53 protein-coding genes (2 of these 53 running past the window's edge) are annotated in these 57060 nt (G+C 60.8%); 29 read left to right on the plus strand and 24 right to left on the minus strand.

Annotated features, from left to right (window positions below; all coding sequences use genetic code 11):
- Window positions 1-413, minus strand: partial view of an NADP-dependent isocitrate dehydrogenase gene (gene icd / locus ACJ8J1_RS09220; RefSeq protein ID WP_015377612.1) — the beginning only. It extends 841 nt beyond the left edge of the window; only the first 413 of its 1254 coding nucleotides appear in the window; it begins with the start codon at window positions 411-413; its stop codon lies beyond the left edge, outside the window.
- A gap of 131 nt (window positions 414-544) precedes the next feature.
- On the opposite strand from icd, the gene rluE reads away from it, so the two are divergent.
- The 4 genes from rluE (at window position 545) to mnmA (ending at window position 3195) form a co-directional block, all read left to right on the plus strand.
- Window positions 545-1171, plus strand: coding sequence for a 23S rRNA pseudouridine(2457) synthase RluE (rluE, locus tag ACJ8J1_RS09225; protein WP_033642783.1), 627 nt, complete (start codon window positions 545-547; stop codon window positions 1169-1171).
- 22 nt (window positions 1172-1193) lie between these two features.
- Window positions 1194-1532, plus strand: coding sequence for a lysozyme inhibitor LprI family protein (locus tag ACJ8J1_RS09230; RefSeq protein WP_033642782.1), 339 nt, complete (start codon window positions 1194-1196; stop codon window positions 1530-1532).
- A gap of 9 nt (window positions 1533-1541) precedes the next feature.
- On the plus strand, window positions 1542-1988 hold the full coding sequence (locus ACJ8J1_RS09235) for an NUDIX hydrolase (RefSeq protein ID WP_004941205.1): 447 nt from the start codon (window positions 1542-1544) through the stop codon (window positions 1986-1988).
- 106 nt (window positions 1989-2094) lie between these two features.
- Complete coding sequence (gene mnmA, locus ACJ8J1_RS09240) at window positions 2095-3195, plus strand: tRNA 2-thiouridine(34) synthase MnmA (protein ID WP_016928066.1); 1101 nt, start codon at window positions 2095-2097, stop codon at window positions 3193-3195.
- 51 nt (window positions 3196-3246) lie between these two features.
- Here the strand turns inward: mnmA and kup are convergent, their stop codons facing one another.
- Window positions 3247-5115, minus strand: a complete 1869-nt coding sequence (gene kup, locus ACJ8J1_RS09245) for a low affinity potassium transporter Kup (protein ID WP_033642781.1) — start codon at window positions 5113-5115, stop codon at window positions 3247-3249.
- A gap of 331 nt (window positions 5116-5446) precedes the next feature.
- Between kup and hflD the strand changes: the two genes are divergently transcribed.
- Window positions 5447-6073, plus strand: a complete 627-nt coding sequence (hflD, locus tag ACJ8J1_RS09250) for a high frequency lysogenization protein HflD (RefSeq protein ID WP_033642780.1) — start codon at window positions 5447-5449, stop codon at window positions 6071-6073.
- Window positions 6074-6095: 22 nt separating this feature from the next.
- Entirely contained in the window at window positions 6096-7466 is a 1371-nt protein-coding gene (purB, locus tag ACJ8J1_RS09255) for an adenylosuccinate lyase (protein WP_033642779.1), read from the plus strand.
- Between the two features lie 51 nt (window positions 7467-7517).
- On the opposite strand, the gene ACJ8J1_RS09260 is transcribed toward purB, so the two are convergent.
- The 3 genes from ACJ8J1_RS09260 to pdxR all read right to left on the minus strand — a co-directional run bounded on the left by ACJ8J1_RS09260 (window position 7518) and on the right by pdxR (window position 10321).
- Entirely contained in the window at window positions 7518-8222 is a 705-nt protein-coding gene (locus ACJ8J1_RS09260; RefSeq protein ID WP_033642778.1) for a GNAT family N-acetyltransferase, read from the minus strand.
- A 15-nt stretch (window positions 8223-8237) separates the two neighbouring features.
- Window positions 8238-8690 (minus strand): GNAT family N-acetyltransferase, encoded by a 453-nt coding sequence (locus tag ACJ8J1_RS09265; protein WP_033642777.1) that lies wholly within the window; start codon window positions 8688-8690, stop codon window positions 8238-8240.
- Between the two features lie 116 nt (window positions 8691-8806).
- Entirely contained in the window at window positions 8807-10321 is a 1515-nt protein-coding gene (gene pdxR, locus ACJ8J1_RS09270; RefSeq protein WP_033642776.1) for a MocR-like pyridoxine biosynthesis transcription factor PdxR, read from the minus strand.
- Between the two features lie 139 nt (window positions 10322-10460).
- Here pdxR and ACJ8J1_RS09275 point away from each other — a divergent pair, with 139 nt between their 5' ends.
- A complete protein-coding gene (locus ACJ8J1_RS09275) occupies window positions 10461-11225 on the plus strand; it encodes a GntR family transcriptional regulator (RefSeq protein ID WP_033642775.1) in 765 nt (254 codons plus the stop codon).
- A gap of 4 nt (window positions 11226-11229) precedes the next feature.
- Here the strand turns inward: ACJ8J1_RS09275 and ACJ8J1_RS09280 are convergent, their stop codons facing one another.
- On the minus strand, window positions 11230-12249 hold the full coding sequence (locus ACJ8J1_RS09280) for an ADP-ribosylglycohydrolase family protein (protein ID WP_060659640.1): 1020 nt from the start codon (window positions 12247-12249) through the stop codon (window positions 11230-11232).
- A 378-nt stretch (window positions 12250-12627) separates the two neighbouring features.
- Here ACJ8J1_RS09280 and phoP point away from each other — a divergent pair, with 378 nt between their 5' ends.
- The 3 genes from phoP to ACJ8J1_RS09295 all read left to right on the plus strand — a co-directional run bounded on the left by phoP (window position 12628) and on the right by ACJ8J1_RS09295 (window position 15968).
- Complete coding sequence (gene phoP, locus ACJ8J1_RS09285; protein ID WP_004941169.1) at window positions 12628-13299, plus strand: two-component system response regulator PhoP; 672 nt, start codon at window positions 12628-12630, stop codon at window positions 13297-13299.
- 5 nt (window positions 13300-13304) lie between these two features.
- Window positions 13305-14762 carry a two-component system sensor histidine kinase PhoQ gene (gene phoQ, locus ACJ8J1_RS09290; protein WP_033644257.1) on the plus strand — a complete coding sequence of 486 codons (1458 nt, stop codon included), beginning with the start codon at window positions 13305-13307 and terminating at the stop codon, window positions 14760-14762.
- An 84-nt stretch (window positions 14763-14846) separates the two neighbouring features.
- Window positions 14847-15968, plus strand: a complete 1122-nt coding sequence (locus ACJ8J1_RS09295) for a ribosomal protein uL16 3-hydroxylase (protein ID WP_004941161.1) — start codon at window positions 14847-14849, stop codon at window positions 15966-15968.
- Between the two features lie 41 nt (window positions 15969-16009).
- On the opposite strand, the gene ACJ8J1_RS09300 is transcribed toward ACJ8J1_RS09295, so the two are convergent.
- Together ACJ8J1_RS09300 and pepT are read right to left on the minus strand one after the other, a co-directional pair.
- Window positions 16010-17098, minus strand: coding sequence for a malate/lactate/ureidoglycolate dehydrogenase (locus ACJ8J1_RS09300; protein ID WP_033644256.1), 1089 nt, complete (start codon window positions 17096-17098; stop codon window positions 16010-16012).
- Window positions 17099-17189: 91 nt separating this feature from the next.
- Window positions 17190-18419, minus strand: coding sequence for a peptidase T (pepT, locus tag ACJ8J1_RS09305; protein WP_033642773.1), 1230 nt, complete (start codon window positions 18417-18419; stop codon window positions 17190-17192).
- A 57-nt stretch (window positions 18420-18476) separates the two neighbouring features.
- Between pepT and ACJ8J1_RS09310 the strand changes: the two genes are divergently transcribed.
- The 5 genes from ACJ8J1_RS09310 (at window position 18477) to potD (ending at window position 22784) form a co-directional block, all read left to right on the plus strand.
- A complete protein-coding gene (locus ACJ8J1_RS09310) occupies window positions 18477-18767 on the plus strand; it encodes a hypothetical protein (RefSeq protein ID WP_146049831.1) in 291 nt (96 codons plus the stop codon).
- 8 nt (window positions 18768-18775) lie between these two features.
- The gene (potA, locus tag ACJ8J1_RS09315) at window positions 18776-19891 is read left to right on the plus strand and encodes a spermidine/putrescine ABC transporter ATP-binding protein PotA (protein WP_033642772.1); all 1116 of its coding nucleotides are present in this window, start codon (window positions 18776-18778) and stop codon (window positions 19889-19891) included.
- Entirely contained in the window at window positions 19875-20735 is an 861-nt protein-coding gene (gene potB / locus ACJ8J1_RS09320; protein ID WP_033642771.1) for a spermidine/putrescine ABC transporter permease PotB, read from the plus strand. Before potA ends, potB begins: the two co-directional genes overlap by 17 nt.
- A complete protein-coding gene (gene potC / locus ACJ8J1_RS09325) occupies window positions 20732-21514 on the plus strand; it encodes a spermidine/putrescine ABC transporter permease PotC (protein ID WP_033642769.1) in 783 nt (260 codons plus the stop codon). The genes potB and potC overlap by 4 nt, the downstream gene beginning before the upstream one ends.
- Before the next feature lie 226 nt (window positions 21515-21740).
- A complete protein-coding gene (gene potD, locus ACJ8J1_RS09330; RefSeq protein ID WP_033642768.1) occupies window positions 21741-22784 on the plus strand; it encodes a spermidine/putrescine ABC transporter substrate-binding protein PotD in 1044 nt (347 codons plus the stop codon).
- Between the two features lie 45 nt (window positions 22785-22829).
- Here potD and cobB read toward each other — a convergent pair whose 3' ends face one another.
- The 5 genes from cobB to lolC all read right to left on the minus strand — a co-directional run bounded on the left by cobB (window position 22830) and on the right by lolC (window position 27875).
- Window positions 22830-23666, minus strand: coding sequence for a Sir2 family NAD+-dependent deacetylase (gene cobB, locus ACJ8J1_RS09335; protein ID WP_033642767.1), 837 nt, complete (start codon window positions 23664-23666; stop codon window positions 22830-22832).
- A gap of 91 nt (window positions 23667-23757) precedes the next feature.
- Complete coding sequence (gene nagK / locus ACJ8J1_RS09340) at window positions 23758-24675, minus strand: N-acetylglucosamine kinase (RefSeq protein ID WP_033642766.1); 918 nt, start codon at window positions 24673-24675, stop codon at window positions 23758-23760.
- A gap of 53 nt (window positions 24676-24728) precedes the next feature.
- Window positions 24729-25976, minus strand: a complete 1248-nt coding sequence (gene lolE, locus ACJ8J1_RS09345) for a lipoprotein-releasing ABC transporter permease subunit LolE (protein ID WP_033642765.1) — start codon at window positions 25974-25976, stop codon at window positions 24729-24731.
- On the minus strand, window positions 25976-26680 hold the full coding sequence (gene lolD, locus ACJ8J1_RS09350) for a lipoprotein-releasing ABC transporter ATP-binding protein LolD (protein ID WP_004941120.1): 705 nt from the start codon (window positions 26678-26680) through the stop codon (window positions 25976-25978). The genes lolE and lolD overlap by 1 nt, the downstream gene beginning before the upstream one ends.
- Window positions 26673-27875 carry a lipoprotein-releasing ABC transporter permease subunit LolC gene (gene lolC, locus ACJ8J1_RS09355; protein ID WP_033642764.1) on the minus strand — a complete coding sequence of 401 codons (1203 nt, stop codon included), beginning with the start codon at window positions 27873-27875 and terminating at the stop codon, window positions 26673-26675. The genes lolD and lolC overlap by 8 nt, the downstream gene beginning before the upstream one ends.
- 38 nt (window positions 27876-27913) lie before the next feature.
- On the opposite strand from lolC, the gene ACJ8J1_RS09360 reads away from it, so the two are divergent.
- The gene (locus ACJ8J1_RS09360; RefSeq protein WP_033642763.1) at window positions 27914-28174 is read left to right on the plus strand and encodes a hypothetical protein; all 261 of its coding nucleotides are present in this window, start codon (window positions 27914-27916) and stop codon (window positions 28172-28174) included.
- Window positions 28175-28184: 10 nt separating this feature from the next.
- Complete coding sequence (gene mfd / locus ACJ8J1_RS09365) at window positions 28185-31658, plus strand: transcription-repair coupling factor (protein WP_033642762.1); 3474 nt, start codon at window positions 28185-28187, stop codon at window positions 31656-31658.
- 32 nt (window positions 31659-31690) lie between these two features.
- On the opposite strand, the gene ACJ8J1_RS09370 is transcribed toward mfd, so the two are convergent.
- Window positions 31691-32791, minus strand: coding sequence for a GGDEF domain-containing protein (locus ACJ8J1_RS09370; protein WP_033642761.1), 1101 nt, complete (start codon window positions 32789-32791; stop codon window positions 31691-31693).
- 198 nt (window positions 32792-32989) lie between these two features.
- Between ACJ8J1_RS09370 and ACJ8J1_RS09375 the strand changes: the two genes are divergently transcribed.
- Both ACJ8J1_RS09375 and dauA read left to right on the plus strand, forming a co-directional pair.
- Window positions 32990-33475: a heme-degrading domain-containing protein gene (locus tag ACJ8J1_RS09375; RefSeq protein ID WP_025302499.1), complete on the plus strand. Its 486-nt coding sequence runs from the start codon at window positions 32990-32992 to the stop codon at window positions 33473-33475.
- Window positions 33476-33707: 232 nt separating this feature from the next.
- A complete protein-coding gene (gene dauA / locus ACJ8J1_RS09380) occupies window positions 33708-35396 on the plus strand; it encodes a C4-dicarboxylic acid transporter DauA (RefSeq protein WP_033642760.1) in 1689 nt (562 codons plus the stop codon).
- A gap of 46 nt (window positions 35397-35442) precedes the next feature.
- On the opposite strand, the gene kdsA is transcribed toward dauA, so the two are convergent.
- From kdsA to hemA, 6 genes are read right to left on the minus strand one after another with little or no spacing between them, the layout of a single operon-like run.
- Window positions 35443-36297 carry a 3-deoxy-8-phosphooctulonate synthase gene (gene kdsA, locus ACJ8J1_RS09385; RefSeq protein ID WP_004941087.1) on the minus strand — a complete coding sequence of 285 codons (855 nt, stop codon included), beginning with the start codon at window positions 36295-36297 and terminating at the stop codon, window positions 35443-35445.
- A 58-nt stretch (window positions 36298-36355) separates the two neighbouring features.
- Complete coding sequence (gene sirB1, locus ACJ8J1_RS09390; protein WP_033642759.1) at window positions 36356-37165, minus strand: invasion regulator SirB1; 810 nt, start codon at window positions 37163-37165, stop codon at window positions 36356-36358.
- Window positions 37162-37560, minus strand: coding sequence for a SirB2 family protein (locus ACJ8J1_RS09395; protein WP_033642758.1), 399 nt, complete (start codon window positions 37558-37560; stop codon window positions 37162-37164). Before ACJ8J1_RS09395 ends, sirB1 begins: the two co-directional genes overlap by 4 nt.
- A 44-nt stretch (window positions 37561-37604) precedes the next feature.
- Window positions 37605-38438, minus strand: a complete 834-nt coding sequence (gene prmC / locus ACJ8J1_RS09400) for a peptide chain release factor N(5)-glutamine methyltransferase (RefSeq protein WP_033642757.1) — start codon at window positions 38436-38438, stop codon at window positions 37605-37607.
- Window positions 38438-39523: a peptide chain release factor 1 gene (prfA, locus tag ACJ8J1_RS09405; RefSeq protein ID WP_033642756.1), complete on the minus strand. Its 1086-nt coding sequence runs from the start codon at window positions 39521-39523 to the stop codon at window positions 38438-38440. The genes prmC and prfA overlap by 1 nt, the downstream gene beginning before the upstream one ends.
- 31 nt (window positions 39524-39554) lie before the next feature.
- Complete coding sequence (gene hemA, locus ACJ8J1_RS09410; protein WP_019454778.1) at window positions 39555-40817, minus strand: glutamyl-tRNA reductase; 1263 nt, start codon at window positions 40815-40817, stop codon at window positions 39555-39557.
- A 468-nt stretch (window positions 40818-41285) separates the two neighbouring features.
- Here hemA and lolB point away from each other — a divergent pair, with 468 nt between their 5' ends.
- The 3 genes from lolB to prs all read left to right on the plus strand — a co-directional run bounded on the left by lolB (window position 41286) and on the right by prs (window position 43894).
- Window positions 41286-41909 carry a lipoprotein insertase outer membrane protein LolB gene (lolB, locus tag ACJ8J1_RS09415; RefSeq protein ID WP_025302493.1) on the plus strand — a complete coding sequence of 208 codons (624 nt, stop codon included), beginning with the start codon at window positions 41286-41288 and terminating at the stop codon, window positions 41907-41909.
- Entirely contained in the window at window positions 41906-42772 is an 867-nt protein-coding gene (gene ispE / locus ACJ8J1_RS09420; protein WP_033642755.1) for a 4-(cytidine 5'-diphospho)-2-C-methyl-D-erythritol kinase, read from the plus strand. Before lolB ends, ispE begins: the two co-directional genes overlap by 4 nt.
- Before the next feature lie 174 nt (window positions 42773-42946).
- Complete coding sequence (prs, locus tag ACJ8J1_RS09425) at window positions 42947-43894, plus strand: ribose-phosphate diphosphokinase (RefSeq protein WP_004941061.1); 948 nt, start codon at window positions 42947-42949, stop codon at window positions 43892-43894.
- 185 nt (window positions 43895-44079) lie between these two features.
- Here prs and ychH read toward each other — a convergent pair whose 3' ends face one another.
- Window positions 44080-44358: a stress-induced protein YchH gene (gene ychH, locus ACJ8J1_RS09430; protein ID WP_033642754.1), complete on the minus strand. Its 279-nt coding sequence runs from the start codon at window positions 44356-44358 to the stop codon at window positions 44080-44082.
- A 301-nt stretch (window positions 44359-44659) separates the two neighbouring features.
- On the opposite strand from ychH, the gene pth reads away from it, so the two are divergent.
- The gene (gene pth / locus ACJ8J1_RS09435) at window positions 44660-45250 is read left to right on the plus strand and encodes an aminoacyl-tRNA hydrolase (protein ID WP_021504829.1); all 591 of its coding nucleotides are present in this window, start codon (window positions 44660-44662) and stop codon (window positions 45248-45250) included.
- 37 nt (window positions 45251-45287) lie between these two features.
- On the opposite strand, the gene ACJ8J1_RS09440 is transcribed toward pth, so the two are convergent.
- Entirely contained in the window at window positions 45288-46817 is a 1530-nt protein-coding gene (locus tag ACJ8J1_RS09440) for a SulP family inorganic anion transporter (protein WP_033642753.1), read from the minus strand.
- A 334-nt stretch (window positions 46818-47151) separates the two neighbouring features.
- Here ACJ8J1_RS09440 and ychF point away from each other — a divergent pair, with 334 nt between their 5' ends.
- The 4 genes from ychF to ACJ8J1_RS09460 all read left to right on the plus strand — a co-directional run bounded on the left by ychF (window position 47152) and on the right by ACJ8J1_RS09460 (window position 54548).
- The gene (gene ychF, locus ACJ8J1_RS09445) at window positions 47152-48243 is read left to right on the plus strand and encodes a redox-regulated ATPase YchF (RefSeq protein ID WP_025302489.1); all 1092 of its coding nucleotides are present in this window, start codon (window positions 47152-47154) and stop codon (window positions 48241-48243) included.
- Between the two features lie 299 nt (window positions 48244-48542).
- Window positions 48543-49127, plus strand: a complete 585-nt coding sequence (locus ACJ8J1_RS09450; protein ID WP_033642752.1) for a TetR/AcrR family transcriptional regulator — start codon at window positions 48543-48545, stop codon at window positions 49125-49127.
- Between the two features lie 917 nt (window positions 49128-50044).
- Window positions 50045-51211, plus strand: a complete 1167-nt coding sequence (locus ACJ8J1_RS09455) for an efflux RND transporter periplasmic adaptor subunit (protein WP_229597891.1) — start codon at window positions 50045-50047, stop codon at window positions 51209-51211.
- Between the two features lie 10 nt (window positions 51212-51221).
- Window positions 51222-54548: an efflux RND transporter permease subunit gene (locus tag ACJ8J1_RS09460; RefSeq protein WP_033642751.1), complete on the plus strand. Its 3327-nt coding sequence runs from the start codon at window positions 51222-51224 to the stop codon at window positions 54546-54548.
- Window positions 54549-54602: 54 nt separating this feature from the next.
- Here ACJ8J1_RS09460 and ACJ8J1_RS09465 read toward each other — a convergent pair whose 3' ends face one another.
- Complete coding sequence (locus ACJ8J1_RS09465) at window positions 54603-55031, minus strand: tautomerase family protein (RefSeq protein ID WP_033642750.1); 429 nt, start codon at window positions 55029-55031, stop codon at window positions 54603-54605.
- Window positions 55032-55197: 166 nt separating this feature from the next.
- Here ACJ8J1_RS09465 and ACJ8J1_RS09470 point away from each other — a divergent pair, with 166 nt between their 5' ends.
- Window positions 55198-55698 (plus strand): winged helix-turn-helix transcriptional regulator, encoded by a 501-nt coding sequence (locus ACJ8J1_RS09470; RefSeq protein WP_033642749.1) that lies wholly within the window; start codon window positions 55198-55200, stop codon window positions 55696-55698.
- Window position 55699: 1 nt separating this feature from the next.
- Here ACJ8J1_RS09470 and ACJ8J1_RS09475 read toward each other — a convergent pair whose 3' ends face one another.
- Complete coding sequence (locus tag ACJ8J1_RS09475; RefSeq protein ID WP_228287487.1) at window positions 55700-56383, minus strand: helix-turn-helix transcriptional regulator; 684 nt, start codon at window positions 56381-56383, stop codon at window positions 55700-55702.
- Between the two features lie 375 nt (window positions 56384-56758).
- On the opposite strand from ACJ8J1_RS09475, the gene ACJ8J1_RS09480 reads away from it, so the two are divergent.
- Window positions 56759-57060 carry the 5' portion of a fimbrial protein gene (locus tag ACJ8J1_RS09480; RefSeq protein WP_033642747.1) on the plus strand. The gene runs 232 nt beyond the window's last position, so 302 of the gene's 534 nt are visible here — the first part of the coding sequence; its start codon is at window positions 56759-56761; its stop codon lies off the right edge, out of view.

Raw genomic sequence — 57060 nt, forward strand, 5'->3', positions numbered from 1 at the left:
GTGCCCTGGTAGTAACGCACCGGGCGCAGGCACACGTACAGGTCCAGCTGCTGGCGCAGGGCCACGTTCAGAGAACGGATGCCGCCGCCGACCGGGGTGGTCAGGGGGCCTTTGATGGCGACGCGGTAGTCGCGGATCAGGTCCAGAGTTTCGTCCGGCAGCCACACGTCTTTACCGTAAACGTGGGTAGATTTTTCGCCGGTGTAGATTTCCATCCAGGAGATTTTACGTTCGCCGTGGTAAGCCTTTTTAACGGCCGCATCAACCACGTGGATCATGGCAGGAGTCACGTCAACGCCGATGCCGTCGCCTTCGATGAACGGGATGATCGGGTTATGAGGAACAACCAGTTTACCCTGGGCGTCAACCGTGATTTTTTTACCTTCTGCCGGAACAACTACTTTGCTTTCCATCAACCTCTCCTTCAAGCGCAATTTTGTTAATGCTTTGTAAGATGCGTGTAGATACTACTTGAATATTCGGTCCGCGCCAATCCGAAACGGATTCGGTTATAATGCGCTTATCATCCGTAATCTCAACTGTTATGAAAAAATTCTCTGTTAGAAATCACAACGTTAAACGATTCAGCAAGCCGAATGCCGCCAAACCCGCCGCGCCGAAGGGGCCGCGTCGAATTGTGTTATTCAACAAGCCCTTCGACGTGCTGCCGCAGTTCACCGATGAAGCCGGCCGCACCACGCTGAAAGAGTACATCCCCTTCCCCGACGTTTACGCCGCCGGGCGCCTGGATCGCGACAGCGAAGGGCTGCTGGTGCTGACCAACGACGGCCAGCTTCAGGCGCAGCTCACCCAGCCGGGCAAGCGCACCGGCAAAATCTACTATGTGCAGGTCGAGGGCGCGCCGCAGGAGAGCGATTTGGCGCCATTGCGCTGCGGCGTTACGCTGAAAGACGGCCCGACGCTACCCGCCGGTGTTGAGTTGGTGGCCGAGCCTCAGTGGCTATGGCCGCGCAACCCGCCGATCCGCGAGCGTAAATCCATCCCCACCAGTTGGCTGAAAATCACCCTGTTCGAAGGGCGAAACCGCCAGGTGCGTCGCATGACGGCGCATATCGGGTTCCCTACCCTGCGCCTGATTCGCTACAGTATGGGTAATCTTTCGCTGGGCTCACTGCAGCCTGGTGAATGGAAAAGCATCGATTCTCTGTAGACCGATAACTGATGGAGGCGCCATGAAATCCACGCCGATCGCGCTGCTGCTCGCCGCTCTGGCGGCCCCGTTTGCCGCCCAGGCCGCCAGCTTCGACTGCGCCAAGGCGGCAAGCCGCGATGAGCAAGCCATCTGCGCCAACCGCACGCTGAACGATTTGGATGTGCAAATGGCCACCCAATACCAATTGCTGCGCGGCCTGTTCGCCATGGGCGCGCGCGGCGCGATGCAGGACAGCCAGCAGGCCTGGCTGGCAAAACGCCAGCGGTGCGGCGGCGATACCGCCTGCCTGCTGCAAAGTTACCGCACCCGCATCGCCGAGCTGGACGATATCTATCGGCGCATCGACAAACCGCTGTAAGGAGACCGCATGTTCAAACCGCACGTCACCGTGGCCTGCGTGGTGCACGCCGCCGGCAAATTTTTAATTGTCGAAGAGACCATCAACGGCAAAGCGCTGTGGAATCAGCCGGCCGGCCACCTGGAGGCCGACGAGACGCTGGTGCAGGCCGCCGAGCGCGAGCTGTGGGAAGAGACCGGCATCCGCGCCACCCCGCAGGCGTTTTTACGTCTGCACCAATGGATTGCGCCGGATCGCACGCCGTTCCTGCGTTTTTGCTTCGTCATCGAGCTGGAACAGCCGCTGCCGACCGAGCCGCACGACAGCGACATCGATCGCTGCCTGTGGTTGAGCGCCGACGAGATTTTGCAGGCGCCCAACCTGCGTTCCGCGCTGGTGGCCGAGAGCATTCGCAGCTACCAGCAGCCGGAGCGCTACCCGCTGTCGCTGGTCGGCAGCTTCGCCTGGCCGCATTGAGGGCGCCGGGCAGCACAAGATGAACAGTGCGCCGGCGCGGGCAACGTGGTAAAATCCTGCGCTTGTTTTTATCAGCACGGTTCGTGTTCAAGTTCGTGAGATCCCCATGTCAGACAACAGCCAGAAAAAAGTAATCGTCGGTATGTCCGGCGGCGTCGACTCTTCCGTTACCGCCTATCTGTTACAGCAACAGGGCTATCAGGTCGCTGGGCTGTTCATGAAAAACTGGGAAGAAGACGACGACGAAGAGTACTGCTCCGCCGCGACCGATCTGGCCGACGCGCAAGCGGTCTGCGACAAGCTGGGCATCGAACTGCACACGGTGAACTTTGCGGCGGAATACTGGGACAACGTGTTTGAGCTGTTCCTGGAAGAATACAAGGCCGGCCGCACGCCGAACCCGGACATCCTGTGCAATAAAGAAATCAAATTCAAAGCCTTCCTGGAGTTCGCCGCCGAAGACCTGGGGGCCGATTTCATCGCCACCGGCCATTACGTGCGCCGCCAGGACGTGGACGGCAAAAGCCGCCTGCTGCGCGGCGTCGACGGCAACAAAGATCAGAGCTACTTCCTCTATACCCTGAGCCACGAGCAGGTGGCGCAAAGCCTGTTCCCGGTTGGGGAACTGGAGAAGCCGGAGGTGCGCCGCATCGCCGAGCAACTGGAGCTGGTCACCGCCAAGAAGAAAGACTCCACCGGCATCTGCTTTATCGGCGAGCGCAAATTCCGCGACTTCCTCGGCCGCTACCTGCCGGCGCAGCCGGGCCCGATCGTCAGCGTCGACGGCCAGACCGTCGGTGAACACCAGGGCCTGATGTATCACACCCTGGGCCAGCGCAAAGGGTTAGGCATCGGCGGCCTGAAAGACAGCAGCGAAGATCCGTGGTACGTGGTGGATAAAGACGTGGCCAATAACGTGCTGGTGGTCGCGCAAGGGCACGATCACCCGCGCCTGATGTCAGTCGGCCTTATCGCGCAGCAGCTGCACTGGGTGGATCGCCTGCCGCTGACCGGCCCGTTCCGCTGTACGGTGAAGACCCGCTATCGCCAGCAGGACATCCCTTGCACCGTGACCCCGCTCGACGACGAACGCATCGAAGTGCGTTTCGACGAGCCGGTCTCCGCCGTCACCCCCGGCCAGTCGGCGGTGTTCTACCAGGGCGAAATCTGCCTCGGCGGCGGCATCATCGAACAGCGCCTGGCGTAGTTCGCCTGCCGCCCAAGAAAAACGCTGCGTTTACCGCAGCGTTTTTTTTATTCAGAATTCCACCTGCGCCCCCAGTTCGATCACCCGGTTTGGCGGGATTTCGAACAGATCCGGCGCCCGCAGCGCGTTGCGCTGCAACAGCTGGAACACCTTGCCGCGCACGCGCAGATACCAGGGGCGCTTGCCCAATACCAGCGTATCGCGCGACATGAAGAACGAGGTCTCGTTCATGGTGAAACTCATCCCCTCCAGGCCGCAGCGATAAAGGATATCCGTCACGTTGGGCGTTTCGCGCCAGCCGTAGCTCGCCACCACCCGCCAAAAGCTCGTCGACAGCTGTTCGATCGCCACCCGCTGCACGTTGTGCACATACGGCATGTCGGTAGTCACGATAGTCAGCAGCACCACGCGCTCATGCAACACCTTGTTGTGCTTCAGGTTATGCAGCAGCACCAGCGGCACCGCATGCGGCGTGCGCTCCATAAACACCGCGGTGCCCGGCACCCGCTTCGGCGGCGCCTTCTCCAGCGACTCGATCAGCGCGGTCAGCCCTTCCTGGTTGTCGCGCAGCCGGCGGATCAGGCGCGAGCGCTCGGTCTTCCAGGTCAGCATGATCAGCAGAATGATCAACCCCAGCGCCACCGGCAGCCAGCCGCCGGTCGCCAGTTTGATCAGGTTGGCGCCGAACAGCGGCACGTCGATGCACAGCATGGCAAGCAGCATCAGCCCACCCAGATAGCGCGGCCAGCCCCAGTTTTTCACCGCCACGATGCTCAGCAAAATCGACGACAGCAGCATGGTGCCGGTCACCACGATGCCGTAAGCCGAGGCCAGGTTGCTGGAGTGTTTAAAACTGATAATCACGATCAACACCGCCGCGAACAACAGCCAGTTCACCACCGGAATGTAGATCTGCCCGGACTCCTGATCGGAGGTATAGATGATGCGCATCGGCGGCAGGTAGCCCAGCCGCACCGCCTGGCGCGTCAGGGAGAAGACGCCGGAGATCACCGCCTGCGAGGCGATCACCGTCGCCAACGTGGCGATCACCAGCAGCGGGATCAGCGCCCAGGTGGGCGCCAGCAGGAAGAACGGGTTATTGATCGCCGCCGGGTTGGCCAACAGCAGCGCCCCCTGGCCGAAGTAGTTCAGCACCAGCGCCGGCGCCACCAGCGTAAACCACGCCAGGCGGATCGGTTTTTTGCCGAAGTGGCCCATGTCGGCGTACAGCGCTTCGGCGCCGGTGACCGACAGCACCACCATGCCCAGCGCGAAGAACGACACTGCCTTGTACTCGAGGAAGAAATTCACCGCCCAGTAAGGGTTCAGCGCCCGCAGCACGCCGGGGTGATGCAAAATGCCGCCGATGCCGAGCAGCGCCAGCGTCAGGAACCAGATGACCATCGCCGGGGCGAACAGTTTGCCGACGCTGCCGGTGCCGTGTTTCTGGATCGCGAACAGCGCGGTCAACACCAGCAGCGACAGCGGCACGATAAAGCTGTCCAGCTCGGGGGCAATAATCTGCAGGCCTTCGATAGCCGAGAGCACCGAAATGGCCGGGGTAATCACCCCATCGCCATAAAAGAAGCTGCCGCCCACCAGCCCGACCAGCACCGCCGCCGGCACCCAGCGCGCATCCAGCTTGCGGATCGCCAGCGACATCAGCGTCAGAATTCCCCCTTCACCGTCGTTGTCGGCGCGCATCACGAAGCAGACGTATTTGATCGACACCACCAGCGTCAACAGCCAGAAAATCAATGACAGAAAGCCGTAGATCGACGTCGGCGTTAGGGTGATCCCTTCTTCCGCCGTCAGGCATTCGCGCAGGGTATACAGCGGGCTGGTGCCGATATCACCGTACACCACGCCGATGGCCGCCAGCGTCACCGCCGGCAGCGGCTGCTTGTTTTTTACGTGCATATAAAGGTCTTTATTTGAGGGGTCACGTTGGCAGTATAGATGCAGCCGCCGCACTTTATTTGCCGCCGCAACAATAAGTTCGTGCCGCGCCACCGGCGATTTTCGCCGTCTATTTGCGCAGTTCTGCGCCGCACGGCGCATCCGCCTCGCCACAGGCGTATTAGACGCTGGGTTTACCCTCAATTTTATGGCATGATCCGCGGCATTCGTTGTCATCGTTGTTACAGCCACGCCCGATCGTTACCGTTCGCGGCCGCCGCCGTTACCCTGGCGATACGCACAACCTTATACAGTAAGCCATGTACCGTTCACCGCGTTTACAGGAGTCATCGTGGCGAAAAATTATTATGACATCACGCTGGCCATGGCGGGTATCAGCCAGTCGGCGCGTTTGGTTCAGCAATTGGCCCATGAAGGGCAATGCGACCGCGAAGCGTTTCACACCTCGCTGAAAAGCCTGCTGCAGATGGACCCACCCTCTACGCTGGCGGTGTTCGGCGGCGAGGAGCGCAATTTGATGGTCGGCCTCGAAACCCTGATGGGCGTGCTTAACGCCAACAACAAAGGGCCGGGCGCGGAACTGACCCGCTACACCATCAGCCTGATGGTGCTGGAGCGCAAGCTCAACGCCAACAAACAGGCAATGAACACGCTCGGCGAACGCCTCGGCCAGCTCGAGCGCCAGCTGGCGCACTTCGATCTTGAGTCGGACACCATCATCAGCGCGCTGGCCGGCATTTATGTCGACGTGGTCAGCCCGCTCGGGCCGCGCATCCAGGTGACCGGCTCACCGGCGATCTTGCAGAACCCGCAGGTGCAGGCCAAAGTTCGCGCCACGCTGCTGGCCGGCATTCGCGCCGCCGTGCTGTGGCAACAGGTCGGCGGCAGCCGCCTGCAGTTAATGTTTTCCCGTAATCGTCTGTTCAAGCAGGCGCAAAATATCGTTGCTCATTGTTAATCGATCCCAGGAGTTGCTACCGATGGAATTATCCTCACTGACCGCCGTTTCCCCCGTTGATGGACGCTACGGTGATAAAGTCAGCGCACTGCGCCCCATTTTCAGCGAATACGGTCTGCTGAAATTCCGCGTACAGGTTGAAGTACGTTGGCTGCAAAAACTGGCCGCCTGCGCAGAAATCAAGGAAGTTCCCGCTTTTGACGCCGACGCAAACGCTTTCCTCGACAAAATCGTCGCTGAATTCAACGAAGAAGACGCTCAGCGCATCAAAACCATCGAGCGCACCACCAACCACGACGTGAAAGCGGTCGAGTATTTCCTGAAGGAAAAAGTGGCGGCGGTGCCTGCGCTGCACGCGGTGTCCGAGTTCATTCACTTCGCCTGCACCTCCGAAGACATCAACAACCTGTCGCACGCGCTGATGCTGCAAAGCGCTCGTCAGGACGTGGTGCTGCCTTACTGGCGTAAAATCATCGATGCGCTGAAAGGGCTGGCGCTGGAATACCGCGATATCCCGCTGCTGTCGCGCACCCACGGCCAGCCGGCTACGCCGTCGACCGTCGGCAAAGAGTTCGCCAACGTGGCTTACCGCATGGAGCGCCAGTACCGCCAGCTGGAGCGTGTGGAGATCATGGGTAAAATCAACGGCGCGGTCGGCAACTACAACGCCCACATCGTCGCCTACCCGGAAGTGGACTGGCATCAGTTCAGCGAAGCGTTCGTGACCTCGCTCGGCGTCACCTGGAACCCGTACACCACCCAGATCGAACCGCATGACTACATCGCTGAGCTGTTCGACTGCGTAGCGCGTTTCAACACCATTCTGATCGACTTCGACCGCGACATCTGGGGCTACATCGCCCTGAACCACTTCAAGCAGAAGACCATCGCCGGGGAAATCGGCTCCTCCACCATGCCGCACAAGGTCAACCCGATCGACTTCGAAAACTCCGAAGGCAACCTGGGCCTGGCCAACGCCGTGCTGGGCCACCTGGCGGGCAAACTGCCGGTCTCCCGCTGGCAGCGCGACCTGACCGACTCCACCGTGCTGCGTAACCTGGGCGTGGGCCTGGGCTATGCGCTGATCGCCTATCAGGCCACCCTGAAGGGCATCAGCAAGCTGGAAGTGAACCAGGCGCACCTGCTGGACGAACTGGATCACAACTGGGAAGTGCTGGCCGAACCGATCCAGACCGTGATGCGCCGTTACGGCATCGAGAAGCCTTACGAGAAGCTGAAAGAGCTGACCCGCGGCAAGCGCGTGGACGCCGCCGGCATGCAGGCGTTCATCGACGGTCTGGCGCTGCCGGAAGAAGAGAAAACCCGTCTGAAGGCGATGACCCCGGCCAACTACATCGGCCGCGCCACCACCCTGGTCGACGAGCTGAAGTAAGCGCGTTAGACCCACAACGACAAGGCGGCCCGCGGGCCGCCTTGTTGCTTATTATTCGCCGCGCAACACCTGCAGCCGGGCTATCTGCCGCCCCTGCGCATCGAAGTTCTCGGCACTCAGCCAACGCGCCAGCGCCTGCCGCACCGTCGGCCAACGGTCAGCGGTGATGGCGAACCAGTCGGTATCCCGGCTGCGCCCCTTGACGATCACCGCAAAGCGGAAGTTGCCCTCGTAACGGAAACCAAAGCGCAGCGCGGCCTGGCGCGACGGCGCGTTGTGGCTGTCGCACTTCCATTCGCAGCGGCGGTAGCCCAGCGTATCAAAGGCGTAGCGCAGCAGCAGCGCGATGGCTTCGGTGGCGCTGGAGCGCTGTTTCATCAACGGCGACCAGCTGACGTGGCCGATCTCCAGCACGCCGTTGGCCTCGTCGATGCGCATCAGCGCCACCGTCCCCACCGGCGCGTCGCTGGCGGCGTCGAACACCGTCAGGTTGACCAGCGTCGGGTTGGCCTGCAGCGTCTCCAGATGCTGCAGCATCGCCGCCGGTGTATCGGGCCGTTCGATAGACAGATAGGTCCAGTCGCGGCCGTCCGGCGCCAGCTGGAAAGCATCGTACAGCGCGGCGTAATCCCGCTGCGGCTCGAGCGGCGCCAGTGAACAGAAACGCCCGCCGAGCGTTGCGCCGCCCGGGCGGCGAGCCGGCTGCCAATCCGGCATCGGTTCGCCAATCGGCTGACCATAACGATTCATTGCCATACGCGCCTCCTGCGGTTAACGGGTATAAACGATAAACGAACTTCTTCTGCCGATTTTGTCGTACAGCGAACGCGCCGGCGCGTTGTACTCCTGAGTCATCCAATAGACCCGATCGCTGCCGCGCGCCTCCGCCAGCCGATACGCCTGTTCGAACAGTTTTTCCGACACTTTATGGCCGCGCGCCTGCGGCGACACAAAGAGATCTTCGATATAACAATAGCCCACCGCGCTCCAGGTGGACGGATGGAATACCAGGTTCATCAGCCCCAGCAGCCGGCCGTCGGCATCCTCCGCCACCAGCCCGTACACCTGTTCATCCTGCCCCAACCGTTCGAAGGTGCGATCGGTCACCTGCGGCGCCACGTCGGCGCGGTAGAAGTCGAGATAGCCCTGCCACAACGCCAGCCATTGCGCTCTGTCGTCGCCATTGATTCTGCGGATAGTCACTTCACGATTTGATGGGTTCATAGCGCCTCACGGGGTTAAGATATTATTTCCATTAGGGAAATAACCGAATAGCGGCAGGATACACCGCGCAGCGACGGTGTAATACGGACCAATTCAAAACGCCGAGCAGACCAATTTTAACCGCCGTTTTCCCGCGGCAGCGCGCTGAACACCTGTGCCAGCGTGGCGATAAAGCGCACGATCTCGTCCGGCGCATAGGCCGAGAAACCGAGCACCAGCGCCCCGCGCTGCGGCGCGCCGGTGTAGAAATCCGCCAGGCCGTACAATCGTATTCCCCGCTCGGCCGCCGCCGTCACCAGCCGCCGCTCCGTCGCCGCATCCGCCAGCGGGCAAACCAGCTGCAGGCCACCCTGCGGCAAGGCCGGGCGCGTCCAGGGCGCGAGATGGCGATGCACCGCGTCGTACAGGACGTCCAGCCTCGCCTTGTACAGCGTGCGCATATTGCGCAGATGCTCGGCGTAGCCGCCCTCGTGCAGGCAGTGGAACAGCGTCATCTGCGCCAGTGCCGACGTGTAGCCGTCCTGAAACTGCCTGGCGGCGACCAATGGCCGCACCAGCTGCGGCGGCGCGATCATGAAACCGATGCGCAACCCCGGAAACAGCGTCTTGCTGAAGGTGCCGATGTACAGCGTGCGCCCGCCGCTGTCCAGCCCCTGCAGCGCCGCCTTGGTTTGTCGATCGTAGTTGAACTCGGCGTCGTAATCGTCTTCGATGATCCAGGCCCGCCGGCGCTGGGCCCACTGCAACAGCGCCAGGCGCCGCTCGAGGCTCAGCGAGTATCCCAGCGGGTAATGATGGGACGGCGTGATGTAAACGCCCCGCCCGCCCCCCGAAGCCTGCATCAGTTGCCCGACGTCCAGCCCTTGCTCATCAATGCCGATCGGCCGCGCCTGCAGCCCCGCCGACTGCACCAGTTTTTTCGCCCCCTGGTAACCCGGCTCTTCGACGAATACCGCATCGCCGGGATCGAACAGCACCTGCGTGCACAGCGCCAGCGCCTGCTGAGAGCTGGTGACCACGATCACCTGCTCCGCCGTCGCCTTGACGCCCCGCTCCCGCTGCAAATAGTGCGCGATCTCCGCACGCAGCTCCGGCAAGCCCTGCGGATCGGCATACCCCAACAGCCGCTCGCCGTGCCGCCGCAGCGCCTGCTTTTCCCACTGCAGCCACGAATCGATGGGAAACGCCCGCAGATCCGCCAGCGAGGGCGTCAGCGACGCCTGACGGCTGGTGTGCGGCGTATGGCTGACCGCCAGCAACGCCCGGCCGCGATCGCTTAGCTCGCGTTCCGCCAGCCGCGCCTCCTGGCCCGCCTGCGTCGCCAGCAGTTCACGGCCGAGCAACGTATCGCAGCGATAGCGAACATAGCTGCCGCGCCCCACCGCCCGGCTGATGTATCCCTCCGCCTCCAGCCGCGCGTAGGTCTGCTCCACCGTATCGCGCGCCACCCCCAGCCGGGGCGCCAATGCGCGGCTTGGCGGCAGCTTCGCCCGCCACGGCAGTTCCCCGGCGGTGATGAGCCGCAACAGGGCCTGATGCAGCGCCGAACGTCGGGTCAGCCCCTGCTGACGCTGCTGGGTGAAGGCCGCCAGGATTGCCGCGTCGTCCGCGCAGGATGGGTGGTCACTCATGGGCTGTCTGTTTCTCCAAACTCGGGGCGATTGCACACTACTCTACCTTATTTCATCCCCTCGGCGGCGGCAGTTGCGCTGCCCGGCGAAATCCCCTTAAATAAGCCATTGCATTGAGGCTACAGGATTTCCGTCGGCTATGAGCAAGGAGACCAACCAGCGTCTGCTGGAAAAACTGCTGCAGGATCTGGCCAGCGCGGGCGCGATGCCGCTGTATCTGCGCTTTAACGCCTCGGTGCGCCAGGCCATAGAGCAAGGATTGCTGAACGCGGGGGATTTCCTGCCCAGCGAGCGTCTGTTTACCGAACGGCTCGGCATCTCGCGCATCACGGTGCGCAAAGCGCTGGCCTGTCTCGAGCAAGACGGCATCATCGGTCGTTCACGCGGTTACGGCACTTTCATCCAGGCGCAACGGCCCGCGCCGAAGCTGCGCTATTCATTAGCGGACGTCAAAGGGTTCTCGCGCGAGGTGATGCAACAAGGGCGCCGGCCGGACACGCAATGGCTCAGCCGTGAACGGGTACCGGCCAGCGCCGAACTGGCGGAAAAGCTCCAGCTGGCGATCGGAACGCCGATCTATCAACTCAAACGTATCCACTTTCTCGATCGGCAGCCGATGTCGGTGGCGGTGTCCTACGTGGTGGCGGCGGCGATTGCCAACGTCGACGAGATTGGCATCTCGCTCTATGACTACTTCCGCCGAAATAACGTGGAGATGGGATCGCTGCGCAGCCAGGTCAGCGCGGCCATGGCCGATGACGACATCCGCCGGGCGCTGCAATTATCAGAACCGATGCCGCTGCTGATCGTGCGCCAGACGCTGTTCGACCACCGCAAGAAACCTATCGAATACAGCGAAAGCTTCTGCCGCAGCGACATGTACGAATTTACCAGCGAAAGCTGATCCGTTACGCCTCGCCCTGCCGACGGCGGCGAAAACGCACGAACGCCTGGGCATACGCCTCGACGTCCAGTGGATTCACCCGCTGCAACTGCGCCAGCAGCGCAGGATCCATCGCTTCGGCGCCGTGCAGCGCGCCGCAGACAGCGGTGGCCATCGCGCCGATGGTGTCGGTATCGCCCCCCAGGTTGGCGCACAGCACGGCGCAACGGGTAGGATCGGTTTGCGCCAGCTGCACCATCGCCAGCGCCGCCGGCACCGACTCGATGGTGCTCACCCCGGCGCCAATCAGTTGATATATCCGCTCGGATGCCTGTTCGGGATCGGCCGCCTCATCCACCACCTGAAACGCCAACTCGATGCGCGCCGCCAGCGAAGGGCTGAACGTCGTCACCTGACGGCGCTGGGCATACTCCGCCACGCCCGGCAACGCCAGACGAATCGAGGCCCAGTCCGCCCCCTCCACCGCACGCGAAACCGCCCAGGCGATCGCCACGGCACCGGCGACGGCGATGTCGGATTTGTGCGTCGGGCTGGAGGCCAGCCACACCTGCTGACAGAACCCCTCCAGCGGCGCAGACGGCAGCACGCAACCCAAAGGCGAAATGCGCATCGCCGCGCCGTTGGTGATGCCGTTGTTTTCCAACGCGGCGATCGGCGTGCCCGCTTTCTGCTCGCTCAACGCCAGTTTGGAACTGGGGCCGAGAATGTTCTTGTTGAAGGCGTCAAAACTGTCCACCCAGCGGATCACGTTGCGGGCGATCAGTTCTGGCACCACCTCGCCTTCCGCTTCCAGCAGCGCATCGGCCAGCGCCAACGCCATCGAGGTATCGTCGGTATATTGCCCGGCCTTGAAGTAACAGGCGGCTGAGTTCTCCGCCGGCCCATCGAGGAAGCCGTCTATCCAGCCGAAGTGGCGCTTAACCCGCTCGCGCGGCCACAGCTCGGAAGGCATGCCGAGCGCGTCGCCCAGCATCTGTCCGTAAAATACGCCCGCTATGCGTTCTGCCTGGGTTAATTGCTTCATCCATCGCTCCTGAGAAAATATGCCGATACCTCAATAATACCTTATTAGTACCTTTAAAGCTTATCAAGCGCTCCGGTTCACACTTTCCTTTCGCGGCAATGCCCGACGCGTTTAAGTTGCGTTTAACGTTGCCCCGCCGCTGTTTATCCGACGTTTATCAGAGCTTGTCGATAATGTCGGCGAACAAATTGATAACGCTTATTTTAATACATTGCTTCGGCTCTCTTGCGGGCCGGGCGGGTTATACCTACCATAACCTCAGCATTTTTTGCCAAAATGGTTCAGGTGGCCGCGTTATCCCCTGACACGCCGCGGAGCGTGTTCCCTTTTATCGCGTGGGTGACAGGACATTCACCCGCACAGTCACAGGAGTTCGCCATGCGAGTACTGGTTGTTGAAGATAATGGTTTGCTGCGCCACCACCTTTCCGTTCAGATGCGCGAGATGGGCCATCAGGTCGATGCGGCTGAAGACGCCAAGGAAGCCGATTATTTCCTGCAGGAGCATGCGCCGGATATCGCCATCGTCGATCTCGGCCTGCCGGGCGAAGACGGCCTGAGCCTGATCCGCCGTTGGCGCGCGCACCAGACCAAGCTGCCGATCCTGGTGCTGACCGCCCGCGAAAGCTGGCAGGACAAAGTGGCGGTGCTGGAAGCCGGCGCCGACGACTATGTCACCAAGCCGTTCCACCTGGAAGAAGTGATCGCCCGCATGCAGGCGCTGATGCGCCGCAACAGCGGCCTGGCATCGCAGGTGATCGTGCTGCCGCCGTTCCAGATCGATCTGTCGCGCCGCGAACTGAGCGTCAACGATCAACAGATCAAGTTGACCGCCTTTGAATACACCATCATCGAGACCCTGATCCGCAACGCCGGCAAGGTGGTGAGCAAGGATTCGTTGATGCTGCAGCTTTACCCGGACGCCGAACTGCGCGAAAGCCACACCATCGACGTGCTGATGGGCCGCTTGCGCAAGAAGGTGCAGGCGGAATACCCGCATGAAGTGATCACCACGGTACGTGGCCAGGGCTATCGTTTTGACGCGAAGTGAACATGATGTTCAACAAGAATAAAAAACCGTTTTCGCTGCGCGCCCGCTTCCTGATGGCGACCGCCGGGGTGATCCTGGCGCTGTCGCTTTCTTACGGTTTGGTGGCGGTCGTCGGCTACATCGTCAGCTTCGACAAGACCGCCTTCCGCCTGCTGCGCGGCGAAAGCAACCTGTTCTTCAGCCTGGCGCAGTGGAAAGACAACAAGCTCACCATCGCCATTCCTCCCGATATCGATCTCAATTTTCCCACGCTGGTGTTTATCTACGACGATAAAGGCAACCTGCTGTGGAGCCAGCGCAAGGTGCCGGAGCTGGAGAAGCTGATCAACAAGGAATGGCTGGAGGAGTCCGGCTTCTACGAAATTGACACCGATACCCGCATCAGTAGCGAAGTGCTGGGGGACAACCCCAAAGCGCAGGATCAGCTGAAGAATTATGACGATACCGATCAGAACGCGCTGACGCACTCGGTGGCGGTCAATACCTATGCCGCCACGGCGCGGCTGCCGGCGTTGACCATCGTGGTGGTCGACAGCATTCCGCAGGAGCTGCAGCGCTCAGACGTAGTGTGGGAGTGGTTCAGCTACGTGCTGCTGGCCAACCTGCTGCTGGTGGTGCCGCTGCTGTGGCTGGCGGCCTACTGGAGCCTGCGGCCGATCAAGGCGCTGGTCAATCAGGTGGGCGAGCTGGAGAACGGCGAACGCGATCAGTTGGATGAGAACCCGCCCAGCGAACTGCGCGGCCTGGTGCGCAATTTGAACATTCTGGTGCGCAACGAACGCCAGCGCTACACCAAATACCGCACCACCCTGTCGGATCTGACCCACAGCCTGAAAACGCCGCTGGCGGTGCTGCAAAGCACCCTGCGCTCGCTGCGCAGCGGCAAGCAGACCACTATCGAAGAAGCCGAGCCGATCATGCTGGATCAGATCGGGCGCATCTCTCAGCAGATCGGTTACTACCTGCATCGGGCCAGCATCAACTCCGGCCAGACGGTGCTGACGCGCGAGATCCACTCGGTGCCGGCGCTGCTCGACAGCCTGGTGGTGGCGCTGAACAAGGTTTATCAGCGCAAAGGGGTGGTGATCACGCTGGACATCTCGCCGGAAGTGACCTTTATGGGCGAGAAGAACGACTTTATGGAAGTGATGGGCAACGTGTTGGAAAACGCCTGCAAATACTGCCTCGAGTTCGTGGAAATCACCTCGCTGCACTCCGATAAAAACCTCATCCTCGTCATCGACGACGACGGCCCGGGCATCCCGGAAAGCAAGCGCCAGCTGATCTTCCAGCGCGGCCAGCGGGTGGATACCCTGCGTCCCGGTCAGGGCCTTGGCCTGTCGGTGGCGGCGGAGATCATCGAGCAATACGACGGCGAAATCGTCATCAGCGACAGCCCGCTCGGCGGCGCGCGCATGCAGGTCACCTTCGCCCGCCAGCACGATACCCACCACAACGAGTAAATTATGCCTCTGCGGCCCCGATCCACGGGGCCAAACTTCCGTTATAATCGCACTCAGGCTCACTCCTCTATCCTGGAATAGAACATGGATTATCAATTAGACCTGGACTGGAACGATTTTTTGCAACGTTATTGGCAAAAACGTCCGGTGATTCTGAAGCGCGGCTTCAAAAACTTTATCGATCCGATCTCCCCGGATGAGCTGGCCGGGCTGGCGATGGAAAACGAAGTGGACAGCCGCCTGGTCAGCCACCAGGACGGCCGTTGGCAGGTCGCGCACGGCCCCTTCGAGAGCTTCGATCACCTGAGCGAAAACAACTGGTCGCTGCTGGTGCAGGCGGTGGACCACTGGCATGAGCCTTCCGCAGCGCTGATGCGCCCGTTCCGCCAACTGCCGGACTGGCGGATGGATGACCTGATGATCTCCTTCTCGGTGCCGGGCGGCGGCGTCGGCCCGCACCTCGATCAGTACGACGTGTTCATCATTCAGGGCACTGGCCGCCGCCGCTGGCGAGTCGGGGAAAAAACGCCGCTGAAACAGCACTGCCCGCATCCGGATCTGCTGCAGGTAGAGCCGTTCGACGCCATCATCGACGAAGAGATGGAGCCGGGCGACATTCTCTACATTCCGCCGGGCTTCCCGCATGAAGGCTACGCGCTGGAAAACGCGCTCAATTATTCGGTGGGCTTCCGCGCGCCGAACGGCCGCGAGCTGGTGAGCGGCTTCGCCGATTACGTGCTGGCGCGCGAGCTGGGCAGCAAACGCTACGGCGATCCGGACGTTAAACTGCGCGAACACCCGGCGGAGATCCTGCCGCAGGAAGTGGACGCCTTACGGCAGATGATGCTGGATCTGGTGCAACAGCCGGAACACTTCCAGCACTGGTTCGGCGAGTTTATCTCCCAATCGCGCCACGAGCTGGATCTGGCGCCGCCGGAGCCGCCGTATCAGGCCGGGGAAATCTACGAACTGCTGCAACAGGGTGAAGCGCTGCAGCGCCTGGGCGGGTTGCGCGTGCTGCGCGTCGGCGATCGCTGCTTCGTCAACGGCGAACTGATCGACACCGACCAGCTGCAGGCCGCAGACGCCCTGTGCCAGCACTTCAGCGTCGACGCTGCCCTGCTCGGCGACGCGGTGGACGATCCGTCATTCCTGGCGCTGCTGACCGCGCTGGTCAACAGCGGCTATTGGTACTTTAACGACTGATTGCGAGTACGCGAACAAGCCACCCTATCGGGTGGCTTTTTTTATGCCTGCCGCGCCTGCGCGCGAAAACCGGCCAGCGCTTCATTCGCCATGCCCGCCTGCTCCGCCGCCGTGCAAATCTGCCGCCAGGTATTGGCGTCTATCGGTATGCCCTGCTCCAGCCGCGCCGCGCGGTTGGCCTCTTCCCATTCTCCCGGCACCGCGATCGGTTGTTCGCCGCTCGGCGGCGACGCCTTCACCCAGCCGATAAACGCTTCGGCCTCGGCCTGCATTTGCGGGGCGTCGAAGGCCTGAGGATCGAGGATCAGGGTCGTCATGCAGTTGAAGATGGCGTCGCTGTCGGCTTTCAGCGTGGCGTCGTGGGTGGTGCGGCCACCGGAGAGCGCGCCGCCGAGGATCTCACACATCGCCGCCAACGCATAGCCTTTGTGCAAGCCGAACGGCAACAGTGACCCGAACGGCGCTTCGTGCATCACCTTCGGTTCGGTGGTGGGTTGCCCGTGTTCGTCGATCAGATAGCCCGGCGCCACCGACAAGCCTTTGTTATAGGCCACCCGGGTCTTGCCGAAGGCGATGCCGCTGGTGGCGAAATCCAACAGCAGCGGCGTGCGGCCCGGCCGCGGGAAAATGGCGCAGAACGGGTTGGTGCCGAAGCGGCGATCGCTGCCGCCGAACGGCGCCACCATCGGATCGCCCACCACGTTGACGAAGTGAATCGAGATAAAACCGGCGCGGGCGCACTGTTCCGCCCAATGGCCGATGCGGCCGATATGGTGCGCGTTGTGCAGCGCCACCGCCGCCAGGCCCAGTTTACCGGCGCGCTCAATGCCCAGCGCCATCGCTTCGCTGGCCACCACCTGGCCGAAGCCGCGCGCACCGTCGAGCGTCAGCACCGCGCCGGCGTCGCGCACCACCTCGGCATGTTGATTAAGCTGCAACTGCCCCTGCGCCAACGATGCCATGTAACTGGGGATCATGCCGACGCCGTGCGAATCGTGCCCGGCCAGATTAGCCTGCACCAGGTGATCGGCCACCAGCTCGGCTTCGCGCGCCGTGCTGCCGGCCTGGCGCCAAATCGCCTGAACGAACTGCGTCAAATGCGAGCCGGCGATGCGGAATTCGGTGCTCATCATGCGGTCCTTATGCGTGGGGAATGGACTTCCACACTATGAGCAACGCCTTGTTGCGGCAAGCGATTATGATAATCGCAAGCGTCCCGTTTTACCGCGCCCGCTCGGCGGCCAGCGCCGCGATGCGCATAATTACCGCCACCGCTTGCTCCATGCCTTCCAGCGTCACGAATTCGTGCTTGCCGTGGTAGTTGTAGCCGCCGGTGAACAGGTTCGGGCACGGCAGGCCGCGGAACGACAGCTGCGCGCCGTCGGTGCCGCCGCGGATCGGTTTCATCACCGGTTCAATGTCGCAGTCGCGCATTGCCTGCTGCGCCAGCGCGATCGCGTGCGGATGCTCCGCCACCTGTTCGCGCATGTTGTAATAACTGTCTTCGATGCTGACTTCAATATAACAATCGCGCGGCAGGCCTTTGCCGACCTCGCGGGCGATCTCCACCATCTTGCGTTTGCGCGCCTCGAATCCCTCGCGCTCGAAGTCGCGCAGGATGTAGTGCATTTCGGCGCGTTCCACGCTGCCCTTGATGCTGCTGAGGTGGTAAAAGCCCTGGTAACCCTCGGTGGTCTCCGGCGTTTCGTCCGCCGGCAGCGCCTGATGAATGCGGGTAGCCAGCGACAGCGCGTTGACCATCACGCCCTTGGCGCTGCCGGGGTGCACGCTGTTGCCGAGGATTTTGATCGTCACCGAGGCGGCATTGAAGTTTTCGCACTCCAGCTCACCGACGCCGCCGCCGTCCACCGTGTAAGCCCATTCGGCATTGAAGGCCGCCACGTCGAACAGCTGCGCCCCCTTGCCCACCTCTTCATCCGGGGTGAAGGCCACGCGGATGTCGCCGTGCGGGATTTTGCGCGCGCGCAGGCGCGCCATGGCGGTGAGGATCTCGGCGATGCCGGCCTTGTCGTCGGCGCCCAGCAGCGTTTTGCCGTCGGTGGTGATCAGGGTCTGCCCCAACATCTGGTGCAGGATCGGGAACATCACCGGCGACAGCACTTCATCGCCAATACCGAGCGCAATATCGCCGCCGCGATAGTTCTCGACGATCTGCGGATTGACGTGTTTGCCGCTGAAATCCGGCGAAGTATCCAGATGGGCGATAAAACCGACCGCCGGCACCGGCCAGGCGACGTTGCCCGGCCAGGTGCCCATCACGCAGCCGTGCTCGCTGAGCGACACCCGCTCGAAGCCGAGCGCGATCATTTCCTGCTGCAACGCACGCGCCAGCTTCAACTGCCCGTCGGTGCTCGGCACATGCTTTACGTTCGCTTTGGACTGGGTGTCGAAAGAGACGTAGTTGAAAAAGCGGTCAAGTAATTTATCCATGGTAGCGGCCCCTCAGAATATCGCGTTTCATTATGCTGAACCGATCAGGATCAAATATTGCGTCAGGTCATTTTTAACCAGAATTCGCCAATATCATTAATCTTTGTGATGATTTCAGAGGGAAATAACGCTGTCATCACAGGGTCATTTGTCGCTATCATGATGAAAAACGCGGCATCTGGGCCGGATTGGCTTTCAATTCCGGCATTCAGCGTCTATCATGCGCGCTCGAAAAATTTCCATTGGCGCAACTGGTTTGAGCTTCTTTTGAATCGCGGGCATGCCCGCAAGCTCCGGCAGTCTTTTCCAGTTGCGGTTCTATCTGCATTAGCCCACGGGATAGAGTAAGACGATAAATGACTGAGACATCCTCTCGAGCCCCCCTTGTTGAACTGCATGCCCTGAGCAAAGCGTTCGATGGCAAAACCATCATTGCCGATCTGGATCTGACGATTAATCACGGCGAATTCCTCACCATTCTTGGTCCCTCCGGCTGTGGCAAAACCACGGTGCTGCGCCTGATTGCCGGTCTGGAAGACGCCGATCGGGGCCGCATCGCGCTCGACGGCCAGGACATCACCGCCATTGCGGCCGAGCATCGCCACGTCAACACCGTGTTTCAGAGCTATGCCCTGTTTCCGCACATGTCGGTGTTCGACAACGTCGCTTTCGGCCTGCGCATGCAAAAGGTGCCGGCGGCCGAACTGACGCCGCGCGTCGAAGAGGCGCTGCGCATGGTGCAGTTGGATGCCTTCGCCAAGCGGCGGCCGGGCCAGCTCTCCGGTGGCCAACAGCAGCGTGTGGCCATCGCCCGCGCGGTGGTCAACAAGCCGAAAGTGCTGCTGCTGGACGAATCGCTGTCGGCGCTGGACTACAAGCTGCGCAAGCAGATGCAGAACGAACTGAAAGCGCTGCAGCGCAAGCTGGGCATCACCTTCGTGTTCGTCACCCACGATCAGGAAGAAGCGTTGACCATGTCGGATCGCATCGTGGTGATGCGCGAAGGCCGCATCGAGCAAGACGGCACGCCGCGTGAGATCTACGAAGAGCCGAAAAACCTGTTCGTCGCCAGCTTCATCGGCGAGATCAACATCTTCGACGCGGTGGTCCTGCAACGCCTCGATCCGCAGCGGGTGCGCGCCAATGTGGAAGGCCGCGAGTGCGACATCTATGCCGACCTGCCGGTAGAACCGGGCCAAAAGCTCAAGGTGCTGCTGCGCCCGGAAGATCTGCGGGTGGAAGAAGTGAACGACAGCGCGCAGCACGACGGGCTGATCGGTTACGTGCGTGAGCGCAACTACAAAGGCATGACGCTGGAATCGGTGGTCGAGCTGGAGAACGGCAAAACGGTGATGGTCAGCGAGTTCTTCAACGAAGACGATCCGGACGTCGATCACTCGCTCAATCAGAAGATGGCGGTGACCTGGGTCGAAAGCTGGGAGGTGGTGCTGGCCGATGAAGAAATCGCGTAAAGTCTTCCAGAATGTGGTGATCGTCGGCGTCGTCGCCTGGCTGTTGCTGTTCGTGTTCATGCCGAACCTGATGATCATCGGCGCCAGCTTCCTGACCCGTGATGACGCCAACCTGGTGCAGATGGTGTTCACGCTGGATAACTACCGGCGTTTGTTCGATCCGCTGTATGCCCAGGTGCTGCTGCACTCGCTGAACATGGCGCTGATCGCCACCCTGTGCTGCCTGGTGATCGGCTATCCGTTCGCCTTTATTCTGGCGCGCTTGCCGCAGAAGGTGCGGCCGCTGCTGCTGTTTCTGCTGATCGTGCCCTTCTGGACCAACTCGCTGATCCGCATCTACGGCCTGAAGCTGTTTCTCAGCACCCGCGGCTATCTCAACGACGCGCTGCTGTGGATCGGCGTCATCGACAAGCCGCTGCGCATCATGTACACCTCGGAAGCGGTGATCCTCGGCCTGGTGTATATCCTGCTGCCGTTTATGGTGATGCCGCTCTACTCCAGCATCGAAAAGCTCGATAAATCCTGCCTGGAGGCGGCGCGCGATCTCGGCGCCAGCAAGCTCCAAACCTTTATCCGCATCATTGTGCCGCTGACCATGCCGGGCATTATCGCCGGCTGCCTGCTGGTGGTGCTGCCGGCGATGGGGCTGTTCTTCGTCGCCGATCTGATGGGCGGCGCCAAAAACCTGCTGATCGGCAACGTGATTAAAAGCCAGTTCCTCAATATCCGCGACTGGCCGTTCGGCGCGGCCACCAGCATCTGCCTGACGCTGGTGATGGGGCTGTTGCTGCTGGTCTATTATCGGGCCGCCCGCCTGCTGAACAAGAAGGAGGATCTGGCATGATCGGACGTCTGCTGCGCGGCGGCTTTATGACGCTGGTATACGCCTATCTGTATATCCCGATCGTCATCCTGATCGTCAACTCCTTCAACGCCTCGCGCTTCGGCATCAACTGGCAAGGGTTCACCACCAAGTGGTACAGCACGCTGCTCAACAACGACAGCCTGTTGCAGGCGGCGGGCCACTCGCTGACCATGGCGGTGCTCTCCGCCACCTTCGCCACGCTGATCGGCTCGCTGACCGCAGTGGCGCTGTACCGCTACCGCTTCCGCGGCAAACCGTTCGTCGGCGGCATGCTGTTTGTGGTGATGATGTCGCCGGACATCGTGATGGCCATCTCGCTGCTGGTGCTGTTCATGTTGCTGGGCATTTCGCTCGGCTTCTGGTCGCTGCTGTTCTCGCACATCACCTTCTGCCTGCCGTTCGTGGTAGTGACCGTCTACGCGCGCCTAAAAGGCTTCGACGTGAAGATGCTGGAAGCCGCGCGCGATCTCGGCGCAAGCGAGTTCACCATCCTGCGCAAAATCATTCTGCCGCTGGCGATGCCGGCGGTGGCGGCCGGTTGGCTGCTGAGCTTCACCCTGTCGATGGACGACGTGGTCGTCTCCTCCTTCGTCACCGGGCCGAGCTACGAGATTTTGCCGCTGAAGATCTATTCGATGGTGAAAGTCGGCGTCTCGCCTGAGGTTAACGCGCTGGCCACCATTTTGCTGCTGCTGTCGCTGACGCTGGTGATCGCCAGCCAGTGGGTGATGCGCGATCGCTCGCCCAAGGCCGAGTAATCCTTCCCGCCGGGCGCTGCGGCGCCCGTCTCTTTCATTGACCACAATGATATGAAAGCGGCCTTTGGTGATGGCCCTGACTCGGTTAACCCGCTGATTTGCCGCTGGGATAACCGCCTTTACCCACCCCGCCCCGGCCCCTATAATGGCCCCTTTCTGGGGTATGGCGCGGCCGAAAACGGCGGCTCATACGGGTTCGGCTCACTACTGCTGAAGGATACGCTGCATGAAAAAGTGGTCACATCTGCTCGCAGCCGGGATGATGGCGCTGAGTTTCTGCTCTGCAAACGCCTCTGACGGCAAAACGCTGTATTTCTATAACTGGACTGAATACGTCCCGCCGGGGCTGCTGGAGCAGTTCACCAAAGAAACCGGCATCAAGGTGATTTATTCCACCTATGAATCCAACGAAAGCATGTACGCCAAGCTGAAGACCTACAAGGACGGCGCGTACGATCTGGTGGTGCCTTCCACTTACTTCATCGCCAAGATGAGCAAGGAAGGCATGCTGCAAAAAATCGACAAGAGCAAGCTCAGCCACTTCAAGGATCTCGATCCTACCCTGCTGAACAAGCCGTTCGATCCCAACAACGACTACTCCATCCCTTACATCTGGGGCGCCACCGCCATCGGCGTTAACAGCGACGCGCAGGATCCGTCCACCGTCACCTCCTGGGCCGATCTGTGGCAACCGCAGTACAAAGGCCGCCTGCTGCTGACCGACGACGCGCGCGAAGTGTTCCAGATGGCGCTGCTCAAGCTGGGCTATTCCGGCAACACCACCGACCCGAAAGAGATCGAAGCCGCCTACCGCGAACTGCAGAAATTGATGCCGAACGTGCTGGCCTTCAACTCCGACAACCCGGGCAACCCGTTTATGGAAGGGGAAGTCAACGTCGGCATGGTGTGGAACGGTTCGGCCTTCGTGGCGCGCCAGGCCGGCACGCCGCTGGAGATCGTCTGGCCGAAGGAAGGTGGGATCTTCTGGATGGACAGCCTGGCCATTCCGGCCAACGCGCGCAACGTCGAAGGGGCGCTGAAGCTGATCGACTTCCTGCTGCGGCCAGAAATCGCGGTGCAGGTGGCGGAAACCATCGGTTACCCGACGCCGAACCTGGCGGCGAAGAAGCTGCTGTCGCCGGAGATCGCCAACGATCCGTCTCTCTACCCGGATAAGACGGTGATTGAGCACGGCGAGTGGCAAAACGACGTCGGCGACGCCAGCACGCTGTACGAAAGCTACTTCCAAAAGCTGAAAGCCGGGCGCTAACACGCCCCGCTATCCCATCAGGGCGCGCATTGCGCCCTGATGTCTTTAGGGCTTATCGGCCCGCGCCACCTTGCCCACCAGGAATTTGTGCACAAAACGCGGCACCACTTCGCTGGCCAGGCCGTAGTGTTTCTCGTCGAACTGGCTTTCCACCTGACTCGGCTCCAGGTTCAGCTCCATCGCGTAGGCGCCGCCCAGCCGCGCCTCATGCACGAACCCGGCCGCCGGATAGACATGGCCGGAGGTGCCGATGGCGACGAAGAAATCGGCTTTGCTCAGCGCCTGGTAGATGTCGTCCATGCCCAGCGGCATCTCGCCGAACCATACCACGTGCGGCCGCAGCGGCGCCGGGAACTGGCAGCAGTGGCAGCGCTCATCGACGCTGAGATCGCCGGGCCACTCGAACACCTGCCCCGACTGGGTGCAGCGCACCTTCAGCAATTCGCCGTGCATGTGCAGCACCCGCTTGCTGCCGGCGCGCTCATGCAGGTTATCGATGTTTTGCGTGACCAGCAGGAAGTTGTCCCCCAGCCACTCTTCCAGATCCGCCAGCGCGCGGTGCGCGGCGTTCGGGGCAATGTCCTCCGCCTGCAGCTGGCGGCGGCGTTCGTTGTAAAACGCCTGCACCAGCGCCGGATCGCGCTGAAAACCTTCCGGCGTGGCGACGTCCTCCACCCGGTGCTCTTCCCACAGCCCATCCGCGGCGCGGAAGGTGCGAATGCCCGACTCGGCCGAAATGCCGGCCCCGGTCAACACCACCACAAACGGCTTTTTCAGCTCGGCCGCCGCCATGGTGTCACGGTGAAAAATGCGTGAACGAAAGCGCTGATGCAGCACATGCTTACTCTTGCGAAACTGACACAGCCGATGGCGAGTGTGCATTAACTCTCTCCTTACTTTTCCCTGTTTACCCTTCTTACTGAACGTTGCGGCGTTGTTGGCTGTATACATTCACGCCTGGCCGCAACGCCCATTACGTTGGGCGAGTCAAATTGAGAAACGCTGCGCCGCGCACGCCGCCGGCGTCTCCATAGCGCGCCTTCTCGATGCGCGGCAGCCGAGCCACCCGCAGCAGGTGCGCCGGCAGCCGCTGCGGCAACGCCTGGTAAATGGCGTCGAAGTTCGACAGCCCGCCGCCGATCACCACCAGGTGCGGATCCAGCACCGTCAGCAGGTTACCCAGGCAGATCGCCAGCACGTCCATAAAGCGATCGACATGCGCCACGGCCTGCGGCTCACCCGCCTGATAATGCGCAATGATCTCGGTGGCGGGCAAGCGCCGGCCATAAAAATGGGCGTACATCCATTCGAAACCGCGGCCCGATATGTAATTTTCAATGCAACCCTGATGGCCGCACCCGCAGGCGACGCGAGGCACATCACGCCCCAGCACCTCGAGCGCGTCCACCGGCAGGCGCAAATGGCCGAACTCGCCGGCGATATAGTTGCGCCCGGGCACCGTCTTGCCCTCGACGATCAGGCCGCCGCCTACGCCGGTGCCGAGGATGATGCCCAGCACCGTCGGGTAGCGGCGGAACTCGTCGTCCCAGGCCTCCGACAGCGCAAAGCAGTTGGCGTCGTTATCGACCCGCACCTCGCGCCCGATCAGCGCCGCCAGATCGCGCGGCAGCGGCCGCCCCATCGCCGCCGGCACATTGGCGGTAAACAGCGTGCCGTCATCGTCGTTGGGCAGGCCCGGAATGCCGATGCCGACGCTGCCGCGCCGGCCGCAAAACGCATCCGCCTCAAGGGTCAGCTCGCACAGCGTAGCCAGCAGTTGCCGATAATCGTCGCGCGGCGTCGGCACCCGCTTTTGCCAAATGCGCTGCAGGCTGTCGTCGAACACCCCCAGCTCAATCTTGGTGCCGCCCATATCGAAACCGTAGTACATAACCCATCCCCAGGCTAAAAAAACGGGGCGGCATCGCTGCCTCCCCGTGGGTTTTATTGTCCGCTCAGCACCCGCGCCGGATCGATGCGGCTGGCGCGCCTCGCCGGATACCAACTGGCCAACAGGCTCAGCACGATGGCGGTCGCCAGCACGATCAGCACATCCAGCCAGTGCAGCTCGGAAGGCAGGAAGTCGATGAAGTAAATATCGCCCGACAGGAAGGAGTGGCCGACCAGTTTCTCGATGCCCCGGATGATGTTGGTCAGCTGCAGCGAGGCGATCACCCCGATCACCACGCCGCTCAGGCTGCCCAGCAACCCGGCCAGCAGCCCATACCAGATGAAAATGGCGCGGATAAAGCCGTCTTTGGCGCCCAGGGTGCGCAGCACCGCGATGTCGGCGCTTTTGTCTTTCACCGCCATCACCAGCGTGGAGACGATGTTGAAGCAGGCCACGCCGATCACCAGCACCATCGCCAGGTACATGATGGCGCGGATCATCTGGATGTCGCGGTACATATAGCCGTACTTGCCGATCCAGCTCTTGATGTAGATGTAAGCGTTGGTCACTTCGCCGGCGTCACGCACCAGCTTGTTGGCGGCGAACACGTCGTTCATCTTGAGAGCGATGCCCGTGACGCTGTCACCCATGTCGAGATACTGCTGCGCATCGGCCAGCGGCACCAGCGCCAGGCTGTGATCGAGCTGGCCGCTGAGCTGCAAAATGCCGGTCACGTGCAGGCGAATACGCTTCGGCTGCAGCAGCTTCATCTCAGGGTCGCTGTTGGGGATCATCACAGTGACATAGGCGCCCTGCTTGACGCCCAGCGCGTCGGCCACGCCCTTGCCGAGGATCACCTGCTGCTCGCCGGGCTTGAAGTTGGCCCAGGCGTCGCCCTGCACATACTGCGGCAGCGCGCTCAGTCGGCTCTCCTGCTGCGGATCCACGCCTTTGACTTCCACCGCGCGCAGCTGCGCGCCGTTTTCCATCAGGCCGGTAAAGTTGATGTACGGCGCGGCGGCCACAATGCCCGGCACCTTTTCCACCCGCTGCAGAATCGACGGCCAGCCGCTGAACGGCTGATTGACCGGCTCGAGCTCGCCGTGCGGCACCACCGCCAGAATGCGGTTCTTCAGCTCGCGCTCAAAGCCGTTCATCGCGCTCAGACCGACGATCAGCACCGCCACCCCCAGCGCGATGCCAATGGTGGAGATGACCGAGATCAGCGACACCATGCCGCCGCGTTTACGGCCGCGGCTGAAACGCAGGGCCGTCAGGAAGGACAGTGAGGCTCCCGCCATTACTCGGCCCCCATCAGGGTCAGCTGCGCCTGCAGGTGACCGTCGGCCATTTCCAACTGGCGGCTCAAGCGCTTGGCCAGCTGCAGATCGTGCGTTACCACCAGGAAAGCGGTGCCCTGACGCACGTTCAGCTCACCGAGCAGATCGAAGATGCTGTCCGCGGTGCGCTTGTCGAGGTTGCCGGTCGGTTCGTCCGCCAGCACCAGCGCCGGGTTATTGACCAGCGCGCGCGCGATCGCCACGCGCTGACGCTCGCCGCCGGAAAGCTCGGACGGACGGTGTTTGCTGCGCTTTTCCAGCCCGACCGCCGCCAGCATCTCCCGCGCTTTCTCCTGCGCCTGCGCCGGTTTGGCGCCACCGATCAAGAGCGGCATGGCGGCGTTTTCCAGCGCGGTGAAGTCCGGCAACAGGTGGTGGAACTGATAGATGAAGCCCAGCTGGCGGTTGCGCAGCTCAGCCTTGGCCGCCGAAGACATGGCGTTCAGCGATTCGCCCTTGAAAATCACCTCGCCGGAGGTCGGCGAGTCCAGCCCGCCCAGCAGGTGCAGCAGGGTGCTCTTGCCGGAACCCGAGCTGCCGACGATCGCCATCATCTCGCCCTGCTGCATGGCAAAGCTGACGTTGCGCAGCACGTCGGTGTGCAGGTTGCCTTCCTGATAGGTCTTGCACAGGTTGTCACACTGCAGCAAAAGATGGTTACTCATAACGTAAAGCCTCAGCGGGTTGTACGGCGGCAGCGCGCCATGAAGGATAGAGCGTGGACAACAGGGAAACCGCCATCGCCACCACGGCGATGATCGTCACCTGCAGCGGATCGACCGCCACCGGCAGCGAAGCGCCGTCGATCAATGCGCCGAGGATCGGCATCAGGTTGTTCAGGTTGGTGGCCAGCAGCACGCCGAGCAGCGTGCCGAGCAGTGAACCGATGATGCCGGCACTGGCGCCCTGCACCATAAATACCGACATGATCTGGCGGCGGGTCAGCCCTTGAGTCTGCAGAATGGCGACCTCGCCCTGCTTCTCCATCACCAGCAGGCCGAGCGAGGTAATGATGTTAAACGCCGCCACCGCCACGATCAGGCTGAGCAGCAGCCCCATCATGTTCTTCTCCATGCGCACCGCCTGGAACAGCTCGCCCTTGCGATCGCGCCAGTCTTTCCAGACGGTGCCCGCCGGCAGCGACTGCTGGCTGAGGGTATCGACCGCCAGCGGCTGTTGCAGGAACAGACGCCAGCCGGTGATGTTGCCGGCCGGGTAGCGCATCAGGCGCGAAGCATCCTGTTGGTTGACCAACAGCTGATAGCCGTCCACCTCGCTGTTGGCGTGGAAGGTGCCGATGAGGGTGAACAAACGCTGGCTGGGAATGCGGCCCATCGGCGTGAACTGGCTGGCGCTCGGCACCATCACGCGCAGCGAATCGCCGCGCTTGACGCCGAGTTGCCCCGCCAGCTGTTCGCCGATGATGATGTTGTATTGGCCCGGCTGCAGCTGTTGCTGCTTGACGTTGACCAGATACGGGGTCAGCGGATCGGCCTCGTCGGGATTCACGCCGAGCATCACCCCGACCGCCACGCTGCGAGCGCTTTGCAGCACCACGTCACCGGTGGTCAGCGGCGCAACGCGCGTGACGCCCTGCAGCTTCTGCACCTCGGAGGCCGGCAGCTGCTGCGGGTTGACCGATCCTTGCGGACTGGTGACCAACGCCTGCGGCATCAGGCCGAGAATGTTGTTCTCCAGATCCTTTTCGAAACCGTTCATCACCGACAGCACGGTGACCAACGCCATCACCCCCAGCGTAATGCCGATGGTGGAAAGCCAGGAAACAAACCGCCCGAAGCGGTCTGAGGCTCGCCCGCGCATGTAGCGCAGGCCAATGAATAACGCGACAGGTTGATACATGAAATCCGTTTGATAGCCGTGGCTTAAGCAAAGTGATCATGGATAATAAAGGCTCTCCCTCGTTTAGGGAACACCCGAGGGCCTTTTATTGCGTGGCGGCGAAGAGGGAGATGGCGGCAGCTTCGCGCGTTATTTATCCTCAGCCGCAAAAAACAGACGGCATTAACCGGTTAAATAACCGGCAGAAAATTGATGGGCAGCGCTTTTTGCTGTGTCAGTTTGCCGGCCGCTGGGCTACTATAAACAGCATAAAGGCGCTGGGTTATCCGTGCCGGGACGCCATCCAACACATTGATTAAAGATACCTGAATGAGCACTTCCGATAGCCGTAACCGTTCCTCATCCCCCCGTTATTCTCTGCCCGATCGCGCGGGCGATCTCCGCCAGCTGGGGCAACTGACCGGCGCGGCCTGCGCCGTGGAGTGCGCCGAGATCGTCGAGCGTCACCCTGGCCCAGTGATGCTGATCGCGCCGGACATGCAAAACGCCCTGCGGCTGCGCGACGAGATCCAACAGTTCACCGATCAGATGGTGACCACCCTGTCCGACTGGGAAACCCTGCCGTACGACAGCTTCTCGCCGCACCAGGAAATCATCTCCGACCGTTTGTCGAGCCTGTATCACCTGCCGACCATGGCGCGCGGCGTGATCATTCTGCCGGTCAATACCCTGATGCAACGCGTCTGCCCGCACGAATTCCTGCACGGCCATGCGCTGGTGATGAAAAAAGGCCAGCGCCTGTCGCGCGACAAGCTGCGCGCGCAGCTGGAACAGGCCGGCTACCGCAGCGTCGATCAGGTGATGGAGCACGGCGAATTCGCCACCCGCGGCGCGCTGCTCGACCTGTATCCAATGGGCAGCGATGAGCCTTACCGCATCGACTTCTTCGATGACGAGATAGACAGCCTGCGCATCTTCGACGTCGACACCCAGCGCACGCTGAGCGAAGTCGAGGCCATCAATCTGTTGCCGGCCCACGAGTTCCCTACCGACAAAAACGCCATCGAGCTGTTCCGCAGCCAGTGGCGCGAGCAGTTTGAGGTGCGTCGCGACGCCGAGCACATCTATCAGCAGGTCAGCAAAAGCGCCTGGCCGGCCGGCATCGAATACTGGCAGCCGCTGTTCTTCAGCCAGCCGCTGCCGTCGCTGTTCAGCTACCTGCCGGCCAATACGCTGATCGTCAACACCGGCGATCTGGAGGGCGCCGCCGAGCGCTTCTGGCAGGACGTCAACCAGCGTTACGAAAGCCGCCGCGTCGATCCGATGCGCCCGCTGCTGGCGCCGGATACGCTGTGGCTGCGCGTCGACGCGCTGTTCGGCGAGCTGAAGGCCTGGCCGCGCATCGCGCTGAAAACCGATGAGCTGCCGGCCAAGGCCGGCAATACCAATCTGGACTACCATGCCCTGCCCGATCTGGCGGTGCAGGCGCAGCATAAATCCCCGCTGGATAACCTGCGGCGCTTTATCGAAGGCTTCGACGGCAGCGTGATTTTCTCCGTCGAGAGCGAGGGGCGGCGTGAAACGCTGCAGGATCTGCTCGGCCGCATCAAGCTGGCGCCGGCGCTGATTCAGCGCCTCGATCAGGCGGAAACGGCGGGCCGTTACATGATGGTCGGCGCCGCCGAACACGGCTTCCTCGACGGCCTGCGCCAGCGGGCGCTGATCTGCGAAAGCGATCTGCTCGGCGAGCGCGTCAGCCGCCGCCGGCAGGACAACCGGCGCACCATCAATACCGATACCCTGATCCGCAACCTGGCGGAGCTGCATCCCGGCCAGCCGGTGGTGCATCTGGAACACGGCGTCGGCCGCTACGTCGGCCTGACCACGCTGGAGGCCGGCGGCATCAAGGCCGAGTACCTGATCCTCTCCTACGCCGGTGAGGACAAGCTGTACGTGCCGGTTTCTTCACTGCATCTGATCAGCCGCTACGCCGGCGGCGCGGACGAAAACGCCCCGCTGCACAAGCTGGGCGGCGACGCCTGGACGCGCGCGCGGCAGAAAGCGGCCGAACGGGTGCGCGACGTGGCGGCCGAGCTGCTGGATATCTACGCCCAGCGCGCCGCCAAGGCCGGTTTCGCCTTCAAACACAACCGCGAGCAGTACCAGCTGTTCTGCCAGAGCTTCCCGTTCGAAACCACGCCGGATCAGGAACAGGCGATCAATGCGGTGCTGAGCGACATGTGCCAGCCGCTGGCGATGGACCGCCTGGTGTGCGGCGACGTCGGCTTCGGCAAAACCGAAGTGGCGATGCGCGCCGCCTTCCTGGCGGTGGAAAACGGCAAGCAGGTGGCAGTATTGGTGCCGACGACGCTGCTGGCGCAGCAGCACTTCGACAACTTCCGCGATCGCTTCGCCACCTGGCCGATCCGCATCGAGATGATGTCGCGCTTCCGCAGCGCCAAAGAGCAGCAACAGGTACTGGACGACGCGGCCGAAGGCAAAGTGGACATCATCATCGGCACCCACAAACTGCTGCAGAGCGATCTGCGCTGGAAGGATTTGGGGCTGCTGATCGTCGATGAAGAGCACCGCTTTGGCGTGCGCCACAAGGAGCGCATCAAGGCGATGCGCGCCGACGTCGATATCCTGACGCTGACCGCCACGCCGATCCCGCGGACGTTGAACATGGCGATGAGCGGCATGCGCGATCTGTCTATCATTGCCACCCCACCGGCGCGCCGCCTGGCGGTGAAGACCTTCGTGCGCGAATACGACAGCCTGGTGGTGCGCGAGGCGATCCTGCGCGAAGTGCTGCGCGGCGGCCAGGTTTACTACCTCTACAACGACGTGGAAAACATCGAAAAAGCGGCGCAGCGTCTGGCTGAGCTGGTGCCGGAAGCGCGCATCGCCATCGGCCACGGCCAGATGCGCGAACGCGATCTGGAACGGGTGATGAACGATTTCCACCACCAGCGCTTCAACGTGCTGGTGTGCACCACCATCATCGAAACCGGCATCGATATCCCCAGCGCCAACACTATCATCATCGAGCGCGCCGATCGCTTCGGCCTGGCGCAGCTGCACCAGCTGCGCGGCCGCGTCGGGCGTTCGCACCATCAGGCTTACGCCTATCTGATGACGCCAAACCCCAAAGCCATGGGCACCGACGCCCATAAACGGCTCGAGGCCATCGCGTCGCTGGAAGATCTCGGCGCCGGGTTCGCGCTGGCGACTCACGATCTGGAGATCCGCGGCGCCGGTGAGCTGCTGGGTGAAGACCAGAGCGGCCAGATGACCACCGTCGGTTTCTCGCTCTATATGGAACTGCTGGAAAGCGCCGTCGACGCGTTGAAAAACGGTCGCGAGCCGTCGTTGGAAGATCTCACCAGCAGCCAAACCGAGGTGGAGCTACGCATGCCGGCCCTGCTGCCGGAAGACTTCATTCCCGACGTCAATACCCGCCTGTCACTGTATAAGCGCATCGCCAGCGCGAAGAACGACGGTGAGCTTGACGAGTTGAAGGTCGAGCTGATCGACCGCTTCGGCCAGCTGCCGGATGCGGCGCGCAACCTGTTGCAATGCGCGGCGCTGCGCCTGCATGCGCAGAAGCTGGGGATCAAACGCATCGAGAGCAACGAGCGCGGCGGCTTTATCGAGTTCGGCGACAACAACCGCGTCGACCCGGGTTATCTGATCGGCCTGTTGCAGGGCAATCCGCAGGTTTACCGCCTGGATGGCCCGAGCAAGCTGAAGTTCACGCTCGATCTGGCCGATCGCCAGAAACGCCTGACGTTCACCGAAGAGCTGCTGGACGCCTTCCGCGAACACACGCTGGCGGCCTGAGCCAACGCCCCCGCCGTGGCGGCGGGGGCGGCTTACTCGCGCGGGAATCCGGCGCCCAGCGGCGCCAGCTGCATCACGCGGCTGGTCACCACCCGGTTTTTGCCGCTGCGCTTCGCCTCATATAACGCTTCGTCGGTCATGGCGATCGCCTTGTCCAGCATCATGCCAGGCAGATACAGCGACACGCCGATGGACATTGTGATGTGCGCTTCGTCGTGCGTATTCAGCAAGAACGTTGAGCTTTCCACCGCGCTGCGAATGCGCTCGGCCACCCCGCCGATCACCTGCGGATCGTAGCTGGCGGTGATCACCATAAACTCTTCGCCGCCGTAGCGCCCGACAAAGTCCTCATTGCGCACGCTGTTTTGCAACAGCCGCCCCACGCTCGCCAGCAGCACGTCGCCGGCCGGGTGACCGTAAGTGTCGTTGATGTTTTTGAAGTTATCCAAATCGAGGATCATCAGCCCGCACGGGCGACGTTCGGCGCGCTGCAGCATCAGGTGATAATCGACGCTGGCGCGGTTGTTGATGTGGGTCACGCTGTCGGTCGTGGCGCGCGCGCGCATCGCGAAATAGGCGTAGATGTGGCGCTCTTTGAAATTCAGCGCATGATAGCAAATCGCCAGACAGAGCGCCGAAGCCGCCTGGTACAGCAACACATCCGGCCACAGCCCGCTCAAGTCCACCAACAACCACACCACAACGATGCGATACAGCGCGATGACGCCGATCGTCAGGTAAAACACCCGATGGGATTTCTTCAGCCACACCCGCGACAGCAGCAGCGGCGCGACAATCGAGGCGATGAACAGGTTATCGACGGTGAAGCCGCCGGTCAGTGCCATAGCGAACAGAAAGCTCACCAGCCCACTGACGCCGCCGCCGAAGAACGTCACCAGTATCATCGGGATCATCGCAAAGCTGTAATGTACCTTATCGGTCAACACCAGCCGATCCTGACTCAAATACAGCACCGCCACCCCGGCCAGCAGGCCGAACACGACGCGCTTCCACAGTGCGGAACGGTAGGAAAACGGGGCATTCTTGCTGAGAACGAAATAGCTTACCGACAGCGTGGCATAGGTGATGCAAGCGTCGCTGTAAAGGGTGGAAATGGACGCAATGTAAGTCATAAATAGTCAGCGCGCTCCTCGGGATCGCCAGGGGTAATGTAAAGACGTTGAATAACGCATCCCTGTCGTCTCCGCTTCGGCGGCGGCCATTTTACACAGTCTATTAATAGAGTAGCAGTTCTATCTTATCGCCAAGCCGTCTATCTCACGATGCTCGCTTCAGGCTACTCTGTCCTTTGTATATCGGGGGAGAAACGCATGAATATCGACGATGAACTGCAGGCGCTCAGCGAACAGGAAGCGACGCTGGCCTTTACCCATTTTGACGCCACCACCGCCTGGGAGCTGGGCGCGGCGCTGAAAACCGCCGCCGAGCGACGCGGCCTGAGCATCGCCATCGAAATCCAACTGGCCGGGCAGACGCTGTTTTATTACGCCATGCCGGGCGCCACGCCGGACATCGCCGACTGGGTGCGGCGCAAGCGCAATCTGGTAAACCATTTTCACAAAAGTTCTTACGCCATCGGCCTGCGTCTGCAGCAGCGGCAAACGTCGCTGGAGGAACGTTACGGGCTGAGCGTACGCGACTATTCGGTGCACGGCGGCGCCTTCCCGCTCACCCTGACCGGCCTCGGCTGCGTCGGCAGCATCAGCATTTCCGGCGCGCCGCAGAAGGAAGATCACCAGCTGTTGGTAAGCACTTTAGCCCACTTTCTCGGCTTATCCCTACCCGCTCTGCACTAACCGCCAAAACCTTGATTATTCCTTTCTTTTTCAGCCGCAGAATCTGCGGCTGACTTACCTGTTAACGGCATTTAGCGCCGGATAAAACGACGACTCTCTGATTTCCTGCGCCAAATTGACGCAGGTCTGGTAATCCGCTGAACAAAAGGCGTATGGTATCTGTCACGTGACAAGACGGACCTCATCGGGCCCGCCATTCCTTTCACTTTTGAAGATTTGGTACGCACCGTAGATGAAAACGCATGAAATAAACAAAATTCGCCCCTTCAGCGCGCTGATAGACGCCTGCTGGCGGGAACCTTATAGTCTGGCGCGGTTGCTGAAAGACGCCATCGCCGGGGTGACGGTCGGCATTATCGCCATTCCGCTGGCGATGGCGCTGGCGATCGCCAGCGGCGTGCCGCCGCAGTACGGCCTGTATACCGCCGCCATCGCCGGCATCGTCATCGCCGTCAGCGGCGGTTCGCGCTACAGCGTCTCCGGCCCCACCGCCGCCTTCGTGGTGATCCTCTATCCGGTCTCGCAGCAGTTTGGCCTGGCCGGCTTGCTGGTCGCCACGCTGATCTCCGGGGTATTTTTGCTGCTGATGGGGCTGGCGCGCTTTGGCCGGCTGATCGAATACATTCCGCTGCCGGTGACGCTCGGTTTTACCTCCGGTATCGCCATCACCATCGCCACCATGCAGATTAAGGACTTTTTCGGTCTGCAGCTGGCGCACACGCCGGAAAACTACGTCGGCAAGCTGTACGCCCTGCTGCAGGCGCTGCCGACGTTGGATCTCGGCGATACCCTGATCGGCGCGGTGACGCTCTTGATCCTGATCTTCTGGCCCAAACTCGGCCTGCGCGTGCCCGGCCACCTGCCGGCGCTGCTGGCAGGCACTGCGCTGATGGGGCTGCTGACGCTGTTTGACCACCCGGTGGCGACCATCGGCTCTCGTTTCAGCTACCTGCTGGCCGACGGCAGCAGCGGCCAGGGCATCCCGCCTATCTTGCCGCAGCTGCTGCTGCCCTGGGATCTGCCGGGCGGCGGCGGGCAACCGTTCAGCCTCAGTTGGCAAACCGTCTCCGCCCTGCTGCCGGCGGCGTTTTCGATGGCGATGCTCGGGGCGATTGAATCGCTGCTGTGCGCGGTGGTGCTCGACGGCATGACCGGCAAGAAGCATAACTCGAACAGCGAACTGATCGGCCAGGGCGCGGGCAACATCATCGCGCCGTTCTTCGGCGGCATCACCGCGACCGCCGCGATTGCCCGTTCGGCCGCCAACGTGCGCGCCGGCGCCACCTCGCCGGTATCCGCCATCATCCACGCGCTGCTGGTGCTGCTGGCGCTGCTGGTCCTGGCGCCGTGGCTCTCTTATCTGCCGCTGGCGGCGATGGCGGCGCTGCTGTTGATGGTCGCCTGGAACATGAGTGAGGCCCACAAGGTGGTTTACCTGCTGCGCCGGGCGCCAAAGGACGATATTTTGGTGCTGCTGCTGTGCATGTCGCTGACGGTGCTGTTCGACATGGTGATCGCCATTACCGTAGGCATCGTGCTGGCGTCGCTGCTGTTTATGCGCCGTATCGCCCGCATGACGCGGCTAAGCGAACTGAGCGCCGACGATGGCCGCCTGGTGCTGCGAGTGAACGGCCCGCTGTTCTTCGCCGCCGCCGAGCGCATCTTTACCGAACTGCTGGCGCGCAGCGAGGGCTATCGGACGATCGTGCTGCAATGGGATGCGGTGCCGGTGCTCGACGCCGGCGGCCTGAGCGCCCTGCGTCGCTTTATCGACGCGCTGCCGGCGGATAAAAAGCTGGTGATCACCGACGTGCCGTTCCAGCCGCTGAAAACCCTGGCGCGCGCGCGGGTGCAGCCGATCGAGGGCCGGCTGCAGTTCTACCCGACGCTGCCGGAAGCGCTGGCGGCTACCGGCGCCTAAACGTAAAAAAGCCCGACAAGTCGGGCTTTTTTTTGGCGATGAGCGCTTAGTTGCTGGTATCCAGCTCCGGGAAGCTCTTCACCAGGTCGTCGATGGCTTTCATCTGCGCCAGGAACGGCTCCAGCTTGTCCAGCGGCAGCGCGGACGGGCCGTCGCACTTGGCGTTGTTCGGATCCGGGTGCGCTTCGAGGAACAGCCCTGCCAGGCCAACCGCCATGCCGGCGCGCGCCAGCTCGGCCACCTGAGCGCGACGGCCGCCGGACGCGGCGCCGAACGGATCGCGGGTCTGCAGCGCATGGGTCACGTCGAAGATTACCGGATGGCCGCCGGTCACGTTCTTCATCACGTTGATGCCCAGCATGTCGACCACCAGGTTGTCATAACCAAAGTTGCTACCGCGATCGCACAGGATCACCTGGTCGTTGCCGCCTTCTTTGAATTTGTCGACGATGTTGCCCATCTGCCCCGGGCTGACGAACTGCGGCTTCTTGACGTTGATTACCGCGCCGGTTTTCGCCATCGCTTCCACCAGATCGGTCTGACGCGCCAGGAAGGCCGGCAGTTGGATCACGTCAACCACTTCGGAAACCGGCTGCGCCTGCGCCGCTTCGTGAACGTCGGTGATGATTTTCACGCCGAAGGTTTTCTTCAGCTCTTCGAAGATCTTCATCCCTTCTTCCAGGCCCGGACCGCGGTACGAGTGGATGGAAGAACGGTTGGCTTTGTCGAAAGAGGCTTTGAAAACGTAAGGAATGCCCAGTTTTTGCGTCACGGTGACGTAGTGCTCGCAGATGCTCATCGCCAGATCGCGCGATTCCAGCACGTTCATACCGCCAAACAGCACAAACGGCAGGTCGTTTGCTACGTCGATGTCGCCAATGCTAACCACTTTCTGTTTCATGCTTTCGCCTTTGTTAAGGTTGTAACCGTCGCCTTGCAAACTGCACGGAGTCATTGAATTAATGCAGCGTCACCTGTTTCGGCTCAATCGAATGGATCTGCACTTTGATCACTTCGCTGACCGGGTCTTCAGGACACTGCTCGACAAAATAGTTGAGATCGGAAATCGCGATATGGTTGCACTCCAGCTGGGCGTAAATCAGCCCACGATCGCGGATCTCGTACGGATCTTCCGGATCGAAGCACAGCACCGTTTCGCTGGTGCGCAGCGCCATTTCCAGCTGCTTTTCTTCCATCAGGGCGGCCTTCAGCGTATCCAGCATCTTGCGCACCACCATGATGTTCTCGGATTCGTCGAGATCGTCGTCTTCCAGCTCGGCGCCCAGCCCCAGGTTGCCCTTGATCCACACTTCCAGCTGGTGTTCGCTCAGGGTTTCGCCGTTCAGCGGGTTGATCAGCCACAGCTCTTCATCCAGCCAATCGGCGCGCAGGATCAGCTGAGTGGGGAAAATCACCGGCAGCAGCGGCAAATCCAGCGCGTTGGCGATATGCAGGAAGATGGTGCCGAGCGAAACCGGCGTGCCCTGCCGCCCCTCCAGCACCTTATCCAGCCAGATGGCGTCCGACAGGCGATAGACGCCGCTGGCGCCGCCGAATCCCCAGGTTTTGTAGAACAGTTCGATGAGCGCATCCAGTTGCTGCTCCTGTGTGATGTCGGCCGGCACCGCCGCGCGCGCTTCGTCCACCAGCTGTTGCAGCTTGCGCTCTACGTCGGCGGCGGGGAAATCACGCCTTACCGACTGCGACACCAGGATCACCCCTTCGCTCAGCGGCGAGGTGTTAAATTCAAAATCAGCAATGCTACTCATAGGTATCCCATCAGAAACGGTATTTTCGTCGTGGCAAGTTTAATTATCAGATACAGACAGCCCAACGCCAGCACGAACGCCACGGTTCGCAGCCGCTGACTTTTGGTCTTCTTGCCCAATGCGACGTAGCCAAGCAGGATATAGATAATAACGCCAAACAGCTTCTCGGTCAGCCATGAGTCCATACCCAGCAGCGGATAAAACCCGAACGTCACCACCAGCGCGATGCCGCTGACGAACAGCAGCGTGTCGTTCAGGTGCGGCGCTATCTTGACCCAGCGACGCCCCACGATCGGCGAGCGGCGCCACTGCCAGTAAAAACGCAGCACAAACAAGGTAATACTGATGGCGACCGTCAGCAAATGGAAATGTTTCAACGCGGTGTATGCAGTCATGATGCTCCCTTAGATGGCCCGGGCGTCGTTATTATGAGGGGCGCTTATCCCGGCCATTGGCCGAGCGTCACACGATCGTTGTCGCCGTAATCACGGTGGGTGGCGACAGCGGAAAATCCGGCGGCCTGCAGCAGCGCGCGCACGCTCTCACCCTGCTGCCAGCCATGTTCCAACAGCAGCCAGCCCTGTGGCTGCAGATAGTGCGGCGCCTGGCGCACGATGGCGGCCAGATCGGCCAGCCCGTGCTCGGCGGCCACCAGCGCGCTGCCCGGCTCGAAGCGCACGTCGCCCTGCGACAAATGCGGATCGGCGGCGTCGATATAGGGCGGATTGCTGGCGATCAGCGCAAAGCGTTGCCCGGCCACGGGCGCAAACCAGCTGCCCTGTAAAAATCGAACGTTGTCGATCTTCAGCTTGTGCGCGTTGTGCTGCGCCAGCGCGACCGCGTCCGGCTGCACATCGACGCCGATTGCCGAACAATCCGGGCGCTCGCTGGCCAGCGCCAGCGCGATGGCGCCGGTGCCGGTGCCGAGATCGAGGAAGTGGCAGGGTTGCGGCGGCAGGCGCGCCAGCGCCAGTTCCACCAGGCATTCGGTATCCGGGCGCGGGATCAGCGTCGCGGGCGAGACCGACAGCGGCAGCGACCAAAACTCGCGCTCGCCCACCAGATAGGCCACCGGCTCACCGCGTTCGCGGCGCGCCAGCAGCGTCTCCAGCTGCTGTTGCTGCGGCGGCGTCAGCAGGGTTTCCCCGAACGCCATCAGGAAGGTTCTGGCCTTGCCGGTCACGAAACCCAACAGGATTTCCGCGTCGCGCCGGGCGCTGTCGCTGTGGGTCAAACGCGCGGCGGCGGCTTTCAGCCAGTGTTGATAATCCATCACTCTTGCTCGGCGGACAGCGCAGCCAGCTGATCGGCCTGATACTCCTGCACGATCGGCTGGATCAGCATGTCCAGTTTGCCTTCCATCACTTCATCCAGGCGGTAAAGCGTCAGGTTGATGCGGTGGTCGGTCACCCGCCCCTGCGGGAAGTTGTAGGTGCGGTTGCGATCGGAACGATCGCCGCTGCCCAGCAGGTTGCGGCGAGTGGACGCCTCGGCCTGCTGGCGCTTGGCCATCTCGGCGGCGCGAATGCGCGCGCCCAACACCGACATCGCCTTGGCTTTGTTTTTGTGCTGTGAACGTTCGTCCTGGCACTCCACCACGATGCCGGTCGGCAGGTGGGTAATGCGAATCGCCGAGTCGGTGGTGTTAACGTGCTGGCCGCCGGCGCCGGAGGAGCGGAAGGTGTCGATTTTCAGATCGCCCGGGTTGATGTCCGGCAGCTCGGCTTCCGGCACTTCCGGCATCACCGCCACGGTACAGGCGGAGGTGTGGATGCGCCCCTGAGATTCGGTTTCCGGCACACGCTGCACGCGGTGGCCACCGGATTCAAACTTCAGCTGACCGTACACGCCGTCGCCGGAAACTTTGGCAATGACTTCTTTGAAGCCGCCGTGTTCGCCTTCGTTGGCGCTCATTACCTCGACGCGCCAGCGGCGGCTTTCCGCATAGCGGCTGTACATGCGGAACAGATCGCCGGCGAAGATCGCCGCCTCATCGCCGCCGGTGCCGGCGCGCACTTCGAGGAAGCAGCTGCGCTCATCGTCCGGATCTTTCGGCAGCAACAACACCTGCAGTTGCTGTTCCAGCTCTTCGCTGCTCGCCCGCGCCTGTTTCAGCTCTTCCTGCGCCATCTCGCGCATTTCCGGATCGTCCAGCATCATTTCCGCCGTCTCCAGATCCTCCTGCACCTGACGCCATTCCAGGAAGCAGCGGCTGACGTCGGTCAGCTGCGCGTATTCTCGCGACAGCGCGCGGAACCGGTCTTGGTCGGCGATGACGCCGGCATCGCCGAGCAGCGCCTGCACTTCTTCATGGCGCTCTTGTAACGCTTCCAGTTTGGCAACAATAGAAGGCTTCATGCGTGGTAATAAACCCTGTTAATAGAGAAAACTAATGCTGATCCAGCCCGAGGCTGTCGCGTAATAACTGCAACCGCTCCACGTCGCCGTCGCCGGCGGCCTGCTGGAGGGATTTGGTGGGGGCATGAATAAGACGGTTGGTCAGTTTATGGGCCAGCTCGTGAATAACCTGCTCCACGTTGGCGCCCTGCGCGATGGCGGCCAGCGCTTTGGCCTCCATTTCTGCGCGGATCTGGTCGGCCTGCGAACGGTAGTCGCGGATGGTTTCCACCGCGCCCTGCGAACGCAGCCAGGCCATGAAGTTGGTGCTTTCCTGCTGCACGATCGACTCCGCCTGCACCGCCGCCGCTTTGCGCTGCGCCAGGTTGCTTTGAATGATGGCGTGCAGATCGTCCACGCTGTACAGATAGGCGTTGGCCAGTTTGCCGACCTCCGGCTCGATATCGCGCGGTACGGCGATATCCACCAGCAGCATCGGCTGGTTGCGGCGCGCCTTCAGCGCGCGCTCCACCATCCCCTTGCCGATGATCGGCAGCGGGCTGGCGGTGGAACTGATGATGATGTCGGCGTCCGCCAGGCGTTCGTCGATCTCCGGCAGGGTGATCACCTCAGCGCCGACCTCGTCCGCCAGCAGCTGCGCGCGCTCGCGGGTGCGGTTGGCGATGATCATGTGCCGCACTTTGTGTTCGCGCAGGTGGCGCGCCACCAGCTCGATGGTTTCACCGGCGCCCACCAGCAATACGTTGAGATCGGCCAGCGATTCGAAGATCTGCCGCGCCAGCGTACAGGCGGCGAAAGCCACGGAGACGGCGCTGGCGCCGATTTCGGTTTCGGTGCGCACGCGCTTGGCGACGGAGAAGGATTTCTGGAACAGCCGCTCCAGCTCGCCGGACAGCGACTGGCCGCGTTGCGACTCGGCGAAGGCCTTTTTCACCTGGCCGAGGATCTGCGGTTCGCCCAGCACCAGAGAGTCCAACCCGCTGGCCACCCGCATCAGATGGCTGACCGCGTCGTTGCCCTGATGCCAGTACAGGCTTTTCTTCACCTCTTCCGGGCGCAGGTTGTGGTACGCGCACAGCCAGGCGACCAGCTGCTCGTGCATGTGTTCCTGTTGCTCTACGCTGAGGTACAGCTCGGTGCGGTTGCAGGTGGACAACACGACGCCGCCCTGCACCAACGGTTGTTGGAGCAAGCTGGTTAGCGCCTCATCGATGGACTCTGGCGAGAAGGTCACCCTTTCACGCAGAGAAACCGGAGCGGTTTTGTGATTTATACCTAACGCCAGCAGGGTCATTGCTTCGAGTAATACTTATCTTGGTACGGGTTCTCGTTGAACGGCATTCTACTTGATGCGCGGGATCAATAAAAGTAACAACCGCATCTTCCGTTCAATCGCTGTCATAGATGACATCAATTAATGAATAAGCAATAAATACAGCAGGATAAATAGTCATAGGGTAGGTTAATTGCTTAAATTTTAGCGCAGTTTGCGATAACGCGCACGCTATTCGGCGTACGCAGCGGCGGCGTTTGCGCAACTCCGGCACCGCTTATCGGGCGCGCCTCCCCCGCCTTCAGCCGATTGTGTTAATCTTAATGGCGACCCCGACGCGCGCGCCGGGTTGGCATTGCGCCGGCAAAAGCGGCAAGATTCAACGCGATGCAGCAAAAAATTGACGCGTCGCCGCCGCCCCGTTAGCGTGAGCGCTGAATCCGGGTTTCGTCGCGCATGCCCGCAAGGACAAAAGGACAAGAGAAAGTTATGCCAATACGCAAAGTTAGTTTGCTCCGTCTGATCCCGCTGGCCAGCCTGGTGCTGGCCGCCTGTACCACCACCAAGCCGACCGGCCCGGCCACCAGCCCAACCTCACCGCAGTGGCGCGCCCATGAGCAGGCGGTGCAACAGCTCAGCACCTATCAGACCCGCGGCTCCTTCGCCTACTTGTCTGATCAGAAAAAAGTCTACGCCCGCTTCTTCTGGCAGCAGTTCTCGCCGGAGCGCTACCGCCTGCTGCTGACCAACCCGCTGGGCAGCACGGAAATGGATCTCAACGTGCAGAAAAACGTGGTGCAGCTGACCGACAACCAGGGCAAACGCTACGTCAGCGACAACCCGGAAGAGATGATCCGCAAGCTGACCGGCATGGCGATCCCGCTGAACAACCTGCGCCAGTGGATGCTCGGCCTGCCGGGCGAAGCCAGCGATTTTGCGCTGGATGACCAATATCGTCTGAGCAAACTGACCTACCAGCAAGGCGGCCAGACCTGGAAAGTGGATTACCAGGGCTACAGCAACGAGGTGCAGCCGACGCTGCCGAACCGCCTGGAGCTGCAGCAGGGCGACCAGCGCATCAAGCTGAAGATGGATAACTGGACGCTCAAATGATCCGCCAGTGGCCCTCCCCCGCGAAACTCAACCTGTTTCTGTACATCACCGGCCGTCGTGAAGACGGCTATCACCTGCTGCAGACGCTGTTCCAGTTTTTGGACTACGGCGACACCCTGACCATCGACCCACGCCAGGACGACCGCATTCACCTGCTGACGCCGGTTGAGGGCGTGCCGGACGAGCAGAACCTGATCGTGCGCGCCGCCCGCCTGCTGCAACGCTATTGCGATGAACAGGGCCTGCAGACCGCGCCGCGCGGCGCCGACATCAGCATCGACAAACGCCTGCCGATGGGCGGCGGTTTGGGCGGCGGCTCCTCCAACGCCGCCACCGTGCTGGTGGCGCTGAACGAGCTGTGGCGATGCCACCTCAGCGACGACCAACTGGCAGAGATGGGGCTTAGCCTCGGCGCCGACGTGCCGGTGTTCGTGCGCGGCCACGCCGCCTTCGCCGAAGGCATCGGCGAGCGCCTGCAGCCGGCCGAGCCGCAGGAAAAGTGGTATCTGGTGGCGCATCCCGGCGTCGGCATCCCGACACCAGTTATCTTCGGTGACCCCGAATTGAAAAGAGACACCCCGGTTCGCTCCTTAAGTGAGCTGTTGCAGGCGCCGTACGCAAATGATTGCGAACCGATCGCAAGAAAACGTTTTCGCGAGGTTGAACAGCTTCTTTCATGGCTGTTAGAATACGCCCCGTCACGCCTGACTGGCACAGGTGCTTGTGTGTTTGCTGAATTCGACACAGAAATCGCCGCCCGTCAGGTGTTAAATCAAGCCCCGGAGTGGTTGTGTGGTTTTGTAGCGCGCGGCGTTAACGTCTCCCCACTACATCGCATCCGTTCCGGGCGGTTTGAGTCGTAGCTCAACGTTTCGCTGCGCAGGGTCATGCACACCTGGCCCTGTTATCCCTGCGCTGCCTGCGGTCTCAATTTTAGTTTTACATACCCGTATGTATATTGCGCCGGCGTCGCCGACTGCCCCTTGGCGATGTCGCATGACAATATCTTCTCTGGACGCAAGCCTGAGGTTCTTCTCGTGCCTGATATGAAGCTTTTTGCTGGTAACGCCACCCCGGAACTAGCACAACGTATTGCCAACCGTTTGTACACCAGCCTTGGTGACGCCGCTGTAGGTCGTTTTAGCGACGGCGAAGTGAGCGTGCAAATCAACGAAAATGTACGCGGCGGTGATATTTTCATCATCCAGTCCACCTGTGCCCCGACCAACGACAACCTGATGGAACTGGTTGTGATGGTCGACGCCCTGCGTCGCGCCTCCGCAGGTCGTATTACCGCCGTTATCCCTTACTTCGGCTATGCCCGCCAGGATCGCCGCGTGCGTTCCGCGCGTGTGCCAATCACCGCCAAGGTTGTCGCCGATTTCCTCTCCAGCGTAGGGGTTGACCGCGTTCTGACGGTGGATCTGCATGCTGAGCAGATTCAAGGCTTCTTCGACGTACCGGTAGACAACGTGTTCGGCAGCCCGATCCTGCTGGAAGACATGCTGCAGCAAAATCTGGAAAACCCGATCGTGGTTTCTCCGGATATCGGCGGCGTGGTGCGTGCCCGCGCTATCGCCAAACTGCTGAACGACACCGATATGGCCATCATCGACAAACGTCGCCCGCGCGCGAACGTTTCTCAGGTGATGCACATCATCGGTGACGTGGCAGGCCGCGATTGCGTGCTGGTCGACGACATGATCGACACCGGCGGCACCTTGTGTAAAGCGGCTGAAGCGTTGAAAGAACGCGGTGCCAAGCGCGTATTCGCCTACGCGACGCACCCGATCTTCTCCGGCAACGCCGTGGACAACATCAAGAACTCGGTGATTGATGAAGTGATCGTCTGCGACACCATTCCGCTGTCGCCGGAAATCAAGGCACTGAAAAACGTTCGCACTCTGACCCTGTCCGGCATGCTGGCTGAAGCCATCCGCCGCATCAGCAACGAAGAGTCGATCTCTGCGATGTTCGAGCATTGATTCGTCGTCTTTCCGGTGCGGCGCCCACTGCGCCGGAAAGATAGCGAGCCCGACAGCAGAAAAAGAAAAACCCGTTGGTGCGCGAGCAACAACGGGTTTTCTACTTGTAGTCCGACATGACCTCAAACCTTAATGCACGGCAGATGTTCCCTTGCCCCACTCTTGCTTCCCTTCTGCTTTTTTAATCAATGCGACGAACGATGTTGATCGTTGCGGCACCGTTTATCAAAGTGTTTTACCCACCAGTAGCGATCCGCTACCTGCTCGCGGCCGCCGATACGCGCGCCCACCAGCCACAACAGCGCGCCGACGAAGATGCTCATGATGGCGCCGTGGGCGAAAAATTGCGGTAAATTGAACTGAGATACTTCAGCAAGAATGGAGTATCCGACGCCGCCGATCATCACGACCAGGCCCAGCCCCATAAAAAAGTTGCCCATTCTGTCCGCGTTTCTACGTTTCATATGCCACCTCCATGATTGCCATGTGCCAACCGGGATAACGCTGCAACTTGTTAACCCACTTTGATAAGTTAAGTATAGCCCTTGCTGCGGCAAGGGGATTGCGGAGGCGATCACAAATGGTAAAGAATTATTGACACTTCTTAACACACGGCTGAAAATTAGCGGACAAATTGAATTATTCAGCTAATGAATCATTCGTCTTTGTTACCTGCGACGACGGCGGAGATCGGATTTTGTCATTCACCGCCCCGACAGGTAGACTAAGACCCTTTCCATCACCCTGATCATAGCGAATCTCCCAGTGAGCAGTATTAAATTGATAGTCGGCCTGGCCAATCCGGGCGCGGAATACGCCCAGACGCGCCACAACGCCGGCGCCTGGTACGTCGATCTGCTGGCCCAGCGCCACAATCAGCAGTTGAAAGAAGAGAGCAAGTTCTTTGGCTACACCGCCCGTTTGAACCTGGCGGGCAACGACGTGCGCCTGCTGGTGCCGACCACCTTCATGAACCTGAGCGGCAAAGCGGTGCTGGCGATGGCCAACTTCTATCGCATCGAACCAAGCGAGATCCTGGTGGCGCACGACGAGCTGGATCTGCCGCCCGGCGTGGCCAAAATCAAGCTCGGCGGCGGCAACGGCGGCCACAACGGCCTGAAGGACATCCAGAACAAGTTCGGCAACAACCCGAACTTCTACCGCCTGCGCATCGGCATCGGCCATCCGGGCGACAAGAACAAGGTGGTGGGCTTCGTGCTCGGCAAGCCGCCTGCCAGCGAGCAGAAGATGATTGACGAGGCGATCGACGAATCGCTGCGCTGCACCGAGATGCTGATGAAGGACGGGCTGGAAAAAACCGTTCAGCGCCTGCACAGCTTCAAGGCGCAAGCCTGAACCTTGCCGCAGCGGGCGCCCTGCCCGCTGCCGGCTTTTAGCCACGCGGGTGGAAGGTCTCCTCGCTCACGCGGCGGTCATCGGCGGCGAATCCCTCTTCCGCCACGTAATACTGCGGATCGTCCAGCTCATGGCTGCAAAACGGCCCGGCGCGCTTGAGCAGGCGCACGCAGTCACCGCTCAGGTGGCGCAGCCGAATGCTTTTCCCGGCCGCCAGATAACGCGCCGTCAGCTTATCTATCGCCTCTACGCCGCTGGAATCCATCACCCGGGTGCCGGCAAAATCCAGCACCACGTTCTGCGGATCGCTTTGCGGCTCGAACAGCTCGGCGAAAGCCGCGGCAGAGCCGAAGAACAGCGGGCCATCCAGTTGATACACCGCCACGTCGCCCGTCACCTGCCGCTGGCGCACGCGGATGCGCGCCTGCTGCCAGGCGAACACCAGCGCCGAGATAATCACCCCGCTAATCACCGCCACCGCCAGATCGGTAAAGATGGTGATCAACGTGACGGCGACCATCACCAGCGCGTCTGCCTTCGGCATACGGCGCAAACGGCGCAGCGAACTCCATTCGAAGGTGTTGTAACACACCACCAGCATGACCCCGGCCAGCGCCGCCACCGGCAGCAGGCCGATATAGCGCGACAGGCTGACCACGAACAAAATCAGCAGGATGGCGCCCACCATGCCGGAGATGCGCCCGCGCCCACCCGAGGTAAAGTTGATGATCGACTGGCCGATCATCGCGCAGCCGGCGAAACAGCCGAACAGGCCGCACACCGCGTTACCGGCGCCCTGCGCGATGCTTTCGCGGTTACCGTTCCCCTTCTTGCCGCCCATTTCATCCAGCACCGTCATGGTCAACAGCGATTCGATCAAACCGACCAAGGCAATCACCACCGCATAGGGCAACACCACCCGCACCATCTCCAGGGTAAACGGCGCCGTCGGCAAACTGAAGTGTGGCAGCGCGCCGGAAATGTCCGCCAGATCGCCCACCCGCAGCGTGTGCAGGTTGAGGCCGATCGCCAATGCCGAGACCACCAGCAGCGCCGCCAGCGAAGACGGAATGGCTTTGGTCAGGCGCGGGAACAGCACCACCACCGCAATCGCCAGCGCTACCAGGCCGTACATCAGCGGCCCCTGCCCGGCGATCATCTTCAGCTGCGCCAGCATGATGACGATCGCCAGGCCGTTGACGAAGCCGTGGATCGCCGGCAGCGGCACCAGACGAATGAACTTGCCCAGCCGGAAGGCGCCGATCAGGATTTGGATCCCCCCGGCAAACAGCGTGGCCCACAGCACGTAACCCATGCCGTACTGCGCCGCCAGGCTCATCAGCACCACCACAATGGAACCTGCGGCGCCGGAAACCATGCCCGGCTTGCCGCCGAACAGCGCCGTGACCAGGCCGATAATAAACGCGGTATGCAAACCGACGATCGGCGAAAGACCGGCGACCAGCGAAAAGCCGACCGCCTCGGGGATCATCGAAACCGCCACCACAAAGCCCGCCAGGACTTCATTTTTAACGTCCGCGATCCTGACGTTACTCAGGTTAAACATGCATTATTCACTTATGACAGATGACATCATCTCCCCGCGTAGCGGGTATGGGGTACCGCAAGGCGCGGCAGACTGCAGGCGGGCACAGCTCAGGGTGGCGTAGGCAAGAAATACATCCGGCGCGTTTCCTGTCGGTTAATCGGAACGGCCAGTATGGGTAAATGTGATCCAAATCTCAATCAAAAACCGGTCGCCCGCACGGCACTCGCCCCGGCCAAGCAAGTCTGATCGAGATAAACGCCCATTACGTGTATAATGGCGGCATTATTTTGCCCTTTATGCAGCCGGTTAAACCTAACCAGCTGATAGTTAAGATATTTAAGGTGATTACAACATGGGATTCAAATGCGGTATCGTCGGCCTGCCTAACGTAGGCAAATCCACCCTGTTCAACGCGTTGACCAAAGCGGGCATTGAAGCAGCCAACTTCCCGTTCTGCACCATTGAACCGAACACCGGTGTGGTGCCGATGCCCGATCCGCGTCTGGATAAGCTGGCCGAGATCGTCAAGCCGCAACGCATTCTGCCGACCACTATGGAATTCGTCGACATCGCCGGCCTGGTGAAAGGCGCGTCCAAGGGTGAAGGCCTGGGCAACCAGTTCCTGACCAACATCCGTGAAACCGAAGCCATCGGCCACGTAGTGCGCTGCTTTGAAAACGACAACATCATCCACGTCAACAACAAGGTCGATCCGGCCGAAGACATCGACGTGATCAACACCGAGCTGGCGCTGTCCGACCTGGACACCTGCGAGCGCGCTATCCACCGCGTGCAGAAGAAAGCCAAAGGCGGCGACAAAGACGCCAAGGCCGAGCTGGCGGCGCTGGAGAAATGCCTGCCGCACCTGGAAAACGCCGGCATGCTGCGCGCACTGGATCTGACCGATGAAGACAAGGCGGCGATCAAATACCTGAGCTTCCTGACGCTGAAGCCGACCATGTACATCGCCAACGTCAACGAAGACGGCTTCGAGAACAACCCGTACCTGGACACCGTGCGTAAAATCGCCGACGCCGAAGGCTCCGTGGTGGTTGCCGTGTGCGCCGCCGTGGAATCCGACATCGCCGAGCTGGAAGACGAAGAGCGCGACGAGTTCATGGCCGAACTGGGCCTGGAAGAGCCGGGCCTGAACCGCGTGATCCGCGCCGGTTATGAACTGCTGAACCTGCAAACCTACTTCACCGCCGGCGTGAAAGAAGTGCGCGCCTGGACCATCCCGGTGGGCGCCACCGCCCCGCAGGCGGCCGGCAAGATCCACACCGACTTCGAGAAAGGCTTTATCCGCGCCCAAACCATCTCCTATGACGACTTCATCACCTACAAAGGTGAGCAAGGCGCCAAAGAAGCCGGCAAAATGCGCTCCGAAGGTAAAGACTACATCGTCAAAGACGGCGACGTAATGAACTTCTTGTTCAACGTCTAAGCCTCTCTCCGCAGCGCTTTTCTCCGCTGCCGGAAACGGAAAAATCCACGCTTCGGCGTGGATTTTTTTTGTCTCCAGGGCCTGCGTTTTGGCAACCTGGACGCTGTCTCACCCTCCCGGTTCTTTCCCACTGAACGATCTTCGCCGTACGTTTTATTACGCCCTTCATGACGGCATTATCCGCATCGCTGCACGAAAAATGGCTCTCGTGTTGATACTTTGTCCTACAGGAAAAAGCTTGTCATCTTCCGTTGCAGTCTTATAATGAGTGTTTACTCACTTATTAAAGGAGCCGCAAAGTGGCCCGTCCCCGCAGTGAAGAAAAGCAGCAGGCGCTCTTGCAGGCCGCCACCGACATTTTTGCCGAACAAGGATTAGCGGCGCCCACATCGGCCATCGCCAGGAAGGCTGGCGTCTCGGAGGGTACGCTGTTCCGCTACTTTGAAAATAAGGACGTACTGCTGAGCGCAGTCTGCGATTACCTGCTTGATGAAATGGAGTGCCTGCTGACGCAAAGCTTGCAGGACGTTTCGCCTGGTAAAGATAACATGCAGGCCGCCTGGGATGCCTACATTGACTGGGCGCTCGCCAATCCCGCCGCGTATGCGACAGGAAACAAATTGATGGTCTCCGGCAAGTTATCCAGCGCACAGAGGGAAAGAAGCGTACGGTTCGGTGATATTTCCCAACTGGGTATTCCGTTGGTCCAGGGGCTGGATTTACCGCAGTCGAGCGAGTTTCAGGGCATGATTTGCACGGTAATGGCCAATGGCGTTATCGATATGGCCGTTCAAAAACCTCACCTGCTGGATATTTACAAACGCGCAGGTTATGAAGCCATGATGCGAGCCATTGAGCTTCCTGACGCTCATACAGCCATCTAGCTTCTTTTTTTAATTATATAATGAGTGCGTACTCACGCATTAAAAAGACACGACAATCATGCCACCCGTTTCAAAACTAAAAATGCTGCGAACACGGGCCTATCCAAGGCTCCGCCGACTCATATTCGTTTCTCTTATTCTCAGCGTGTCTTTGATCCTCTGCGCTTGCGCAACCGCACCTGCATCAGACCGTTTGTCAGGAACCCAGCATGTTCCAACAAAATGGCGGGCCTCCCTGCCTGGCTCGGCGCATGTGTCTGTGTGGAATGCATGGCCCCCCGCCCGAAATGAATCCGGCGCCCGGCGCTTGCGCGCTCCGGCCGGCAAGCCCAGTCACTTGGAGAATGAGCGCGGAGCACAAACGTCGGTTGCGCGCGCAAATTTGGAGTGCGTTCAAGCGTTATGGAATGACGCCCGCAAACTGGTTGCGACAGAGGCTGCGGCCCTCTATTACGCATCGCGTACCTGCCGGCGACAACACGCGTTCTCTACCCAAAGCGCGCCATTGCCTGAATCCTTCGAACGGGCGATACAAACGCCCCCTCGCCGGGCGTCTCAATCTGCTCAGAAGGAAGTCGCCGAGCGTGGCAAGACCGCTGCCGATGGAAGCGGGATCAACCGCCACACAACCAAGCATTCTGTTCCCTGGACGTTGGATCTATCGAGCGTGGATACCGACCCCGGCGAAAGCGCGGCGGATTGGCAGGCTGAACCGCCTGAGCATCATAGCCGCGTGCGATCGACAGTGCGGAAGTGGATACGGCGTTTGTTCACTTCGTCAGAGCGAACAAGGATTCAACGCCAGGCTGAACCGCTGCAGGACAGCGCCGTATTCGTTTGAAATTCAATACAGAGCAATACATCGCCGCGCCGCTGGCGACAGGTTCGACAAATCATTCACCTTATGGGTTCTCCCGATGACACAACTGATAGCTAAAAACACGCGTCCCCGCTTTTGGTCTTTGCGGAGCCTGCATGCAGCCGTGCTGGCGATGCCGATTGCCGCCGCCTTATCGGCCTGCGATACGCCGGCGGACAAGGTTGCCCCACCGGCAGATAAACCGACGCTGACAGTGACCCTGACAACGCCGGCAAGACAGTCCCTTTCCCGCACCGTCACGGCCAATGGCTCTGTTGCGGCCTGGCAAGAGGCGATCATCAGCCCGGAAGCCAATGGGCTGCGCGTGCAAAAACTGTTGGTGCAGGAAGGGGATGTGGTGCGCCAGGGCCAACCGCTGGCGGAATTTACACGCGACTCCGTGATGAATGACTGGCTGCTGGCGAAAGCCGATCTCAACGAAGCGAAAGCGGTCACTCTGAATGCGCAAGCGGATGGAAAACGCGCGCGATTGCTGCGCGGTGTCGGCAGCCTGAGTGAACAGGATATCCAAAAACTGTTAACCCAGGAAAAGACGGCGCAGGCGCGTCTGGAATCGGCGAAAGCACGCATGTCGGCCCAGCAGTTGCGACTGGACCAGACGATATTGCGCGCCCCCGATGACGGCATCATCTCCGCGCGATCGGCCACGATCGGTTCAGTTCCTATGCAAAGCACCGAGATGTTCCGTCTGATCCGCCAGGGAAAATTTGAATGGCGAGCGGAATTGTCAGCGCAGCAGCTGGAACAAATCCAACCGGGGCAAAAAGCGCAGATCGCCTCACCTGGCGGTAACACCTGGGAAGGCGTCGTGCGCCTGGCCGCACCGACGGTCAATTCGACCTCGCGCCGCGGGATTGCCTATGTGGACATCCTCCCATCGACAGCGAAGAACGCCTCTCCCATTCGGCCCGGCACGTATGCCAGCGGCCTGATTACGGTCGGCGATCGGCAAGGGCTGACCGTGCCGCAATCCGCCGTCGTGGCGCGCGACGGTTTTCACCTGGTGTTCACCGTAGATGACGAGCTGCGTGCACATCCGCTTAAAGTCGCGATAGGCCGTCTGGTGAATGACCAGCAGGAGATCCTGTCCGGTCTTCAAGGCGCGGAACGCATCGTCGCCAGCGGCGGCGTATTCCTCAATGAGGGCGATAAAGTCCAGTTGGCCAACACCACCGATGCTTCCCAGTCATCGGAAGCGCGCTAAGAGGCCCATCATGAATATCTCTACCTGGTCCATTCGCAACCCCATTCCGTCTATCTTGCTCTTTGTCATCTTGAGCGTTGCCGGCTTTTATTCTTTCAAATTGATGAAGATCCAGAGCTTCCCGGACATGGATGTGCCTACGGTCACCGTGTCCGCTTCGCTTCCGGGCGCGGCGCCGCCCCAGCTCGAAACGGAGGTGGCGCGCAAGCTGGAGGACACCGTCTCTTCGGTACAGGGGTTGAAGAACCTGCGCACCACGATCCAGGATGGGCTGGTCGATATCTCAGCGGAGTTTCGTCTGGAAAAACCCGTTCAGGAAGCGGTGGATGAAGTCCGGTCAGCCGTGCAAAGCATTCGCACCGAGTTGCCGACGGATTTACGTGATCCTATCGTTCGCAAGCTCAACATCACGGGCAAACCTATCCTGGCCTTTTCCATCAGCGCCAGCAAGATGGATGAGAATGAACTGTCCTGGTTCGTGGACAATACCCTGTCGCGGCGTCTGAGAGGCGTCGCCGGCGTAGGGTCGGTCACCCGTGTGGGCGGCGTGAACCGCGAGGTTCAAGTCGAACTCGATCCGGTCAAACTGGAGGCGATTGGCGCCACCGCCGCCGAAGTTTCCCGCCAGTTGCGCGATGTACAGATGGACGCGACGGGCGGGCGAGTCGATCTGGGGCGGGGAAAACAGCCGCTGCGTTTGGTCGCCCGCGTCAAGAACGTGGATGAACTAGCCGCGGTGGAACTGTCGTTGCCCGGCGGGCAACGTTTTCGCCTGGACGACGTGGCGACGCTGAAAGACACCATTGCGGAACGCAGTGCACTTGCGCTCCTCAACGGCAAGAAGGTAGTTGGCTTTGAGATCACGCGCGCCAAAGGCGCCGGTGAAGTCGAGGTCGGCAACAAGGTTGAAAAAGTTCTGGCGCAGTTGCGCACGGAGCGGCCTGATTTGCACATCACGCAGGTCTTCGACTTTGTCCGGCCTGTGCAGGAGGAGTTCGACGCTTCCATGCACATGATCTATGAAGGCGCCATTCTCGCCATCCTGGTGGTCTTCATGTTTCTGCGCGATATCCGGGCGACGTTGATCTCGGCGGCGGCGTTGCCTCTGTCGATTTTACCGGCCTTCATCGGTATGGACATGATGGGCTTTTCGCTCAGTATCGTCACGCTGCTGGCGCTGTCGCTGGTGATTGGCCTGTTGGTGGATGACGCCATCGTCGAAGTGGAGAACATCGAACGCCACATCGGCATGGGTAAACCGCCGTACCAGGCCGCGATGGATGCCGCATCGGAAATCGGCCTGGCCGTCGTCGCCACGACGTTTGCCTTGATCGCCGTTTTCCTGCCGACGGCCTTCATGTCCGGCGTTGCCGGAAGATTCTTCACGCAGTTTGGATGGACGGCGGCGCTGGCGGTGTTTGCCTCGCTGGTTGTGGCACGCTTGCTGACGCCGATGATGGCCGCCTACCTGATGAAACCGCATACGCGCCCTCAGCGCGATCCTTTCTGGATGGCGATCTACCTGCGCGCCTGCCGGTGGACGCTGCGGCACCGCGGGCTCACCCTGGCGCTGGCCGGCGGATTCTTTATTGGCTCTCTGATGCTTATCCCTCTGCTGCCCCAGGGCTTTTTCCCTGCAGATGACAACTCCCAGACGCAGGTGACGTTGGAGCTGCCGCCAGGGAGCACGCTGGAACAAACCCAGGCCATGGCAGAACTCGCTCGGCATCGCCTGGCGCCCATACCGCATATCCGTAACATCTATACCACCCTCGGTGGCGGTGCAACGGGCGGCGATGTCATGGCTTCCGATGGGAAAACCGACGTTCGCATGGCAACGCTGACGGTGTTGTTGGATGCGCGTCAAGCGCGCCCGAAGAAGCAGGTCATCGAAGGCGAGATACGCACGGCAATGGCAGCACTTCCGGGGGTTCGCAGCAAAGTGGGGTTTGGCGGCTCAGGTGAAAAATACCAATTGGTGTTGGCCGGCGATGATCCTCAGCTGCTGGCTAAGGCGGCCGATTCAGTATTAAGTGACCTGCGGCAGCTCCCCGGCCTCGGTAACATTACCTCCAGTGCCGGGCTGGCGCGCAGCGAAATCCTCATGCAACCCAATTTCGCCAAAGCGGCCGATCTGGGGGTATCGGGCGTCGCAATTGCCGATACTTTGCGTATTGCAACTGTAGGTGACTACGATCAGTTTCTGTCTAAATTCAACGTGGAGCAGCGCCAGATCCCGATCGTCGTCAAGCTGTCAAAGGACATCCGTGAAGATATGGGGCTACTTGAACGTTTGACCGTACCCGGCGCCAGAGGCCCGGTGCTGCTCAATCAGATCGTCAATATTGAGCAAGGCAGTGGGCCGGCGCAGATTAATCGCATCAATCGCACACGCAGCGTGACCCTTGACGTGGAACTGTCGGGCACCCAACTCGGGGATCTGGCCGCTCAGGTGGCGAAGCTGCCGTCAATCCAGAATCTGCCGGTCGGCGTGCACCAGGTTGTGCAGGGTGATGACGAAATGATGAAGGAACTGTTTGCCGGTTTCGGCACGGCTATGGTCGCCGGCATCCTGGCCATCTATGTCGTGCTGGTTCTGCTGTTCAAAGACTTCTTCCAACCGATCACCATCCTGGCTGCGCTCCCGCTGTCATTGGGCGGCGCATTCGTTGGGTTACTGCTGGCGGGCCAGTCGTTCACGATGTCATCCCTGATCGGGTTAATCATGTTGATGGGGATTGCGACCAAAAACTCGATACTGCTGGTCGATTATGCGATCGAGTCACGGCGCGGCCATTACGACCCGAATGGCGAAGTGCTGAATAAACCCATGAGCCGGACAGAGGCGCTGATTGATGCCTGCCACAAACGTTCCCGCCCCGTCATCATGACGACGTTAGCGATGGGGGCGGGCATGTTGCCCGTGGCTCTGGGTTTCGGCAGTGCCGACCCCAGCTTCCGCAGCCCGATGGCGGTGGCCGTCATCGGAGGATTGATCACCTCCACCGTGCTGAGCCTGCTGGTTATCCCTGTCGTTTATACCCTGATTGACGATCTTGAAAACTGGCTGCGCAAGTTGCCCAGCCTGCTGGCACGCAGCAAGAACCTGAGCGGGAGGAAGAAAGCCGGGTTTGCCATGCTTATCGTAGTTCTGCTGTATTGGCTGGCATTTCCTGTCATTCCGTTCCTCGACATCCCCTACAAGATTGTCGTTGTCTCTACGCTTGTTGTGGTCGGTGAAACCTTGTTTGTCATTGCCATCGCCCTGCTGGGCAAAGAGTATTGGGGCCAGATCAAACACTGGCTGCGGCAGAAGGTCTTTAAGCGAAAAGGCTAAGCGCTGATAACGGTTCGCGGTGGCGAATAGCGTTTTGCCGCCGCCGCTCCCCCATCAACTTCCCTCCCACGCCGAAGGCCGGTTCTCCTTGCGCCACCTCTCCCCCGCCGCCGTCCCCGGCAACGGGGGTTTCAATCCGTCTATCGTCCACAGCGAGAATGGCGTTTCGTCGACGTGCAATTCCCAGCGCAGCCCGCGGGCGGCGATGTAGGGGTGCAGGATGCGGGTGCAGGCCGCCAGGAATTGCTGCTGCTCTGCGTCGTTGTCCATGGCGCGCGCGATATGGTCGATGGTCACCCGCACGAAATCATCGGCCGGTTCGCCGCCGAGATAGGCCGAACCTGGCGGCAGCGCGTGGAAGAACACGTTGACGTAAAAGCGCGGCAAAAAGTCTTGGTACAGGGCGGTGACCTTCTGCGCAATCGCGCGTTTATCGGCGGCGCTGAAGGCCGGCTCAGGGTGGTAAATCTGCCACAGTGGCATAACGTTGTCTCCTCGGTGAAGGCGCGGGTTTCGGGCCGGCGTTCAGGCCATCATCCGCTGTTAAATACAAACTCCAATAATAAGAGTAATAACTCCAATTATTGAAGTTATCAAGCCGAGGCGATAACATTCTCGGCAATCAGGCGGCAAGCGGAGGTAAAGCAACGTGAAAGCAAAAGGGTTTGAAGGCATGACGTGCTCGGTGGCGCACGTGCTGTCGGCATTGGGCGATCGCTGGGGCGCTATTCTCATGCGCGATCTGCTGCTGGGGCTCTCGCGCTATGACGATCTGCGCCACTCGACCGGCATCACCAACAATACGCTGGCCGACCGGCTCAAGGCCCTGGAAAGCCACGGCCTTATCGAAAAGCGGCAATACCAAACGCGCCCCGCTCGTTATGAGTATCTGCCGACGGAGAAAGGAAAAGATCTCGGGCTGCTGGTGATGGCGATGATTCAGATTGGCGACAAATGGAATCTGTCCGAGCTGCCCGGGCCGCCGCTGCGCGTGGTTGACCGCGTAACCGGCCACCCTGCCACCCTGCGCGCGGTGGATGCCGTGACCGGCGAATCGCTGCCGGCGCAAAACCTGGCGCTGGCGGCCGGGCCGGGCGCCGACGAAATGACGCAATGGCGGCTGGCCGTCGGCCAAGCCCGTTCGTTGTGATCTACAGCAGCGCAATCATCTTCAGCAATTCCACCCGATTGCGGATGCCGAACTTCTTGCCGGCATTGTTGAGGTGCGAATAAACGGTTTTCGGGTGCAAATTCAGCCGCCGCGCGGTCAGGCGGATATCTTCCGTACGGGCCGTTTCACACAGCACCGCCGCCTCACCGGGCGTGATCGCCGCCGCCCGATGCCTGTTCAGCGCGCGCCGTTCGCTCGCCTTTTCCCGGCGGCTCAGCGCCGCGCAGGTCTCCCGCACCACCTGTAGCGCTTCCCGTTTGTGCAAAATCGCATCCGGCTGCGCCGCCGCGATAAACGCCAGGATCAGCGGCGAAGTCTTATCGACGAAGAACAGTATCCGGACGCCTTCATATTCAGCACGTGAGGCGTGAATAAATCGCAAATACGCTTCGAACCGATAAATTTCATGGGGAAAATCCATGATAATTAAATCAGGCGCAGGGCTTATATTTTTAATAATATTAATATTGGGCGAGGATAAGGTTATCACTCCTTCTCCCAATAATGTTTTCATCCCCAAACGGCACAGCGGCGAACCGTCGATATAAATCACTCTCACTTTAATTCTCCTTATCAGCGTAAAAGTATGCTTCCACACCTCAGGCGGCTTGTCGCTGCTCTTTTTTGGGGTAATTCGCCTGCAAAGCACACCGATATAAAACATCTTGATAACATGTTTTTCAAATAATCACGCAACAGCCAGCGCTTTGATTAATACGCAAAAAAGGCATGAATGTTTCAAATTATTTCATTCGCAAAAACTGACAATTCAATAAAAATGCAACGCAATGATATAGATCTATTTTCTATTTTGTATGATATAAGCGAAAATGAAAGCAAATGTAACAACAGGAGCCATCACCTTATTGCCTTATTCAAAATATCTATAGGGAAAATTCTTAGTTTGTTAGGATGAAAATCCATGTTTGCCGACGCGTTTAAAAAACAATTGCGCAACATGATTAATCAACAACCGCACGTCAGTAAATTATTACTGTCAGGAAAGCTTTTCTCTAAAGTAAATTAAAGGGCATTTCACATGAATGTTAAATTAGTCGCATTATCCATGCTGGCTCTCTCCGGCGCCTGTGCGGCCGCCTCGTCCAATACGGTGCAATTTAAAGGCGAAGTCAGCACGCAAACCTGTTCGGTGAATATTAACGGCAACCAATCCAACCCGGTTGTTCTGCTGCCGACCGTCGCCGCCAGCCAGCTCGCCACCAAAGGCGCCACCGCCGGCGACACCACCTTTACCGTTAACGTCACGGGCTGTGCGGCGGCAACCAGCGATACGGCGATCAAAACCGTGCTGGCGGGCAACAACCCAACCACCAACGGCAA

This window comes from Serratia sp. CY37869 (assembly GCF_052168895.1).
In the GTDB taxonomy this organism is placed as follows: Bacteria; Pseudomonadota; Gammaproteobacteria; order Enterobacterales; family Enterobacteriaceae; genus Serratia; species Serratia ureilytica.

Bases quoted from the DNA above. Each gene is read 5' to 3' on its own strand.
- rluE (WP_033642783.1), top strand. From the start codon at position 545: ATGAAAAAATTCTCTGTTAGAAATCACAACGTTAAACGATTCAGCAAG.
- ACJ8J1_RS09230 (WP_033642782.1), top strand. From the start codon at position 1,194: ATGAAATCCACGCCGATCGCGCTGCTGCTCGCCGCTCTGGCGGCCCCG.
- ACJ8J1_RS09235 (WP_004941205.1), top strand. From the start codon at position 1,542: ATGTTCAAACCGCACGTCACCGTGGCCTGCGTGGTGCACGCCGCCGGC.
- mnmA (WP_016928066.1), top strand. From the start codon at position 2,095: ATGTCAGACAACAGCCAGAAAAAAGTAATCGTCGGTATGTCCGGCGGC.
- kup (WP_033642781.1), bottom strand. From the start codon at position 5,115: ATGCACGTAAAAAACAAGCAGCCGCTGCCGGCGGTGACGCTGGCGGCC.
- purB (WP_033642779.1), top strand. From the start codon at position 6,096: ATGGAATTATCCTCACTGACCGCCGTTTCCCCCGTTGATGGACGCTAC.
- ACJ8J1_RS09260 (WP_033642778.1), bottom strand. From the start codon at position 8,222: ATGGCAATGAATCGTTATGGTCAGCCGATTGGCGAACCGATGCCGGAT.
- ACJ8J1_RS09265 (WP_033642777.1), bottom strand. From the start codon at position 8,690: ATGAACCCATCAAATCGTGAAGTGACTATCCGCAGAATCAATGGCGAC.
- pdxR (WP_033642776.1), bottom strand. From the start codon at position 10,321: ATGAGTGACCACCCATCCTGCGCGGACGACGCGGCAATCCTGGCGGCC.
- ACJ8J1_RS09275 (WP_033642775.1), top strand. From the start codon at position 10,461: ATGAGCAAGGAGACCAACCAGCGTCTGCTGGAAAAACTGCTGCAGGAT.
- ACJ8J1_RS09280 (WP_060659640.1), bottom strand. From the start codon at position 12,249: ATGAAGCAATTAACCCAGGCAGAACGCATAGCGGGCGTATTTTACGGA.
- phoP (WP_004941169.1), top strand. From the start codon at position 12,628: ATGCGAGTACTGGTTGTTGAAGATAATGGTTTGCTGCGCCACCACCTT.
- phoQ (WP_033644257.1), top strand. From the start codon at position 13,305: ATGTTCAACAAGAATAAAAAACCGTTTTCGCTGCGCGCCCGCTTCCTG.
- ACJ8J1_RS09295 (WP_004941161.1), top strand. From the start codon at position 14,847: ATGGATTATCAATTAGACCTGGACTGGAACGATTTTTTGCAACGTTAT.
- ACJ8J1_RS09300 (WP_033644256.1), bottom strand. From the start codon at position 17,098: ATGAGCACCGAATTCCGCATCGCCGGCTCGCATTTGACGCAGTTCGTT.
- pepT (WP_033642773.1), bottom strand. From the start codon at position 18,419: ATGGATAAATTACTTGACCGCTTTTTCAACTACGTCTCTTTCGACACC.
- potA (WP_033642772.1), top strand. From the start codon at position 18,776: ATGACTGAGACATCCTCTCGAGCCCCCCTTGTTGAACTGCATGCCCTG.
- potB (WP_033642771.1), top strand. From the start codon at position 19,875: ATGAAGAAATCGCGTAAAGTCTTCCAGAATGTGGTGATCGTCGGCGTC.
- potC (WP_033642769.1), top strand. From the start codon at position 20,732: ATGATCGGACGTCTGCTGCGCGGCGGCTTTATGACGCTGGTATACGCC.
- potD (WP_033642768.1), top strand. From the start codon at position 21,741: ATGAAAAAGTGGTCACATCTGCTCGCAGCCGGGATGATGGCGCTGAGT.
- cobB (WP_033642767.1), bottom strand. From the start codon at position 23,666: ATGCACACTCGCCATCGGCTGTGTCAGTTTCGCAAGAGTAAGCATGTG.
- nagK (WP_033642766.1), bottom strand. From the start codon at position 24,675: ATGTACTACGGTTTCGATATGGGCGGCACCAAGATTGAGCTGGGGGTG.
- lolE (WP_033642765.1), bottom strand. From the start codon at position 25,976: ATGGCGGGAGCCTCACTGTCCTTCCTGACGGCCCTGCGTTTCAGCCGC.
- lolD (WP_004941120.1), bottom strand. From the start codon at position 26,680: ATGAGTAACCATCTTTTGCTGCAGTGTGACAACCTGTGCAAGACCTAT.
- lolC (WP_033642764.1), bottom strand. From the start codon at position 27,875: ATGTATCAACCTGTCGCGTTATTCATTGGCCTGCGCTACATGCGCGGG.
- ACJ8J1_RS09360 (WP_033642763.1), top strand. From the start codon at position 27,914: ATGGATAATAAAGGCTCTCCCTCGTTTAGGGAACACCCGAGGGCCTTT.
- mfd (WP_033642762.1), top strand. From the start codon at position 28,185: ATGAGCACTTCCGATAGCCGTAACCGTTCCTCATCCCCCCGTTATTCT.
- ACJ8J1_RS09370 (WP_033642761.1), bottom strand. From the start codon at position 32,791: ATGACTTACATTGCGTCCATTTCCACCCTTTACAGCGACGCTTGCATC.
- ACJ8J1_RS09375 (WP_025302499.1), top strand. From the start codon at position 32,990: ATGAATATCGACGATGAACTGCAGGCGCTCAGCGAACAGGAAGCGACG.
- dauA (WP_033642760.1), top strand. From the start codon at position 33,708: ATGAAAACGCATGAAATAAACAAAATTCGCCCCTTCAGCGCGCTGATA.
- kdsA (WP_004941087.1), bottom strand. From the start codon at position 36,297: ATGAAACAGAAAGTGGTTAGCATTGGCGACATCGACGTAGCAAACGAC.
- sirB1 (WP_033642759.1), bottom strand. From the start codon at position 37,165: ATGAGTAGCATTGCTGATTTTGAATTTAACACCTCGCCGCTGAGCGAA.
- ACJ8J1_RS09395 (WP_033642758.1), bottom strand. From the start codon at position 37,560: ATGACTGCATACACCGCGTTGAAACATTTCCATTTGCTGACGGTCGCC.
- prmC (WP_033642757.1), bottom strand. From the start codon at position 38,438: ATGGATTATCAACACTGGCTGAAAGCCGCCGCCGCGCGTTTGACCCAC.
- prfA (WP_033642756.1), bottom strand. From the start codon at position 39,523: ATGAAGCCTTCTATTGTTGCCAAACTGGAAGCGTTACAAGAGCGCCAT.
- hemA (WP_019454778.1), bottom strand. From the start codon at position 40,817: ATGACCCTGCTGGCGTTAGGTATAAATCACAAAACCGCTCCGGTTTCT.
- lolB (WP_025302493.1), top strand. From the start codon at position 41,286: ATGCCAATACGCAAAGTTAGTTTGCTCCGTCTGATCCCGCTGGCCAGC.
- ispE (WP_033642755.1), top strand. From the start codon at position 41,906: ATGATCCGCCAGTGGCCCTCCCCCGCGAAACTCAACCTGTTTCTGTAC.
- ychH (WP_033642754.1), bottom strand. From the start codon at position 44,358: ATGAAACGTAGAAACGCGGACAGAATGGGCAACTTTTTTATGGGGCTG.
- ACJ8J1_RS09440 (WP_033642753.1), bottom strand. From the start codon at position 46,817: ATGTTTAACCTGAGTAACGTCAGGATCGCGGACGTTAAAAATGAAGTC.
- ychF (WP_025302489.1), top strand. From the start codon at position 47,152: ATGGGATTCAAATGCGGTATCGTCGGCCTGCCTAACGTAGGCAAATCC.
- ACJ8J1_RS09455 (WP_229597891.1), top strand. From the start codon at position 50,045: ATGACACAACTGATAGCTAAAAACACGCGTCCCCGCTTTTGGTCTTTG.
- ACJ8J1_RS09460 (WP_033642751.1), top strand. From the start codon at position 51,222: ATGAATATCTCTACCTGGTCCATTCGCAACCCCATTCCGTCTATCTTG.
- ACJ8J1_RS09465 (WP_033642750.1), bottom strand. From the start codon at position 55,031: ATGCCACTGTGGCAGATTTACCACCCTGAGCCGGCCTTCAGCGCCGCC.
- ACJ8J1_RS09475 (WP_228287487.1), bottom strand. From the start codon at position 56,383: ATGTTTTATATCGGTGTGCTTTGCAGGCGAATTACCCCAAAAAAGAGC.